At 72.1% G+C, this 43315-nt stretch carries 35 protein-coding genes, 1 rRNA gene and 1 pseudogene; 24 read left to right on the forward strand and 13 right to left on the reverse strand.

Features of this window, described 5'->3' with window-relative positions:
* Window positions 1-93 precede the first annotated feature (93 nt).
* From rrf to AC3EUV_RS35085, 3 genes and pseudogenes are all read left to right on the forward strand, one after another.
* A 5S ribosomal RNA gene (rrf, locus tag AC3EUV_RS35075) occupies window positions 94-210 on the forward strand.
* 416 nt (window positions 211-626) lie between these two features.
* Window positions 627-1451: pseudogene (locus tag AC3EUV_RS35080) on the forward strand (tetratricopeptide repeat protein); the annotation flags it as partial.
* 147 nt (window positions 1452-1598) lie between these two features.
* A complete protein-coding gene (locus AC3EUV_RS35085; protein WP_432141947.1) occupies window positions 1599-2345 on the forward strand; it encodes a tetratricopeptide repeat protein in 747 nt (248 codons plus the stop codon).
* 84 nt (window positions 2346-2429) lie between these two features.
* Here the strand turns inward: AC3EUV_RS35085 and AC3EUV_RS35090 are convergent, their stop codons facing one another.
* The 5 genes from AC3EUV_RS35090 to AC3EUV_RS35110 all read right to left on the reverse strand — a co-directional run bounded on the left by AC3EUV_RS35090 (window position 2430) and on the right by AC3EUV_RS35110 (window position 9114).
* A complete protein-coding gene (locus tag AC3EUV_RS35090; protein ID WP_432141790.1) occupies window positions 2430-4247 on the reverse strand; it encodes an IucA/IucC family protein in 1818 nt (605 codons plus the stop codon).
* Complete coding sequence (locus AC3EUV_RS35095) at window positions 4244-4813, reverse strand: GNAT family N-acetyltransferase (RefSeq protein WP_432141791.1); 570 nt, start codon at window positions 4811-4813, stop codon at window positions 4244-4246. Before AC3EUV_RS35095 ends, AC3EUV_RS35090 begins: the two co-directional genes overlap by 4 nt.
* The gene (locus tag AC3EUV_RS35100) at window positions 4810-6126 is read right to left on the reverse strand and encodes a lysine N(6)-hydroxylase/L-ornithine N(5)-oxygenase family protein (protein ID WP_435604671.1); all 1317 of its coding nucleotides are present in this window, start codon (window positions 6124-6126) and stop codon (window positions 4810-4812) included. The genes AC3EUV_RS35095 and AC3EUV_RS35100 overlap by 4 nt, the downstream gene beginning before the upstream one ends.
* A gap of 32 nt (window positions 6127-6158) precedes the next feature.
* Window positions 6159-7691 (reverse strand): pyridoxal phosphate-dependent decarboxylase family protein, encoded by a 1533-nt coding sequence (locus AC3EUV_RS35105; RefSeq protein ID WP_432141793.1) that lies wholly within the window; start codon window positions 7689-7691, stop codon window positions 6159-6161.
* A 157-nt stretch (window positions 7692-7848) separates the two neighbouring features.
* On the reverse strand, window positions 7849-9114 hold the full coding sequence (locus AC3EUV_RS35110) for a DUF1015 family protein (RefSeq protein ID WP_432141794.1): 1266 nt from the start codon (window positions 9112-9114) through the stop codon (window positions 7849-7851).
* Window positions 9115-9285: 171 nt separating this feature from the next.
* Here AC3EUV_RS35110 and AC3EUV_RS35115 point away from each other — a divergent pair, with 171 nt between their 5' ends.
* Window positions 9286-10311 (forward strand): HAD-IIA family hydrolase, encoded by a 1026-nt coding sequence (locus AC3EUV_RS35115; protein ID WP_435604672.1) that lies wholly within the window; start codon window positions 9286-9288, stop codon window positions 10309-10311.
* Window positions 10312-10333: 22 nt separating this feature from the next.
* Here the strand turns inward: AC3EUV_RS35115 and AC3EUV_RS35120 are convergent, their stop codons facing one another.
* The gene (locus AC3EUV_RS35120) at window positions 10334-11224 is read right to left on the reverse strand and encodes a siderophore-interacting protein (protein WP_432141796.1); all 891 of its coding nucleotides are present in this window, start codon (window positions 11222-11224) and stop codon (window positions 10334-10336) included.
* A 179-nt stretch (window positions 11225-11403) separates the two neighbouring features.
* Window positions 11404-12432 carry an ABC transporter substrate-binding protein gene (locus tag AC3EUV_RS35125; protein ID WP_432141797.1) on the reverse strand — a complete coding sequence of 343 codons (1029 nt, stop codon included), beginning with the start codon at window positions 12430-12432 and terminating at the stop codon, window positions 11404-11406.
* Between the two features lie 62 nt (window positions 12433-12494).
* Between AC3EUV_RS35125 and AC3EUV_RS35130 the strand changes: the two genes are divergently transcribed.
* The 3 genes from AC3EUV_RS35130 (at window position 12495) to AC3EUV_RS35140 (ending at window position 15707) form a co-directional block, all read left to right on the forward strand.
* Window positions 12495-13544, forward strand: coding sequence for a FecCD family ABC transporter permease (locus tag AC3EUV_RS35130; RefSeq protein ID WP_432141798.1), 1050 nt, complete (start codon window positions 12495-12497; stop codon window positions 13542-13544).
* Window positions 13541-14686, forward strand: a complete 1146-nt coding sequence (locus tag AC3EUV_RS35135) for a FecCD family ABC transporter permease (protein WP_435604673.1) — start codon at window positions 13541-13543, stop codon at window positions 14684-14686. Before AC3EUV_RS35130 ends, AC3EUV_RS35135 begins: the two co-directional genes overlap by 4 nt.
* Before the next feature lie 139 nt (window positions 14687-14825).
* Window positions 14826-15707, forward strand: coding sequence for an ABC transporter ATP-binding protein (locus AC3EUV_RS35140; protein ID WP_435604674.1), 882 nt, complete (start codon window positions 14826-14828; stop codon window positions 15705-15707).
* A 32-nt stretch (window positions 15708-15739) separates the two neighbouring features.
* Here the strand turns inward: AC3EUV_RS35140 and AC3EUV_RS35145 are convergent, their stop codons facing one another.
* Entirely contained in the window at window positions 15740-16087 is a 348-nt protein-coding gene (locus AC3EUV_RS35145) for an SCP2 sterol-binding domain-containing protein (RefSeq protein WP_432141801.1), read from the reverse strand.
* A 188-nt stretch (window positions 16088-16275) separates the two neighbouring features.
* Between AC3EUV_RS35145 and AC3EUV_RS35150 the strand changes: the two genes are divergently transcribed.
* The 6 genes from AC3EUV_RS35150 (at window position 16276) to AC3EUV_RS35175 (ending at window position 21805) form a co-directional block, all read left to right on the forward strand.
* The gene (locus AC3EUV_RS35150) at window positions 16276-16761 is read left to right on the forward strand and encodes a hypothetical protein (protein ID WP_432141802.1); all 486 of its coding nucleotides are present in this window, start codon (window positions 16276-16278) and stop codon (window positions 16759-16761) included.
* 7 nt (window positions 16762-16768) lie between these two features.
* A complete protein-coding gene (locus tag AC3EUV_RS35155; RefSeq protein WP_388196217.1) occupies window positions 16769-17584 on the forward strand; it encodes a TlyA family RNA methyltransferase in 816 nt (271 codons plus the stop codon).
* On the forward strand, window positions 17581-18522 hold the full coding sequence (locus tag AC3EUV_RS35160) for an NAD kinase (RefSeq protein WP_229893503.1): 942 nt from the start codon (window positions 17581-17583) through the stop codon (window positions 18520-18522). Before AC3EUV_RS35155 ends, AC3EUV_RS35160 begins: the two co-directional genes overlap by 4 nt.
* A gap of 163 nt (window positions 18523-18685) precedes the next feature.
* On the forward strand, window positions 18686-18859 hold the full coding sequence (locus AC3EUV_RS35165) for a hypothetical protein (RefSeq protein ID WP_432141803.1): 174 nt from the start codon (window positions 18686-18688) through the stop codon (window positions 18857-18859).
* 221 nt (window positions 18860-19080) lie between these two features.
* On the forward strand, window positions 19081-20808 hold the full coding sequence (recN, locus tag AC3EUV_RS35170; protein ID WP_432141948.1) for a DNA repair protein RecN: 1728 nt from the start codon (window positions 19081-19083) through the stop codon (window positions 20806-20808).
* Window positions 20809-20995: 187 nt separating this feature from the next.
* Window positions 20996-21805 (forward strand): hypothetical protein, encoded by an 810-nt coding sequence (locus tag AC3EUV_RS35175; RefSeq protein ID WP_435604675.1) that lies wholly within the window; start codon window positions 20996-20998, stop codon window positions 21803-21805.
* 89 nt (window positions 21806-21894) lie between these two features.
* Here the strand turns inward: AC3EUV_RS35175 and AC3EUV_RS35180 are convergent, their stop codons facing one another.
* Window positions 21895-23079, reverse strand: coding sequence for an RNA polymerase sigma factor (locus tag AC3EUV_RS35180; protein WP_432141949.1), 1185 nt, complete (start codon window positions 23077-23079; stop codon window positions 21895-21897).
* An 8-nt stretch (window positions 23080-23087) separates the two neighbouring features.
* Window positions 23088-23495, reverse strand: a complete 408-nt coding sequence (locus tag AC3EUV_RS35185; protein WP_432141950.1) for a YciI family protein — start codon at window positions 23493-23495, stop codon at window positions 23088-23090.
* A gap of 578 nt (window positions 23496-24073) precedes the next feature.
* On the opposite strand from AC3EUV_RS35185, the gene AC3EUV_RS35190 reads away from it, so the two are divergent.
* A complete protein-coding gene (locus tag AC3EUV_RS35190; protein ID WP_432141805.1) occupies window positions 24074-25237 on the forward strand; it encodes a glycosyltransferase family 4 protein in 1164 nt (387 codons plus the stop codon).
* A gap of 131 nt (window positions 25238-25368) precedes the next feature.
* On the opposite strand, the gene AC3EUV_RS35195 is transcribed toward AC3EUV_RS35190, so the two are convergent.
* On the reverse strand, window positions 25369-27000 hold the full coding sequence (locus tag AC3EUV_RS35195; protein ID WP_432141806.1) for a PucR family transcriptional regulator: 1632 nt from the start codon (window positions 26998-27000) through the stop codon (window positions 25369-25371).
* A 101-nt stretch (window positions 27001-27101) separates the two neighbouring features.
* Window positions 27102-28154 carry a LacI family DNA-binding transcriptional regulator gene (locus AC3EUV_RS35200; protein WP_432141807.1) on the reverse strand — a complete coding sequence of 351 codons (1053 nt, stop codon included), beginning with the start codon at window positions 28152-28154 and terminating at the stop codon, window positions 27102-27104.
* 257 nt (window positions 28155-28411) lie between these two features.
* Here AC3EUV_RS35200 and AC3EUV_RS35205 point away from each other — a divergent pair, with 257 nt between their 5' ends.
* Complete coding sequence (locus AC3EUV_RS35205) at window positions 28412-29596, forward strand: beta-1,3-glucanase family protein (protein WP_435604676.1); 1185 nt, start codon at window positions 28412-28414, stop codon at window positions 29594-29596.
* 74 nt (window positions 29597-29670) lie between these two features.
* Here AC3EUV_RS35205 and AC3EUV_RS35210 read toward each other — a convergent pair whose 3' ends face one another.
* Window positions 29671-31482, reverse strand: a complete 1812-nt coding sequence (locus AC3EUV_RS35210; protein WP_432141951.1) for a glycoside hydrolase family 15 protein — start codon at window positions 31480-31482, stop codon at window positions 29671-29673.
* Window positions 31483-31893: 411 nt separating this feature from the next.
* Between AC3EUV_RS35210 and pyrG the strand changes: the two genes are divergently transcribed.
* The 9 genes from pyrG (at window position 31894) to AC3EUV_RS35255 (ending at window position 43239) form a co-directional block, all read left to right on the forward strand.
* On the forward strand, window positions 31894-33549 hold the full coding sequence (gene pyrG / locus AC3EUV_RS35215) for a CTP synthase (protein WP_387246304.1): 1656 nt from the start codon (window positions 31894-31896) through the stop codon (window positions 33547-33549).
* A gap of 95 nt (window positions 33550-33644) precedes the next feature.
* Window positions 33645-34271 carry an NUDIX domain-containing protein gene (locus AC3EUV_RS35220; protein WP_435604677.1) on the forward strand — a complete coding sequence of 209 codons (627 nt, stop codon included), beginning with the start codon at window positions 33645-33647 and terminating at the stop codon, window positions 34269-34271.
* 169 nt (window positions 34272-34440) lie between these two features.
* Window positions 34441-36585, forward strand: coding sequence for a tetratricopeptide repeat protein (locus tag AC3EUV_RS35225; protein WP_435604678.1), 2145 nt, complete (start codon window positions 34441-34443; stop codon window positions 36583-36585).
* Window positions 36586-36753: 168 nt separating this feature from the next.
* Complete coding sequence (gene ald / locus AC3EUV_RS35230; protein WP_432141952.1) at window positions 36754-37869, forward strand: alanine dehydrogenase; 1116 nt, start codon at window positions 36754-36756, stop codon at window positions 37867-37869.
* A 489-nt stretch (window positions 37870-38358) separates the two neighbouring features.
* Window positions 38359-39375, forward strand: coding sequence for a ParA family protein (locus tag AC3EUV_RS35235; RefSeq protein ID WP_018087947.1), 1017 nt, complete (start codon window positions 38359-38361; stop codon window positions 39373-39375).
* Window positions 39372-40019, forward strand: a complete 648-nt coding sequence (locus AC3EUV_RS35240; protein WP_432141953.1) for a hypothetical protein — start codon at window positions 39372-39374, stop codon at window positions 40017-40019. Before AC3EUV_RS35235 ends, AC3EUV_RS35240 begins: the two co-directional genes overlap by 4 nt.
* 192 nt (window positions 40020-40211) lie before the next feature.
* Entirely contained in the window at window positions 40212-41360 is a 1149-nt protein-coding gene (locus AC3EUV_RS35245) for a segregation and condensation protein A (RefSeq protein ID WP_432141811.1), read from the forward strand.
* Window positions 41357-42052 carry an SMC-Scp complex subunit ScpB gene (scpB, locus tag AC3EUV_RS35250; protein ID WP_432141812.1) on the forward strand — a complete coding sequence of 232 codons (696 nt, stop codon included), beginning with the start codon at window positions 41357-41359 and terminating at the stop codon, window positions 42050-42052. The genes AC3EUV_RS35245 and scpB overlap by 4 nt, the downstream gene beginning before the upstream one ends.
* Window positions 42052-43239 (forward strand): pseudouridine synthase, encoded by a 1188-nt coding sequence (locus AC3EUV_RS35255; RefSeq protein ID WP_432141813.1) that lies wholly within the window; start codon window positions 42052-42054, stop codon window positions 43237-43239. The genes scpB and AC3EUV_RS35255 overlap by 1 nt, the downstream gene beginning before the upstream one ends.
* Window positions 43240-43315 lie beyond the last annotated feature (76 nt).

Below are 43315 nucleotides of genomic sequence, written 5' to 3' on the forward strand. Positions count from 1 at the left end.
GGTTCCCGGGTTGCGAACAGTCGCAATCGCTGGTTGAACCAAGTTTCACTCTTTAACTAAAAAGTGTGCTTGTTCGCTAGAGCCCGATAGGGTTTCGGTGGTCATAGCGTTAGGGAAACGCCCGGTTACATTCCGAACCCGGAAGCTAAGCCTTTCCGCGCCGATGGTACTGCAGGGGGGACCCTGTGGGAGAGTAGGACGCCGCCGAACAATCTTTCAGGACCCTTGGTCCCAGCGTTCACGCTGGGACCAAGGGTCCTTTTTGTTTTTCCGAAGCGCGCCGAACTGGTCGGTGCGCGAGAATGAATGCAGTACCGAAGACAGGAGTCACGTCGATGTCCACCAATTCTTCCGACGATCGTTCGGAGCGCCGGCCGCAGCGGCGCGACGACGGCGACCGCGGTGGTTTCCGGCGTGACGACCGGGGGTCGCGCGGCGACAACCGTGGTGGTGACCGCGGGGGTTACCGACGTGATGACCGTCCGTCGGGTGGCGACCGTGGTGGATACCGCGGTGGCGACCGGCGGGATGACCGCGGCGGTGACCGTGGCGGTGACCGTGGTGGCTTCCGCAGGGATGACCGTGGGCCGCGGCGGGATGACCGTTCCTTCGGTGGTGACCGGGGTGAGCGCGGTGGGTTCCGTCGCGATGACCGGCCGTCCGGTGGCGAGCGCGGTGGGTTCCGTGGGGGCGACCGGCGCGATGACCGCGGTGGCGAGCGTGGCGGGTTCCGTAGGGACGACCGTTCCCATGGCGGTGACCGTGGGGGATTCCGGCGTGATGACCGGCCGTCCGGTGCCGGTGGGGACCGTGGCGGCTTCCGCCGTGACGATCGTCGTGATGACCGGCGCGATGATCGTCGTGATGACCGCGGTGGGTTCCGGCGTGATGACCGGCCGTCGGGTGGCGACCGTGGTGGATACCGCGGTGGTGACCGGCGCGATGATCGCGGTGGGGACCGTGGCGGTTTCCGGCGGGATGACCGTGGTGGCGAGCGTGGTGGGTTCCGTAGGGACGACCGGCCGTCGGGTGGTGACCGTGGTGGGTTCCGTGGGGGCGACCGGCGGGACGATCGCGGTGGTGACCGTGGTGGGTTCCGAAGGGATGACCGTGGGCCGCGTCGGGATGATGAGCGTGGTGGCGGGTTCCGGCGGGAGGAGCGGGGCGGGGACCGTCCTGGCTTCCGGCGGGACGACCGGCCGTCGGGTGGTGACCGTGGTGGGGAGCGTCGTGATGATCGCGGTGGGTTCCGGCGGGATGACCGGCCGTCGGGTGGCGACCGTGGTGGATACCGCGGTGGTGACCGGCGGGACGACCGGGGCGGCGAGCGTAGTGGTTTCCGGCGTGATGACCGTGGTGGATTCCGTGGTGGCGACCGGCGGGACGACCGGGGCGGCGACCGGCGGGACGATCGCGGTGGGGACCGTGGTGGCTTCCGCAGGGATGACCGTGGGCCGCGTCGCGATGACCGTGGGGGATTCCGGCGGGATGACGAGCGTGGGGGGCGTCGGCCGTACGGCGCGGGCCGTGGGCGTGATGACCGCCGGGACGATCGCCGTGATGACCGGCGGGACCGGGACCGGGAGCCGATCAAGCGGCTGCCGATTCCGGAGGACGTCACCGGTGAGGAGATCGACAAGGATGTGCGTCAGGAGCTGCTGAGCCTGCCGAAGACGCTGGCCGACGATGTCGCCAAGAACCTGGTGATGGTGGCGAAGCTGCTGGACGAGGACCCGGAGCAGGCGTACGGCTACTCGCGGGTGGCGCTGCGGCTGGCGTCCAGGGTTGCGGCGGTGCGTGAGGCCGCGGGCTTCGCGGCGTACGCGGTCGGCAAGTACAGCGAGGCGCTGGCGGAGTTCCGGGCGGCGCGGCGGATGACCGGCAGCGTGGAGCTGTGGCCCGTCATGGCGGACTGCGAGCGTGGTCTCGGCCGTCCGGAGAAGGCGATGGCCATGGCCGGCGAGCCCGAGGTGCAGAAGCTCGACAAGGCCGGCCAGGTCGAGATGCGGCTGGTCGCGGCGGGTGCCCGGCGGGACATGGGCCAGGCGGACGCGGCGGTGGTGACCCTCCAGAGCCCGGAGCTCGCGTCGAGTGCGGTGCACCCGTGGACGGCCCGGCTGCGGTACGCGTACGCGGACGCGCTGCTGGCGGTCGGGCGTGAGGACGAGGCGCGCGACTGGTTCGCCAGGGCGCTGGAGGCCGACCAGGGCGGTACGACGGACGCCTCGGACCGGCTCGCGGAGCTGGACGGCGTGGAGTTCACCGACGCGCTGGAAGAAGGCGACGAGGCGGACGCGGCCGAGGACGGCGGCGCCGAGGGCGAGGCCGGTTCCGCGCAGGACTGAGCCGGCCGTCGGCTGAGCCGATGTGACGCATGAGGAAGGGCGGGACCCCGGGGAGGGGTCCCGCCCTTCTGCGTTGGGGGTGGGTCAGGAGGCCGGAGCGTACGGGGCGAGGGGGTTGCGGAGGGTGCCGATGAGCTGGAGGGCGCCCGCCGGGTCCTGGAGGTCGACCATCTCCTGGTTGTTGCGCAGCTGGAGGCGGTTGAGGCAGGAGAGCGCGAACTCGTCGGTGAAGAGGTCGTAGCGCGCGAACTTGTCGGCGAGCTGGGGGGTGGCCGCCTGGTAGTCGGTGACGCAGGCGGCGACCGTGTGCCAGAAGGTGTCCTCGTCGAGGATGCCGTGGTCGTCGAGGGTGCTGCTGAGGAAGCGGAAGAAGCAGTCGAAGACGTCGGTGAAGACGGACAGGAGCTTTTTGTCCTCGGGGACGTCGGCGCGGATGCGTTCGACGGTGGGGGGCAGGACCGCGTGGGGGTCCATGACGGCGATCTCCTCGGCGATGTCCTTGAAGATCACGCGGGCCACGGCGCCGTCCTCCATGACCAGGATGGCGTTCTCGCCGTGCGGCATGAAGACCAGGTCGTAGGCGTAGAAGGCGTGGAGTACGGGCGTGAGGTAGGCGTCCAGGTAGCGGCGGAGCCAGACGGTGGGTTCCAGGCCGGACTCCTCGATGAGTGTGGCGGCGAGGGAGCCGCCGTCGTCGTCGGTGTGGAGGAGGGAGGCCATGGTGGCGAGGCGTTGGCCGGGTTCGACGGTGGGAACGGGGCTTTCGCGCCACAGGGCGGCGAGCATCTTCCGGTACGGGGAGCCCTTGGCGGTGGCGGCCTCGTACTGGCGGTGGTGGTAGCCGATGGCGGCGCGCTCCCGGATGATCGAGAAGCGGGCGGCCCGGAAGGTGTCGTCGGCGTCGATGAGGCGGGCCAGCCAGTCGTTGATGGCCGGGGTGGCCTCCATGTAGGAGGCGGACAGGCCGCGCATGAAGCCCATGTTGAGGACGGAGAGCGCCGTTTTGACGTAGTGCTTGGTGGGGCTGGTGGTGTTGAAGAAGGTGCGGATCGACTGCTGGGCCAGGTAGGTGTCGTCGCCGGGGCCCAGGCACACCAGGCGCTGCTGGGCGACTTCGGCGGCGAAGGTGACGGAGAGCTTGTTCCACCACTGCCAGGGGTGGGTGGGGAAGTAGTAGTAGTCGGCGGGGTCGAGGCCGAGGGTGGTGAGGGTGGCGGCGAAGCGGGCGCGGGTCCCGTCGGGGAGTTCGTCGCGGATCAGGGCGTCGTAGTCGAGGCCGGCGCCGGCGGTGAAGGTGGCGTGGTCGCGGTGGGCGGCGAGCCAGATCAGCCGGAGCGGGGCCGCGGTCTCCGGGGCGTAGGCGTGGTACTCGTGGATGCCGAAGCCGAGCCGGCCGTTGTTGGCGACGAAGCAGGGGTGGCCCTCGGTCATGCCGGTCTCGATGGCCTGGAAGTCGGCCTTCGCGAGCTCCGCGGCGGAGGGCCGGCCGGCGGCGAGTTTGTAGGCGGTCCCGGAGAGGGTGGAGCTGATCTCCTCCAGGTAGACCGGGAGGATCGTCTCGCCGAGGCCCAGGGAGTCGCGAAGTTCCAGGAAGAACGCCACCGCGTCCAGGGGGAGTTCGTCGTGGTCGCGGTGCCGGGTGATGCTGTCGGCGTCGATCTGCCAGTGGTCCAGGGCTCGTCTGCGGGCCGCGAAGCGGTACTCGGTGGTGCCGTCGTCGCTGCGTACGGCGTAGTGGCCGTCCTGCGGGAGGCGCCGGGGGGTGAGCAGCCGTTCATGGGCGAACTCGGCGAGGCCCTTGCGGATCAGCAGCCGGTTGGCGCGGGCCCACAGGTCGGGGGTGAGGTGGGCGACGGCGTCCCGGGCGGAGAGGTGCGGGGTGCCGTCGGAGGGGGCGGTCATCGGTGGTCTCCTCGGGTGGCCAGGAACTGGTCGCGGGTGCAGGTGCTGAGGTAGGCGTCTTTGGAGGGCAGCGAGACGGTGCGCAGGACCTCGAAGCCGACGGCCTTGTTGAGGGCGTGGACGGCGGTGTTGCGCGCGTCGGGCTCGACGACGACGCGGCGGGTGTCCGGGTCGGCGAAGAGCATCTCCATGACGGTGGTGATCACGGCGCGGGTGAAGCCGTGCACGGGGGTGTCGGTGGGCGCCGACAGGAAGTGCATGCCGACGTCGCCGGGTTCGGCGGTGTGGATGCCGACGAGTTCGCGGTGGGCGGGGTCGTAGTGCTCCATGAGGAAGGCCGGGGTGCCGTTGTGCAGGCCGAGGAAGGCGTCGTGGAAGGGGTCAGCGGCTATCCGCGCGAATTCCTTCTCGACGGCGGCGAGGTCGCAGTCCTGCATCAGCCAGAAGGCGGCCTTGGGGTGGGTGACCCAGCGGTGCAGCAGTTCGGCATCGCCGTACGGGTCGACCGGGCGGAGCGAGAACTCCCCGAGCGCGGCGTCGGTGCGGGTGAAGAGGGGGGTGGTCATGCCGGGAGCTCCATGGGGTGGTGCGGACCGGCCGGGGCGGCGAACTCCTGGAAGGCGATGGCCTTTTCGACCGGGTAGTACTCGCGGCCGAGCAGCTCGCGGATGATGCACGCGTTGCGGTAGGCGGCCATGCCGAGGTCGGGGGTGACGAAGCCATGGGTGTGCAGCTCGGCGTTCTGCACGAAGATGCCCCGGCCGGTGGTGTCGATGCTGTAGTTGCGCGCCACGTCGTAGCGGCCGGCGGCGTCCCAGACGATGCGGTCGCGGACGGGGGAGAGGAAGTCCGGTACGCGGTAGCGGTAGCCGGTGGCGAGGATCAGGCCCTGGGTGTCGTGGGCGAACTCCGTGCCCTGCTCCTCCTGGCGCAGGCCCAGGGTGTAGGTGCCGGACGCCTCGTCGTAACGCGCCTGGTGCAGCGCGGTGTTGGTCAGCAGCCGGGTGGGGACCGGGCCGGCCAGGTTCTTCTGGTAGAGCAGATCGAAGATGTCGTTGATCAGCTCGGAGTCGATGCCCTTGTAGAGGTGCTTCTGGGTGGCGTTGAGGCGGTCGCGGGTGGCCGGCGGGAGGGCGTGGAAGTAGTCCACGTACTCCGGGGAGGTCATCTCCAGCGTGAGCTTGGTGTATTCGAGGGGGAAGAAGCGCGGGGAGCGGGTGGCCCAGGTCAGGTGGTAGCCGTGGCTGTCGATGTCCTGGAGGAGGTCGTAGTAGATCTCGGCCGCGCTCTGGCCGCTGCCGATGAGGGTGATGCTGTCCTTGGCCTGGAGGGCGGCCTTGGCGTCGAGGTACCCGGCGTTGTGCAGCAGATCGCCGCCCAGGTCCCGGCAGGCGTCGGGGACGTACGGCGGGGTGCCGGTGCCCAGGACGAGCCGGCGGGCGTGGAAGGTGTGGCGTGCGCCGGTGGGCTGCTCGGCGTGGACGGTGTAGAGCTCTTCGTGCTCGTCGTAGGCGACGGTGGTGACCCGGTGGCCGAAGCGGACGGAGTCGAGTTTGCCGGCCGCCCAGCGGCAGTAGTCGTTGAACTCGGCGCGCAGCGGATAGAAGTTCTCGCGGATGTAGAACGAGTACAGCCGCCCGGATTCCTTGAGGTAGTTCAGGAACGAGAAGGGGGAGCTGGGGTCGGCGAGGGTGACCAGGTCGGCCAGGAACGGCACCTGGAGGTGGCTGCTGTCCAGCATCATGCCGGGGTGCCAGTCGAAGGACGCCTTGTCGTCCAGGAACAGGCCGTCGAGTCCGTCGATCGGCTCGGTCAGGCAGGCCAGGCCCAGGTTGAACGGGCCGAGGCCGATGGCGATGAAGTCGTAAGGGGCGGACACAGGTGTCTCCGATGGGGGGCTTGGTGGGGAGGTCAGCGCGCGCTGAGGGCCGGCCGGGGCTGCTCGGCGAGGAAGCTGCCGGCGTGCTCGGCGATCAGGTCGAGGACGGTGGCGATGTCCTCGAGCGTGGTCTCCGGGTTGAGCAGGGTGAACTTGAGGTAGTGGCGGCCGTCGACGACGGTGCCCGCGACGATCGCCGCGCCGGAGGCGAACAGCGCCTCCCTGGCGTGCAGATTGACCCGGTCGCTGAGTTCGGGGTCCTGGTCGGTGGAGGGCACGTAGCGGAAGACCAGAGTGCTGAGCCGGGGCTCGACGACGACCTCGAAGCGGGGGTCGTCGTGCAGCAGTTTCCAGGCGTCCGCGGCCCGGTCGATGACCTCGTCGAAGAGTTCGCCGACGGCCTGGGCGCCCATGATGCGCAGGGTGAGCCAGAGCTTGAGGGCGTCGAAGCGGCGGGTGGTCTGGATCGACTTGTCGACCTGGTTGGGGATGCGCTGCTCCACCATGCGGCGGGGGTTGAGATAGTCCGCGTGGTAGGTGACATGCCGCAGGGTGGCGCGGTCGCGGACCAGGATGGCGCTCGAACTGACCGGCTGGAAGAAGGACTTGTGGTAGTCGACGGTCACCGAGTCGGCGCGTTCGATGCCGGTCAGCAGGGCGCGGCGGCGGGAGACCAGCAGTCCGCAGCCGTAGGCGGCGTCGACATGCATCCAGGCGCCGTACCCGGCGCACAGGCCGGCGATCTCGGGGAGCGGGTCGATGGAGCCGAAGTCGGTGGTGCCGGCGGTGGCGACGACGGCCATGGGTATCAGGCCGTCGCTCTGACAGCGGGCCAGTTCGGCGGCGAGCGCGTCGGTGCGCATGCGCTTGCTGTCGTCGCTGGGGACGGCGATGACGGCTTCCGCGCCCATGCCGAGCAGGGTGGCCGACTTGCGGATGCTGAAGTGGCTGCATTCGGAGGTGAGGATGCGCAGCCGGGGCAGGACGTCGGTGAGCCGGGCGCCGGACGGGGAGCCCTCGCGGCTCAGCTCCCGGCGGCAGGCCTCGTCGCGGGCGAGCAGCATCGCCTGGAGGTTGGACTGGCTGCCGCCGCTGGTGAAGATGCCGTCGGCCGCCTCGCCCAGGCCGATCCGCTCGGCCGTCCAGTCGATCAGCCGGCGCTCGATGAGCGTGCCGCCCGCGCTCTGGTCCCAGGTGTCCAGGGAGGAGTTGACGGCGGAGAGCACGGCCTCGCCGACGAGGGCGGGGATCACCACGGGGCAGTTGAGGTGCGCGAGGTAGCGCGGGTGGTGGAAGTAGACGGCGTCGCGGAGGTAGACCTCTTCGAGTTCGTCGAGCGCGGCGGCCGCGTCGTGCAGCGGGCTGTCGAGGTCGACGCCGGAGACGGTGGGGGTGAGGCCGTCGACGGTGATTCCGGTGAACGGCTGGGCGGTGCCGGCGATTTTGGCGCTGATCCGCGTGACGCTCTCGGTGACCGCGCTGTGGTAGCGCCGGGCGGTGGCGTTGTTGAGCAGATACGCCCGGTTGTCGGCCGGGTCCTCGGCAGATTGCGCGAGGAGACTCATGAAGATGTCCTCCCTGGTGCGGAGTTGACCACGTCCTGCGCAGGGCTGTGCGTGCGCAGGGGCAGGGAGACCCCACCCGGCGACGTAGTGAGGTAAGCCTAACCTAACTAGGTCGCGAGGGCGGGGCTGAGGGCGTGACGGGGCCCTGGCCCGGAGGTCAGTTCTCGTCGCCGTCCAGGGTGCGCAGGACCAGGCCCGTGGCGGGCTTGGGGCCGAAGGAGGTGGACTTCCGCGGCATCGTCACGCCGTGCTCGGCGAGCTGACGGACGGTCTCTTCGGAGGTGGCGCGCATCAGCACGGCCGTACCGCCGTGCCGGGCGGCCTGCTCGACGGCGGCCTCGGTGTGATGCAGATAGCCGATGTCGGAAGGGTGGTCGGGAATGTGCCAGACCTCGTCCAGCAGGACGGAGTGCAGCACGGTGGCGTCCAACTGCCGCCAGGTCTCGGGCCGGTCCCGGCGGATCGTCCGGTCCAGCAGACCGGGATCGGGACGGTCCAGGAGGTGGAAGGAGTCCAGGCCGCCGGCGAGCACGAAGGCCGTGCCGGGCGTCTCCTCCAGGGCCTCCAGGGCGGCGGACAGCTCGCCGGGGAGGGCGCGGGCACGGAAGGCGCCGGCCAGGTCCGCCAGCGCTTTGGCGGGCGGCAGATGCGGCAGTACCCGGTGGATCGCGCGGACTTGGAGCGGATAGCGGGCGGTGTCCACCAGCAGCACCAGACCGGAGGCCCAGGGCGAGCCGGCGGTGGCGCCGGGCCGCTGCTCGTACAGCCGCTGGTAGGTCGCCCAGCGGTGGTGGCCGTCGGCGATCAGGGCCTGCCGGCGGGTGAGGTCGTCGTCGATGGCGGTGAGGTCGGCCGGGTCGGTGACCGCCCACAGGCGGTGGGCGAAGCCGTCCTCCGTAGTGGTGGCGAGCAGCGGCTCCCGCTCCACCACGCGCTCGATGACCGCGGCGGCGCCGGTCGCGGTGCCCTCACCGCGGTAGGAGAGCAGCAGCGGTTCGAAGTTCGCGGCCGCCGCCCGCATCAGGGCGGCCCGGTCCTCGACCACCTCGGGGATGACGCCCTCGTGCGGCAGCACCGGACCGTCCAGGCGCAGCGCCCCGATCAGCCCGCGCTGGAGCAGCTCGCCGGAGCGCTGCTCGTAGACGTACAGCGCGGGCTCGGCGTCCTGCGTCAGCACGCCCTCGCTGCGCCAGCGGTGCAGGGTGTCGGCGGCCTGGCGGTGGCGGGTGGTGGGGTCGGCGGCGTGCGGGAGGATCAGCCGGACGATGTTGTACGGATCGGCGGTCTCCAGGTGGCGCACGCCGTCCGGCCGGACCACCACGTCGTACGGCGGGGACATCACAGCGGTCAGGCTGCTGACCCGCTCCGGGGCGTAGCGCAGCCCGCGGAACGGGAGGAGGCGGAGGCCGTCGGTACTGGTCATTGAAGAATGCTATGCCGCCGGACGGATGAGGGAAGATCGGGGGACAGCCCGTGCGTGGCTGGAAATATCGGTATGCGCGAAGTGGAGGGCGAGGGTCCTCATGGGGCGGTGGATGCGCCCCCGGGGGCGGCGGATCCCCGGCGCGATGTGTGGAGCGAGGAGCGAGACGGCATGAACGAGCAGGTTCGCAGGCGGCCCGACGGGTCCCGGCAGGCGCTGAGCGAGGCATATGACACCGCGCTGCTGGATCTGGACGGGGTGGTCTACGCCGGCGGACAGGCCATCGAGCACGCCGTGGAATCGCTGACCCGCGCCCGCAAGGACGGAATGCACCTCGCCTATGTGACCAACAACGCCGCCCGGACCCCACAGGCCGTCGCCGACCAGCTGTCCGGTTTTGGCCTGCCGACCGGGCCGGACGACGTGATCACCTCGGCGCAGGCGGTGGCGCGGCTGATCTCCGAGCAGGTGCCGGCGGGCGCGCGGGTGCTGACCATCGGCGGCGAGGGGCTGCGGGTGGCGCTGCGCGAGCGCGGTCTCGTCCCGGTCGGCTCCGCGGACGACGACCCGGCGGCCGTGGTGCAGGGCTACGACCCCACGCTGGACTGGGAGCGGCTGGCGGAGGCCGCGTACGCGGTGCAGCGCGGGGTGCCCTGGTTCGCGTCCAACACGGACCTGACGATCCCCAAGGAGCGCGGGATCGCGCCCGGCAACGGTGCGTTGGTGGAGGTGGTCCGGATCGCCGCGGGCGGCACCCCGCAGGTGGCGGGCAAGCCGCAGCCGCCGATGCACCGGGAGACGGTGCTGCGGACCGGTGCGCGGCGGCCGCTGGTGATCGGCGACCGGCTCGACACCGATATCGAGGGGGCCTGCAACGGCGAGGTCGACTCGCTGCTGGTGCTCACCGGCGTCACCACACCGGCCGCGCTGCTGGCCGCCCCGCCGGAGCACCGCCCCGCCTATGTGGACGAGGATCTGCGCGGGCTGCTGACCCCGCAGCCGGAGGTGACCGCGGACGGCGGCGGCTTCCGCTGCGGCGGCTGGCGGGCCGAGACGGCCGCGGACACCCTGCGGGTGGACGGCGAGGGCACGCCGCTCGACGGGCTCCGGGCGCTGTGCGCGGCGGCCTGGACGGCGGCGGGGGACGGCAGTTACGAGGCGGACACGGGGCCGGTGCTGGCACGCATCGGCAGGTGAGACGGCGTCCCGGCGCGCGGGATCAGTCCTCCTCGGGCGCCGGGGCACCGGCCGTCAGCTCCGCCAGCAGATCCTCCTCGGAGGCGCCACGGCGCCAGTAGCCGGTGAACTTGACGGCCCTGCGGTCGATGCCGCGCTCGCGGACGAGATGCCGGCGCACCGCCTTGACGGTGCCGGACTCACCGGCGATCCAGGCGTACGGGGTGCCCTCGGGAAGCTCGGCGGCGCGCAGGGCGTCGAGCACCGGCTCGCGCCGCGCGGCGGTCGCCTCGTCCCGGACGAGCCAGGTGATGTCGGTGTCGGCGAAGGACGGCAGCCGCTGCCGGTCGTCCTCGTGCGCGATCTCGATCCAGACCTTGGCGCGGGTGCCGGGGGAGAGCCAGGACAGGATGCCGGCGATCGCGGGCAGCGCCGTCTCGTCGCCGGTGATCAGGATCCAGTCGGTGCCGGCCGGCGGGCGGAAGTCGACACCGCCGTTGTCCTCCACGGCCGGGGCGAGCACGGTCAGCCGGTCGCCGGGCCGGGCCTGGGCGGCCCAGCGGGAGGCGGGGCCGCCGGCCAGTGGCGAGGCATCCGGCCCGGCCCCGTGCAGCGCGAAGTCGACATCGAACTCCCGTGGTTCATGGCGCTGTTCGCGGATGGTGTACGAGCGCATCACCGGCCGCTCGGCCGGGTCCTGCGCGCGCCAGGCGGTGTACCAGCCGTCGCCGGTGTCGTGGAAGACCGTCCGGTCCTGGTGAGGCTGCGGGAGGAAGAGCTTGAAGCGCTGGTCACGACCGCCGGAGGCCAGTTCGGCCAGCCGTTCCCCGCCGAAGGTGACCCGCACCACGGAGGGGCTCAGCCGCCGGGTCCGTACGACATACACGTCGAAGAAGCGGAACGGTGCGGTGGCGGGGGCGGCGGTCGTGGTCATGTGGGGGACCTCCCGGGACGGGGCGGGGACTGTGCGGTGGGGTGGTGCGGTGGCTTTCGGGTGGTGCGGTGGCTCCGGGCGCGCGGGCGCCGGGGCGCTGAGGTACGGGGGTGCCGCGGTGGACCGTGGCGGCCGGGGTGTGCTGCGGCCGGGGTCCGGTGATCCACCGCGGCGGTACGTCAGTTGGCCTTCTTGGCGCCCTCGATGGCCTTGGCGAGCGACTCGATGAGCGGGGCGGCGCCCGCGTAGGAGAAGCGCGGTTCGCTCGACCACGGGGTGATCTGGCCGGCCTTGACCGCGGGCAGCTTGGACCAGGAGGGCTTGGCCGCCAGGTCCTTGGGCTGGAGGGTGGCGGTCCGGTTGTCCAGCAGGAGCACATCCGCCTTGTACTTGTCGGCGTTCTCCCAGCTCAGGCTCTCGAAGTAGCCGCCCTTGTCCAGGTGGTCGGGGACGATCAGATCGACGCCGAGGGACTTGTAGTACATGAGGTCGGCGTTGATGCCGGGGTTGGACGCGTAGAAGAGGCCCGGGCTGCCGGAGCAGGCGAGCACCTTGACCGGGTGGGACTTGGCGGCCTTGCGCAGCGCCGCGGAGGCCGCCTCGAAGCGGGCCTTGGCGTCGGTGACCTTCTTGGCCTGGAGGTCCGCGCCGAGCGACTTGGCCAGCTCGGCGTAGCGCTCGATGATCTTGACGAGCGGGACCCGGGCCGAGGTGATGGCGAGGGTCTTCGCCAGCGGGGTGATCTTGTCCTTGCTGTCTTCCGGTACGAACCACAGCGCGTCCGGCTCGTACATGTTCGTGACCAGCAGATCGGGGCGCAGCGACGCGTACTTCTCGACGTTGAACTGGTTGTAGGCGTTGCCGATGATGGTGACCTTGTCGACATCCAGGTCACCGGCCTGCGGATCGGGCTTGCCGTTCTTGAGCTTGGTGGGGCCGAAGACACCGACGATCCGGTCGTCGATCCCGAAGTCGTGGAGTGCGGCCGCGGTGCCGGTGAAGGCGACGATACGCTGCGGGGTGTTCTTCAGCGAGACCTTCTGCTTGCGGTCGTCGGTGAAGGACCAAGGGCCGGTGTCGGCGCCCTTGTTGGCACCCCCCGTGCCCTTGTCTCCGCCGCATGCGGCCAGCAGGGCGCCGATACCGACGGCGCCCCCTGCTGCCAGGATGCCGCGACGGGACAGAGTGACGTGTGGGGAGGTGCTCATGGGTGCACTTCTCTCTGGGAGGGGCTGCGGGGCGAATGTGAGGGTAGGCTAACCTAACCATCGTGTTGGTTGACAGTCCCCCCGAAGCGGCAACGGCTCCGGACCCCGTGATATCCCGGCGGCGCCCCCTCCTGCGCTCCGCGGGACTGGTGGTCTCGGTCGCTGTATTGGCCGTCATCGTCGTCCTAGGCATCGCCGTCGGCGCCAAGCAGATCCCCCTCGACCAGGTGTGGCACGGGGTGTTCCACTACTCCGGCTCCGACACCGACGTCGTCATCCGCGATGTCCGCTTCCCGCGCACCCTGCTCGGCCTGCTCGTCGGCGCCGCGCTCGGCCTGGCCGGCACGGTCATGCAGGCGCTGACCCGAAACCCCCTGGCGGACCCCGGAGTTCTCGGTATCAACGCCGGTGCCTCGGCCGCGGTCGTCACCGCCGTCAGCTTCTTCGGCATCACCTCACTGACCGGCTATGTGTGGTTCGCGTTCGCCGGCGCCGCGGTGGTCAATGTCGCGGTCTACGTCCTCGGCGGCACCCGGGGCGCCACGCCCGTACGGCTCGCCCTGGCCGGCACCGCGCTGACCGCCGTCCTCATCGGCTACATCAACGCTGTCAATCTGATGGACACCGCGGCACTGGACAAGATGCGCTTCTGGACGGTGGGTTCGCTGGCCTCGGCCACGCTGCCGACGGTCACCTCGATCGCGCCGTTCCTGGCGGTGGGGGGCGTCCTCGCGCTGCTGATCGCCCGGCCGCTGAACGCCATCGCGCTCGGCGACGACCAGGCGCGGGCGCTGGGCGCCCGGCTGACCCGCACCCGGGTGCTGGCGATGCTCGCCGTCACCCTGCTGTGCGGCGGGGCGACCGCCGCCTGCGGCCCGATCGTCTATGTGGGCCTGATGGTTCCGCATGCCGTACGGGCCGTCACCGGGCCCGATCTGCGCTGGATCCTGCCGTACTCCGCGGTGCTCTCACCGGTCCTGCTGCTCGGCGCGGATGTCCTCGGCCGGGTCGTGGCCCGGCCCGGTGAGCTCCAGGTCGGCATCGTCACGGCCGTCCTCGGCGGACCGGTCTTCATCTATCTCGTACGACGTCGGAGGATGGCCCAGCTGTGAGCGCGACCGTGAAGTCCGGGGAGGCCGGGGGGCCGGCGGCCGGGAAGGACCGGGCGGCGGGGGCCCGGCGGGTGCGGGCGGTACGCACCAGGGGCGGCCTCTCGGTGCGCCTCGACGTACGTGCCACGGCGGTCGGACTGCTGCTGCTGGCCGTCGCCCTGGCCGCCGCCGTCGCCCTGATCGGCTCCGGCGACTACCCGATGACCCCGGCCGAGGTGCTCGCCGCCCTGACCGGCGGCGGGGACGCCGGCCAGCAGTACATCGTGCACGACCTGCGGCTGCCGCGGGTGCTGGTGGGGCTGTTGGTCGGGGTCGCGTTCGGGGTCTCCGGGGCGGTCTTCCAGACCGTCTCCCGCAATCCGCTGGGCAGTCCGGACGTCCTGGGCTTCGCCCAGGGCTCGTCCTTCGGCGCCCTGACCGCCATCGTCTACTTCCAGGCCGACGCCTTCGGGGTCGCGGCCGGAGCGGTGGCCGGCGGGGTGGGCACCGGGATCGCCATCTTCCTGCTCGCCTGGAAGCGCGGCATCCATGGCTACCGCTTCGTGCTCGTCGGCATCGGAGCGAGCGCCATGCTCTACGCGATGGTGCTCTTCCTCCTGACCAAGGCGAACATCATCGAGGCGACCCGGGCCACCACCTGGATGACCGGCTCCCTCAACGGCCGTGGCTGGGAGCAGGTCCAGCCGCTGGCCGCGGTCTGCGCCGTCCTCGTCCCGCTGCTGCTGTTGTTCGGGCGGCCGCTGCGCATGCTGGAGATGGGCGATGACGCCGCGTATGCGCTCGGCGTACGGGTCGACCGGGTCCGTGTCGTTGTGCTGCTGGTGGCGGTGGTGCTGGTCGCCGCCGCCACCGCGGCGGCCGGGCCGATCTCCTTCGTCGCGCTCACCGCGCCCCAGCTGGCCCGCCGGCTGACCCTCCCGCGCTGGCTCAAGGGCGGCGGAAGCGGGGGCGGTGCCCCCATGCCCGGTCCCAACCTGGTGCTCTCCGGCCTCATGGGTGCCGTGCTGCTGGTCGCCGCCGATTGGGCTTCCCAGCGGCTCTTCGGCGCCGACCAGCTGCCGGTGGGGGTACTCACCGGCGTTCTCGGCGGCGGCTATCTGCTGTGGCTGCTGGCCACGGAGCGCAAGGCGGGACGGGTATGAGCGGGCGGGCGGCGGGGGGAGGACGGGCTGGGCGGCAGCTCCGCGCCGGGCGGGCGACGGTGCGGCGCCCGGGCGGCGACGGTGCGGCCGGTGTTGGGCCGGCGAACAGCAGTGACACGACAACCCCAGGAGTTCCGAAGTGAGCCGTCTCTCGGCCGAGAATGTCACCCTCGCCTACGACCAGCGGGTCATCGCCGAGAACCTCTCGGTCGCCATCCCCGACCACTCCTTCACGGTCATCGTCGGCCCCAACGCCTGCGGTAAGTCCACACTGCTGCGCGCACTCTCGCGGATGCTCAAACCGGCCAGTGGATCGGTCCTGCTCGACGGCGCGGCGATCTCCTCGCTGCCGGCCAAGAAGGTCGCCAGGACGCTCGGGCTGCTGCCGCAGTCCTCGATCGCCCCGGACGGGATCACCGTGGCGGATCTGGTGGCCCGCGGCCGCTATCCGCACCAGGGACTGCTGCGGCAGTGGTCGCCCGAGGACGAGCGGATCGTCGAGGAGTCGATGGCGGCCACCGGCGTCGGTGAGCTGGCCGAACGCTATGTCGACGAGCTGTCCGGCGGCCAGCGGCAGCGGGTATGGATCGCGATGGCGCTCGCCCAGCAGACCCCGCTGTTCCTGCTGGACGAGCCGACGACCTATCTGGACATCCAGCACCAGATCGAGGTGCTCGATCTGTGCGCCGAGCTCCACGAGGAGCAGGGGCGCACGCTGGTCGCGGTGCTCCACGACCTCAATCACGCGGCCCGTTACGCGACGCACCTCATCGCCATGAAGGACGGCGCGGTCATCGCCGAGGGTGCCCCGACCGACATCGTCACGGCGGAACTGGTGAAGCAGGTCTTCGGCCTCGGCTGCCAGATCATCGAGGACCCGGAGAGCGGCACCCCGCTGGTCGTGCCCGCGGCGCGCAAGTCGCGTAACGGGGGTGGGCGCGGGGGGCGGGTCGTGGAGCCTGGGGCGTCGGCGTCGGCTGAGGAGGCTTCGGCGGGGGTTGGGCGGGGGAGCGGTCGGTAGGGGGCAGGGGGCGCGACGGGCTGGGGCTGCTGTTACAGCAGTGTCCTGAGGCGGAGCAGGTCGCGTAGGCCGGCCTCCAGCTTGACGCGGCCGCTGCCCCAGGCCTTGGCGAAGTTCAGCTCGCCGTCCACCAGGGACACCAGGTCGTCGCCGGCCATGGACAGCCGGATGTCGGCCTTGTGCGGGGGCGGGCCGGGGACGTTGGTCACCTCCTGGATGGTGCCGTCGGTCAGCCGCCCGAGGAAGGTCACATCGAGGTCCGTGATGCGGCAGCTGAGTGAGCGGTTGAACGTGGCGGCCTGGCGGACACTGCCGTCGGCCGAGGACAGGTTCTGGGCCAGCCGGTCGAGAGCGGCGCGGCACTGGTCGAGAGTTGCCATCGTGAGCGACGATACGCCAGGTCGGGGACGGCTCGTTCCTCCTCGACCGGCTTCGCCGAGGTAGCGTCGGGGGCATGGAAGAGCCGACGTCCGGCCCGGAGCCGGAGGCGCCCGCGCAAGCCGCGCCAGGTGAGCCGATGGAGCCCGCGGAACCGAGGGAACCCGGGCCGCGCGAAGGCAGCGGAGCCATGAGCACCGCGGGTGGTCTGCTGGCCGGTCTCGTCGGGCCGCACGGTGCCGCAGCATCGGATGGTGCGGCAGGGCCGGATGTCGCCGCAGGGCCGGATGCATCCGCCGAGCGGGGCGGTGGCGCGGAGCGGGGCGGTGGCGCGGAGCGGGGCGATGCCGCCGAGCCGGGCAGTGGCACCGAGCCGGGCGCTGCCGCTGAGCCTGGGGGTACTGCTGAGTCGGGCGGACAGGGCCGGTCGGGCGCCGTGGGCGAGGCGGAGGGGCCCGCCGGGCCGCAGCCGATCGGGGTGGGCGTGACACCGACCGGTGAGGCCGCGGTCGATACCGGGCTGCGGCGCCTCGCCGATGCCGACCACCTCCCCGCGAGCGAACACCTCCGGGTGTACGAGGATGTGCATCGTGGGCTGCGCGATGTGCTGGCCGGTCTCGACCAGCACCCCGGGCCGCCCGCCCCTTCCTCGACGACGCACGACAACAGGAGCTGAACCACAGGTGGCAGGAGTGGCACGACGCCGACTCGATGCGGAGCTGGTGCGCCGCAAGCTGGCCCGTTCGCGCGAGCACGCCAGCCAGCTGATCGCCGCGGGCCGGGTGACCGTCGGCGGGGCGACCGCGACCAAACCGGCCACCCAGGTGGAGACCAGCGCGGCCGTGGTCGTCCGAGAGGACGAGAGCGACCCCGACTATGTCTCGCGCGGCGGGCACAAGCTCGCCGGAGCATTCGCCGCCTTCGTCCCGCTCGGCCTGAAGATCGAGGGCCGCCGGGCGCTGGACGCGGGCGCCTCGACCGGTGGCTTCACCGATGTCCTGCTGCGGGCCGGCGCGCGTCATGTCGTCGCCGTCGACGTCGGATACGGACAGCTCGCCTGGTCGCTCCAGAGCGACGAGCGGGTCACCGTGAAGGACCGCACCAACGTCCGCGAACTGACCCTGGAGCAGATCGACTCGGAGCCCGTCGATCTCGTCGTCGGCGATCTCTCGTTCATCCCGCTGGGGCTCGTACTGCCCGCACTGGCGCGCTGTGCGGCGCCCGACGCGGATCTGGTGCTGATGGTCAAGCCGCAGTTCGAGGTCGGCAAGGAGCGGCTGGGCAGCGGCGGGGTGGTGCGCAGCGCGGAACTGCGGGCCGAGGCCGTCCGCGCGGTCGCGAGCCGGGCCGCCGAACTGGAATTTGGCGTACTTGGCGTAACTGCGAGCCCACTGCCTGGACCTTCCGGGAATGTCGAGTACTTTCTGTGGCTGCGCGCCGGGGCGCCTGCACTCGACCCGGCGGACGTCGACCGTGCAGTGGCGGAGGGGCCTCGTTGACCACTACCCATGCAGTTGAAGGCAGCGCAGCACACGAGAACACCGGAGCCGGGCGGACGGTGTTCCTGCTCGCACACACGGGCCGTCCCGCGGCCATCCGCAGTGCCGAACTCGTTGTCCAGGGGCTGCTGCGCAGCGGCATCGGGGTACGGGTGCTGGCGGAGGAGGCGGCGGATCTGCCGCTGCCTTCGTCGGTCCAGCGCGTCGACTCCGAGCAGTGCGCCGCCGAGGGCTGTGAACTCCTGGTCGTGCTGGGCGGGGACGGCACGCTGCTGCGCGGCGCGGACTTCGCCCGGACGTCCGGGGTGCCGATGCTCGGCGTCAATCTCGGCCGGGTCGGCTTCCTCGCGGAGGCCGAGCGCGACGACCTCGACAAGGTCGTCGACCGGGTCGTCACCCGGGCGTACGAGGTCGAGGAGCGGATGACGCTCGATGTCCTCGTCCGCAACAACGGCAATGTCGTACACACCGATTGGGCCCTGAACGAGGCGTCGGTGGAGAAGGCCGCACGGGAGCGGATGCTGGAGGTGGTGACCGAGGTCGACGGCCGGCCCGTCTCGCGCTTCGGTGGCGACGGCGTGGTCTGTGCGACCCCGACCGGTTCGACCGCATACGCCTTCTCGGCCGGCGGGCCGGTGGTCTGGCCCGAGGTCGAGGCCCTGCTGATGGTCCCGATCAGCGCCCATGCCCTGTTCGCCAAGCCGCTGGTCACCTCGCCGCGTTCCGTGCTGGCGGTCGAGGTCCAGCCCAAGACGCCGCACGGCATTCTCTGGTGCGACGGCCGCCGCAGTGTCGAACTCCCCGCCGGCGCCCGCGTCGAGGTCCGCCGCGGCGCCGTGCCCGTACGCCTGGCCCGTCTGCACCATGCCTCCTTCACGGACCGCCTGGTCGCCAAGTTCGCCCTCCCCGTGGCGGGGTGGCGGGGGGCGCCGCACTAAGGGGTGTCCGGTGCGACCGTGCTGCCACCAGGCCCGGTGGCAGCGGGCGCCGGTCGCGCGGAGCGTCGCGCATCCGCGGCGCTGTCGGGCGACTGCCCGGCCCTTCGCCGAGACGCTCGCGAATATCGACATGTGGACCAAATCGTGGAGCAGAGTGACGGCCGTGCCCGCCCCGGCGCCGCCGGCCGTCACCGCCCGGCCCGCGGCGGGCGGCAGGGCCTCCGCGCCGGCCGCGATGAATCGCCTCATCGACGCGACGAGCCGCCTCACCGATGCGCCGGCCACGGCCACCGCACCCCGCCTGACCACCGCTGTCCTGCCCGCCGCGGGCCGGTGACCGCACCACCCCGCATACGTCGATACATACGTCGATCCGCTGGACATGAGCACACCTTTCGTTCCGGACTGTGATCAGCTTGACGGCGGAGCGTGATCACGCACCATGCGGAATTCCCCATTCTTTTGGTGCGGTTTTCCGCAGGGCCGGGGGCAGGAGTGAGGGGAGGCCGTCGCGGGGCGACCCCGGGACCTCGTAAGGTCGTATCCGTGTTGGAGGAGATGCGGATCCGGTCCCTGGGTGTCATTGACGACGCCGTTGTCGAGCTGTCCCCCGGCTTCACGGCGGTGACCGGCGAGACGGGCGCGGGCAAGACCATGGTCGTCACCAGCCTCGGCCTGCTGCTCGGCGGGCGCGCCGACCCCGCCCTGGTGCGGATCGGCGCCAAATCGGCGGTCGTGGAGGGCAGGATCAGCGTCGGCCCCCAGGCCCCCGCCGCGGTACGGGCCGAGGAGGCCGGTGCGGAGCTGGACGACGGCGCACTGCTGATCAGCCGCACGCTCTCCGCGGAGGGCCGTTCACGCGCCCATGTGGGAGGCCGTTCCGTACCCGTCGGCCTCCTCGCGGAGTTGGCCGACGACCTGGTCGCCGTACACGGCCAGACCGACCAGCAGGGCCTGCTGCGGCCGGCCCGCCAGCGCCAGGCCCTGGACCGCTACGCCGGAGACACGGTCGCGGTCCCGCTGGCCAAGTACACCGCCGCCCACCGCCGGCTGCGTGCCGTCGCCACCGAGCTGGACGAGCTCACCACCCGGGCCCGCGAACGCTCACAGGAAGCCGATCTGCTGCGGTACGGCCTGGACGAGATCGCGGCGGCCGAGCCACAGCCCGGTGAGGACACCGAACTCGCCGCCGAGGCGGAGCGGCTCGGCCACGCCGAGGCACTGGCCTCCGCCGCGACCCTCGCGCACGCCGCGCTGGCCGGCAATCCCGAGGACCCCGAGGGCGTCGACGCCACCACGTTGGTCGCCGGCGCCCATCGCGCACTGGAGGCCGTACGCAGCCACGACCGGGAGCTCGCCGGGCTCGCCGAGCGGCTCGGCGAGATCGGCATCCTGATGGCGGATGTGGCGGGCGAGCTGGCCGGCTACGCGGACGGGCTGGACGCCGACCCGTTGCGGCTCGCCGCGGTCGAGGAGCGCCGTGCCGCGCTGAACCATCTGACCCGCAAATACGGCCAGGACATCACGACGGTGCTGGCCTGGGCCGAGGAGAGCGCCTCCCGGCTCGCCGAACTGGACGGCGATGACGACCGGATCGGCGAGCTGACCGCCGAGCGGGACGCACTCCGCAACGAACTGGGCGAACTGGCACAAACATTGACCGATGCCCGTACGGCCTCGGCGAAGCGTTTCGCCGACGCGGTCACCGCCGAACTGGCCGAACTCGCCATGCCGCACGCCCGGGTGACCGTCGAGATCCGCCAGACCGAGGTCGCCGAGGGTGCCGACGGCATCGAGGTCGGCGGCCGCACGGTGGCCTATGGACCGGCCGGCGCCGATGAGGTCGAACTACTCCTGGCCCCGCACCCGGGCGCACCGCCCCGGCCGATCGCCAAGGGGGCGTCCGGCGGTGAGCTCTCCCGGGTGATGCTCGCCGTGGAGGTGGTCTTCGCCGGCTCCGACCCCGTCCCGACCTACCTCTTCGACGAGGTCGACGCGGGCGTCGGCGGCAAGGCGGCCGTCGAGGTCGGCAGGCGGCTGGCCAGGCTCGCGAAGTCGGCGCAGGTCGTGGTCGTCACGCACCTCCCGCAGGTCGCGGCGTTCGCGGACCGCCAGCTGCTGGTGGCGAAGACGAACGACGGCTCGGTCACCAGGAGCGGTGTCACGGTCCTGGAAGGCGAGGAGCGGGTCCGCGAACTCTCCCGGATGCTGGCCGGCCAGGAGGACTCCGAAACGGCCCGCGCGCATGCGGAAGAGCTGCTGGAGACGGCGCGTACGGGCAACTAGGAAGCGGCGGGGCGCCCGGGGCGCTTCAACTCTCTCACCGGCCACCGGCCACCGATCGTCGGTCACCGGCACCGGCACCGGCACATGCCACCGGTCGCCGGAGGCGTCGTTCCCGCGTGACCGGGCGGCGCTCGCCCCTAGGGTGACGGGAGCCGAGCACGGCAGGGTGCCGGGTGAGGGGCGTGACATGGCGGCGGTGGCGGGCGGCAGGGCGTCGGGGCGGTTCTCGGTGCTCCTGGGGGCGGCAGGGGCGACCCGGGCCGTGTATACGGCGCTCAGGAAGCGCCCGCCGGGCGGTGCCGTCCTCTGGGAGCGGAAGAATTACGCCGGCCGGATCGTGAACCTGCACGCGGGCCTCGCCACGGCCACCGGGACCGCCCTCGCCGCCGTCACCGCACCGGGGCTGCCCGCGCGGACCCGGGCCGCCGGGGCGCTGGCAGTACTGGCCGCCGGAGGCTGTGGCGCGTACGACGACGTGTTCGGTGCCAGTGATCCACGCCGCGGATTCCGGGCGCACCTCTCGGCACTCCGGCACAAGGAAGTCACCAGTGGGGCGGTGAAGCTGTTCGGGATCGGCGCCGCCGGGCTCGCGGCCGGCGCCCTCCTCAAGGAGCGACCGTCCGACAAAGTGCTGGCAGGCGTGGTGATCGCGGGCTCGGCGCACCTGGTGAACCTCCTGGACGTCCGGCCGGGCCGGGCGGCCGGCGCCGTAATGGCCATCGGTGCCCCCGGGCTGCTGCGCCGCGGCTCGGCGGGCGCCCTGTCCGCCGCGCCCATGGGGGCCGCGGCCGCCGTCCTCGGCGACGACCTCGGGGAGCGGACGATGATCGGGGACGCCGGGGCGCACGCCCTGGGCGCAGCGCTCGGTCTCGCCATCGTCACGGGCAACGGCCGCCGGGGCCTGGCCGCGCATGCCGCCGGACTGATCGCCGCCGCGGCCGCGGGGGACCGTGTCAGCCGGGCGGCGGCGACGCTCCGAGCCCGCAGCCACGCGTAGTGCGGCTGACCTCCACCCCCCCGACCCACCATGATCGGTCAGCCCAACAAAGCCGCGCCAAATCCCGCGCGCAATCCGAGCGCGCCCCGTCACCGACCCCGGCCGGTGTTGAGCCGGGCGGCCTGGCGCGTGAGGTAGTCGCGCTCGGCGAGGTTGGGTGCCTTCCGGGCCGCCTCGGCGTACAGCCGGGCCGCCGTCGCCGGGTCGCCGTCGCGCTCGTGGAGGTAGGCCGCCACCGCGGCGTGGCGGGGCAGGGAGTCGTTCAGGGCCGCGAGCGCCGCCAGCCCGGCACGTGGTCCGTCGGCCTCGCCGACGGCCACCGCGCGGTTGAGCCGGACAACCGGGCTGTCGGTCAGGCGCGCGAGCTCGTCGTACCACTCGACGATCTGCACCCAGTCGGTCTCCTCGGCGGTGGGCGCGTCGGCGTGGAGTGCCGCGATGGCGGCCTGAGCCTGGAATTCGCCCAGCCGGTCGCGCGCGAGGGCCGCCTGAAGGATCTCGACGCCCTCGGCGATCGACTCGGTGTCCCACCGGCCGCGGTCCTGCTCGGCGAGCGGCACCAGGCTGCCGTCGGGCGCGGTCCGGGTGGCGCGCCGGGCGTGGTGGAGCAGCATGAGGGCGAGCAGCCCCGCCACCTCGGGGTGGTCGATCGCGGCCGCCAGCTGCCGGGTGAGCCGGATGGCCTCGGCGGCGAGGTCGACGTCGCCGGAGTAGCCCTCGTTGAAGACCAGGTAGAGGACGCGCAGCACGGTGGCGACGTCGCCGGGCCGGTCCAACCTTCCCCGAGCGCTCGGCTTGGCTTGAGCAGGGGAAACTCCCGCGCCGGAGACGGTGCGCTTGGCACGGCTGATGCGCTGCGCCATGGTCGCCTCGGGCACCAGGTAGGCCTGGGCGATCTGGCGGGTGGTGAGCCCGCCGACGGCGCGCAGGGTGAGCGCCACCGCGGACGACGGCGTCAGCGACGGGTGGGCGCACAGGAAGTAGAGCTGGAGCGTGTCGTCCACCCCGGGCGCGGGGCCGGGCGCCGGCTCCTCGTCGACGAGGTCCTCGCGCCGGCGGCGGGCGGCGTCCGCCCGGGTCGCGTCGAGGAACCGGCGCCAGGCCACGGTGACCAGCCAGCCCTTGGGATCCCGCGGAGGGTCGGCCGGCCAGACGCGGACCGCCTCGACCAGCGCGTCCTGCACGGCGTCCTCGGCCGCCGTGAAGTCGGCTCCGCGGCGGACGAGGATCGCAAGGACGCTCGGCGTGAGGCTCCGGAGCAGGGCCTCGTCCATCGGTGCGCTCACTCCGTGATGGTGGGCGGCGCGGTCAGGAACGGGCGCAGCTCCAGCCACTCGTGGATCGGCTTCCCGCCCGCCCCGGGGGCGGCCGACAGTTCCCCGGCCAGCTCGACGGCGCGCTCGTAGCTGTCGACGTCGATCACCATCCACCCGGCGATGAGGTCCTTGGTCTCGGCGAACGGGCCGTCGGTGACCGGCGGACGCCCCTCACCGCCGTACTGGACCCATGTGCCCTCGGGGGCGAGCGCCTGACCGTCGACGAACTCTCCGGTCTTTTCCAGCCGGTCCGCGAAGTCCTGCATGTACCCCATGTGTGCCGAGATCTCCTCCGGCGTCCACTGGTCCATGGGCACGTCGTTGACCGCGGCCGGAGCGCCTCGGTAGTGCTTGAGCAGCAGGTACTTGGCCATGGTGTTCTCCTCGGTGCTGGTGCGTCCCATTGTGGTCGCGTTCACCCCGGGGACGGAGCGGGTCACGGGTTCTCGACATCGCCGGCCGAAGTTTTTTGGCCCGGGTGGAGGAGCCCGAGTGAGCCGCTTCGTGGGGGGCGGGGGCTCCCGACCCGCCCCCGGGAGCCATACGCAGCCAGACTGCCCATTCCCGGCATCGCCCCTCCCACAGCAATTCCTTATTCGGCCAAACACCGGCCGCGCTCCGAGCGGCGGCGCACGCGCCCTGTGAGGCGGCGCGAGGCGCACTCCGGGGAGTGGATTCACCCTTGGGAGCCATGAATCAGCGCGGGCGGTTTGTCGCCCATGTGGGTGATCTGGTGGGTGCTGGGGTGAGACTTCCCACCGGAACGGCGGCCGGACGGTGCCGATTTGACCCCGCCGGGCTGGCATCCTGGGCGCGGTGCGCAGTCCCGGGCCCGCTGTCCGCGTCCTGACCCGTCGCCGGGCAGGCAGGTGGCCGCCGGCCGCGCGCCGCAGCTCAGCGGACCGACCCGCCGGTACGGCCCGCCCGCCCCCCGATCCAGGAGTCCGACCACGTGATCAGCACCCCGACCTCGGCGCACGGGCTGTCACCGCTGCGCACGGTCCAGGTGCTCGGGCACGGCAGCGCCGGCAGCGCGGCGCATGTCCGCTCGCTGGCCGAAGGACTGGTCGCACGCGGGGTCCGGGTGTCGGTCTGTGCCACCCCAGAAACCGAGGAGGCCTACGACTTCACCGGGGCGGGTGCGCGGTTCGTGCAGGTCCCGCCGCGGATGGATCCGGCGAGCGTGGCCGTACTGCGCAGCGCCTGCTGGGACGCCGACCTCGTCCATGCGCACGGCCTGCGGGCCGGGCTGCGGGCCTCGATGGCGTTGCGCGGACTGCGCGGCCCACGGGGCGGGCGGCGGGTCCCCCTGGTCATCACCTGGCACACCAAGGCGCACACCGAAGGTGCGCGAGCCGGGGTGGTGCATCTGATGGAGCGGCGGGTGGCACGGGCGGCCGCCGTGGTGCTGGGGGCTTGTTCCGATCTCGTGGACCGGGCGCGTGAGCGGGGCGCCCGTGATGCGCGGCTTGCGCCGGTCGCGATTCCGCGCCCCCGGTCCGGTGGCACACCGGACGCGCTCGAGGAGCATGACCGGACGCGTCACAAGGAACGGGCCGAACTGGGCGCGGTGGACCGCCCGTTGCTGCTCGCGGTGGGCCGACTCGATCCGAACCAGGGCCATGACCTGCTGCTGGACGCGGCGCACGCCTGGTGCGCGCTCGACCCGCAGCCGTTGGTCGCCATCGCGGGGGAGGGCGAACGGCGGAGCGCGCTTCAGCGGCGGATCGACAGCGAGCAGCTGCCCGTCCAGCTCCTCGGACGCCGTGACGACGTCCCCGAACTCCTCGCCGCCGCGGACCTGGTGGTGCTGCCCAGCCGGTGGGAGGCGCGTTCGCTGATCGCTCAGGAGGCGCTGCGGGCCGGCGTGCCGCTGGTCGCCACCGATACCGGAGGCACCCGCGAACTGGTCGGCCCGGCCGCGGAACTGGTCCGCTACGGGGATGCCGCCGCCCTGGCCCGTACCGTTCTCGCGCTCCTCGCCGACCCCGCCCGGCGGGACGCGCTCGCCGCGGCGGGTCGCGCCCAGGCGGCCGGCTGGCCCAGCGAGAACGACACCGTCACCCAGGTCCTCAGCGTCTACGACGAGTTGACCCAGCCGATTCAGCCGGTCTAGCCGGGAGAGGCCGGGCCGGCCAGGAGACGGCCAGGCCTGCCACTACGGCGGGCCGGCTGAGCAGTCATCCCGTGGGGACGCCGGCCGAGACGCTCGCGGGCCAACCCGCCGCCCCCGGTGGCCCCCGCCCGTTACGGCTTGTCCGTGTGGCGCCGGGCGCGCAGCGCCAGCCGCAGGCCCAGGACGGTCTGCGGATCGTCCAGGTCCGTGCCGAGCAGTTGGGCGATGCGGGCCAGCCGGTCGTACAGCGTCTGCCGGTTCACATTCAGATCGCGGGCGGTCTCGGCCTTGCGGCCCGCGCTGGCCAGATAGGCCTCCAGCGTCGGCAGCAGCGGCTGACGGGCGGCCCGGTCATGGGCCAGCAGCGGCCCGATGGCGCGTTCCACGAAGTCGGTGAGCACACCCTGCTCGCCGTGTTCGCGCATCCGCCACAGCAACAGCTCGATATCCAGCCGGCGGGCGTCGTACCAGGGTTGTTCCGGCAGGCCCTGGGCCGCGGCCGCCGTCTCCGCCGCGTGCTGGAGACCGGGGCCCGCCGCCGCCCAGTCACCGGGCGTTCCAACGACGACCACCGGGCGGTGCGCGGCCGGCCGGTCCAGGCCCGCGCGGACCACCCCGGCGCGCAGGGCCTCGGCGATCCGGCCGGCCAGCGCGTCCCGGTCCTGGCCCGCGCGCAGCGCCACCAGTATCGGCACCCGGCCCTCCACGGGGCGGACGCCGAGCAGTACGGGCACCCCGGGGGCCGCGAGTTCCTCGCGCAGGGCCTGGGCGAGGAGCGCCCAGCTGCCGGGGGAGGGCAGCCCCGCCGGCAGCCGCATCACCACCGGGAACACCGGCTCGGAGCCGGGGCGGAAGCCCAGCAGGCGGGCCTGTGCGGGCGCCTCGGCCGCGGAGATCCGGCCCTCCGCCAGGTCGGCCAGGAAATCGCCGCGCCCCCGGGCGGCGAGTACCTCCTCCTGGCGGGACTGGAGCATGACGACGGCGAGCAGATCGGCGGCGCGTTCGGCGGCGATCCGGTGTACTGGCGCCAAGGCCGTGTTGACGGGCAGCAGGACGAGGCGGGCGCGCACCGCGTCGGGGCCGTGGCCGCCGCCGGGCACATCGACCCGGAGACCGGTCTCGCGCAGGCCCTCCCAGGCCAGCAGCGGGTCGGCCTCCGCGGGGCCGTCGTCCTCGCCCTCCGGGCCCGCCGCGTAGAGCGGACTGCCGTCGGGGGCCTCCAGACAGAGCGGGTTGCCGGTGAAGGCGGCCAGCAGCCGGAGCACCTCGGGGACGCCACCGCCGCGCAGCAGCACGTCCGTGCAGCGCCGCAGGATCTCGTCGGCGCGCCGCAGCAGTGCGTAGTGGCTGTTGATGATCTCGGTGTGGATCGCCTCGGTGACCGTGACGTACGGGACCTCGCGGTGCAGCTGGATCAGCGGCAGCCCGCAGTCCCGTGCGGCGTCGACCAGCGCGACGGGCAGGGAGGCGAAGCGGGAGCCCAGCTCCACGACGAGCGCGGCGATCTCGCGGTCCGCGAGCTTCCGGATGAAGGCGCGCTGCTCGGACGGCCGGGCCCCCAGCCCCAGGCCGGTGGTCAGCAGCAGTTCGCCGCCCTTGAGCAGCGAGGCGATATGCGGGACCTCGCCCGCGTGTACCCAGCGGACCGCGCGGTCCAGGCGGTCCCCGCCGGCCAGCACCTCCGGCAGACCGCGCCGCAGCGCGGGCAGCTCCAGTGCCCGGCGTACCGTGACCTCGGCTTCGATCTTCGCTTCCTGCCCCATGGCGAGGACGGTACCCGTAGTCCGCTATCCGGAGCTTCGCGGTCCGGATCACCGTCCCGTGTGGCGCCAGGAGGGCGCGCGCCTCCCGGCGCCTGTGCCCGTCACCCCGACTCCCGCACCACCAGCCGCGCCTCCGTGATCACCGGAGCGAGCCCCACCGCGTCCGCCTCCGCCGCCTTGCCCGGATTCAGCAGCCGCAGCAGCAGCCGTGCCATCAGCCGCCCCATCTCCTCCACGTCCTGCCGCACCGTGGTCAGCGGCGGATCCGCCCAGGCCGCCGGTTCCAGATCGTCATAGCCGACTACCGCCACCTCCTCCGGCACCCGCCGCCCCCGTGCCCGCAGGGTGCGCAGCGCACCGCTCGCCATCAGGTCGGAGCAGACGAAGACGGCGTCCAGGTCGGGGGCGGCGTCCAGGAGTTGGGCCATGGCCAGCTCGCCACCGGCGGCCGTGAACCCGCCGTCCGCGATCAGCCGCGGGTCCGGCTCGGCCGTGCCCAGCGCCTCGCGGTAGCCGTCGAGACGGTCCACCGCGGAGGTCTGGTCCAGCGGTCCGGTGATCACGGCGATCCGGCGGCGGCCGCGGCAGAGGAGATGGCGTACGGCCTGCCGGGCGCCCCCGCGGTTGTCGGTGTCGACATACAGCGGCCGCGCGCCCCGGCCGGCGCCCGCCCAGCCGGGCCGGCCGCCGTAGACGGTGGGCAGTCCGGCGCGCTCGGCCATGGCGGGCAGCGGGTCGTCGCGGTGCAGCGAGAACATCAGCGCGCCGTCGACATGCCCGGCCGACAGATACCGGCCGATCCGGTCGTAGTCGTCGCGGTGCTCGACGAACATCAACAACAGCTGGGTGTCGGCGGCGGCCAGTTCCCGGCTGATGCCGCGCAGTTGGCGTCCGAAGAACGGATCGCTGAAGACCCGGGTCTCCGGCTCCGCGATGACCACGGCGACCGCGCCGGTGCGGCGGGTGACCAGGGAGCGGGCCGCGCTGTTCGGTACGTAGCCCAGCTCGGTGACCGCCTGGCGCACCCGCTCCTGGACCGCGGCCCGGACGCCCGCACCGCCGTTGACCACGCGGGACACCGTCGCGCGGGAGACTCCGGCGCGGGCCGCGACCGCCTCCAGCGTCGGCCGCGGACCTTTCGGCTCGGACACCATTCAACTCCTTTTTCCACGCGGTGACTTGACGGCCTGCCATCGAGTCGGCAGGGTGCACAGCGCACGATATGAGAGCGCTCTCACTCCGGGAAACCCCCGGAACTCCTCACGACCCCCCCACTGTGCCGAGGAGAGAATGTCATGTGCATGAGAGTCGGGCCCGGATGCCGGACGGCCGCCGTCCCGCAGCCCGCCGGGGCCGGTACCAGCCGCGTCACCCCCACCGATCGGCACACCGCCCCGCAAGGAGCCACCTCGTGATCACTCGACGCACCCTGCTCGGCGGTCTCGCCGCCGGCGCCGCCGCCTCCGGAATCGCCCTGGCCGGCCGTGCGAACGGCGCGCCCGCCCCGGCCGCCGCACCCCGCGGGCCCGCCCGGTCCGCCGCCGGAATGCCCCTGCACTTCGTCAACAACTCCGGCGCCTACGCCAACTCCTCGGTCTGGATCTACATCGTCGGCAACGACGGGACCCAGCAGGTGCATGCCACCCCGGACGGCGAGCTCAAGCCCGTGGCACTGGCCGACAACGGGCCGGACGGCTTCACCGACTACGCCATACCGCTCGCGGCGAGCGGCACCACAACCCTCCAACTGCCGCAGATGTCCGGCCGGATCTACACCGCGCTGGGCGGCAAGCTGAAGTTCAAGGCGGTCGAGGACGGCAACGGCAAGGCCGCGCTCGCCTACCCGGCGGGCTGGGTCGCCGGCGACCCCAACTACGACGTGCTGCACGACTGCGCCGAGTTCACGTACAACGCCGGCGGGATGTACTGCAACACCACCATGGTCGACATGTTCAGCGTGCCGCTCGCGATCAAGCTCACCGGGGCCAAGGACCAGACCACCGGCACGCTCAAGGACGGCGCCCGCGCCAGGATCTTCTCCGACGTCAAGGCCGCCGAGGGCTTCGACCGGCTGGTCATCGGCGACCGGCGGGTGATCGCCCCCGGCCACGGCCTGGACGGCGGACTGTTCGCCCCCGACTACCTCGCCCCCGCCATCGACGAGGCATGGTCCGCCTACGCGGCCAAGGACCTGACCGTCACCACGAACGCGGGCACCTTCACCGGCCGGGTCCGCGACGGCAAGCTCACCTTCGCAGGCCCCCGCACCGTCTCCTTCGACAAGCCCTCCACCCGCGACGTCCTCTTCTGCGACGGCACCCTCGCCGCCCCCAACGACGGCACCACCGGCCCGGTGGCCGCCATCCTGGGCGCCGCGCTCAACCGCTCCACCCTGGCCTCGCATGCCGCCCAGCCCACCACCGACCCGGCCGCCTTCTACCAACAGCGGCTGACCAACCACTACGCCAAGGCCATGCACGCCGCGTCCCGGGACGGCCGGGCCTACGGCTTCGCCTTCGACGACGTCGCCGGCTTCGCCTCGTACATCGAGGACGGCGCCCCCAAGGAGATCACCCTCACCCTGACCCCGTTCTGACGCAGAAAAGTGGTGCCACCCGAAAAACGGGCGGCACCACAGAACCCCGGGCGGATAGCTCGCCGAAGGGCGGGCTATCCGCCGTAAGCCCCACTGGCCGTCAGCCGCAGCGCGGTATCGATCAGCGGAACATGGCTGAACGCCTGCGGGAAGTTGCCCACTTGCCGCTGGGCCTTGGGGTCCCACTCCTCCGCGAGCAGGCCCAGGTCGTTGCGGAGCGAGAGCAGCTTCTCGAAGAGCTTGCGGGCCTCGTCGACCCGGCCGATCATCGCGAGGTCGTCGGCGAGCCAGAACGAGCAGGCCAGGAAGGCGCCTTCCTCGCCTTCGAGACCGTCCACCCCGAGGTCGTGCGCACCCGACGTCGGGTAGCGCAGTACGAAGCCGTCCTCGGTGGACAGTTCCCGCTGGATCGCCTCGATGGTGCCGATGACGCGCTTGTCGTCCGGCGGCAGGAAGCCCATCTGCGGGATCAGCAGCAGTGAGGCGTCCAGCTCCTGCGAGCCGTAGGACTGGGTGAAGGTGTTGCGTTCCTTGTCGTAGCCGTTCTCGCAGACGTCCCGGTGGATCGTCTCGCGCAGGTCCTTCCAGCGCTCCAGCGGTCCGTCGACGTCCCCGGACTCGATCAGCTTGACCGTGCGGTCGACCGCGACCCAGGTCATGACCTTGGAGTGGACGAAGTGCCGGCGCGGGCCGCGGACCTCCCAGATGCCCTCGTCCGGCTCGTCCCAGTGCTTCTCCACCCACTGGATCAGCTTGAGCTGGAGCAGCGAGGCGTAGTCGTTACGGGCCAGCCCGGTCATGTGCGCCAGGTGCAGCGCCTCGGTGACCTCGCCGTAGACATCGAGCTGGAGCTGTCCCGCGGCGCCGTTGCCGACCCGTACGGGACGGGAGTTCTCGTAGCCGGGAAGCCAGTGGAGTTCGTTCTCGCCGAGCTCCCGTTCGCCCGCGATGCCGTACATGATCTGGAGGTTGTCCGGGTCGCCGGCCACCGCCCGCAGCAGCCACTCCCGCCAGGCCCGCGCCTCTTCGCGGTAGCCGGTGCGCAGCAGGGAGGACAGGGTGATCGCCGCGTCGCGGAGCCAGGTGAAGCGGTAGTCCCAGTTACGGACCCCGCCCAGGCACTCCGGCAGTGAGGTCGTCGGCGCCGCCACGATCCCGCCGGTCGGCGCGTAGGTCAGCGCCTTCAGCGTGATCAGCGAGCGCACCACCGCATCCCGGTAGGGGCCGTGGTACGTGCAGTGCTCGACCCACTCGCGCCAGAACTCCTCGGTGGCCTCCAGCGACCCCTCCGGGTCGGCGACGGCCGGGGGCTGCTTGTGGGAGGGCTCCCAGCTGATGGTGAACGCGATCCGCTCACCCGGGGAAACGGTGAAGTCGGAGAAGGTCGTCAGGTCCTTGCCGTAGGTCTCCGCCTCGGTGTCCAGCCACACCGAGTCGGGCCCGGCCACCGCGACCGTACGGTCGTCGATCTTGTGCACCCACGGCACGACCCAGCCGTAGGAGAACCGCATCCGCAGCTGCGAGCGCATCGGGACGCGGCCGCTGACGCCCTCCACGATGCGGATCAGCTGCGGCGCCCCGTCACGGGGCGGCATGAAGTCGATCACGCGGACGGTGCCGCGCGGGGTGTCCCACTCCGACTCCAGGACGAGCGAATCGCCCCGGTAGCGACGGCGGTCGGCCGGTGCGGGCCGGCCTCCGGGGCCGTTGACCGGCCCCAGCCGCCAGAATCCGTGTTCCTCCGTGCCCAGCAGCCCCGCAAAGACCGCCGGCGAGTCGAAGCGGGGCAGGCACAGCCAGTCCACCGTGCCGTCCCGGCACACTAGAGCGGCGGTTTGCATATCGCCGATAAGTGCGTAGTCCTCGATGCGCCCGGCCACGTGCATCTCCCGTCGAACTGGAGTCACGCCCCCCATGGGACGTATGTATTGGTCCGTCCTGCCCATGAAACGTCGCCGAGCAGCGGGACCGGAAATCGGGCGGGGGTGGTGCCTTCCCGGACGGCTCGTAGCGAGTGTCCGAGCAGGATACGACGCAGGTGGGTGATCCGTGTGACGCTCGCAAGGACTGAAGTGCTCCGAACGGGTGGCCTCCGTCACGTGACACTGTCACCTCAGCCGTGACCGCACGGTCGCCGTGTGTGGCCGGGCACGACCATGCCCGGTCGCTGATAGCCTGGTACCCCGTGGACCGGTGGTCACGAGAACCCCCGAACCGCAGCGACGGCACCCCTGAAAACCGGGACGGAGCCGCTTCGCACCTCTCCACCTCGCGACCACGGGAGCCCCCTCTTGGCCATGCCGCCCAAATCAACGACGACCAAGCACCTCTTCGTCACCGGGGGCGTCGCCTCCTCTCTCGGCAAGGGGCTCACCGCCTCCAGCCTGGGTGCTCTCCTCAAGGCGCGCGGCCTGCGGGTCACGATGCAGAAGCTCGACCCGTATCTGAACGTCGACCCCGGAACGATGAACCCGTTCCAGCACGGTGAGGTCTTCGTCACCAACGACGGTGCCGAGACCGACCTGGACATCGGCCACTACGAGCGCTTCCTGGACGTCGACCTCGACGGCTCCGCGAACGTCACTACCGGCCAGGTCTACAACACCGTGATCGCCAAGGAGCGGCGCGGCGAGTACCTCGGCGACACCGTGCAGGTCATCCCGCACATCACCAACGAGATCAAGCACCGCATCCGGCGGATGGCGACCGAAGACGTCGATGTCGTCATCACCGAGGTCGGCGGCACCGTCGGCGACATCGAGTCGCTGCCGTTCCTGGAGACCGTCCGCCAGGTCCGCCACGAGGTCGGCCGGGACAACGTCTTCGTCGTGCACATCTCGCTGCTCCCCTACATCGGCCCGTCCGGTGAGCTGAAGACCAAGCCGACCCAGCACTCCGTCGCCGCGCTGCGCAACATCGGTATCCAGCCCGACGCGATCGTGCTGCGCGCCGACCGCGAGGTGCCGACCGCCATCAAGCGCAAGATCTCGCTGATGTGCGACGTCGACGAGGCCGCGGTGGTCGCCGCGATCGACGCCCCGTCGATCTACGACATCCCCAAGGTCCTGCACACCGAGGGCCTGGACGCCTATGTCGTGCGCAAGCTGGACCTGCCCTTCCGGGACGTGAACTGGACCCAGTGGGAGGACCTGCTGGACCGCGTCCACAACCCCGACCACGAGGTCCGGGTCGCGCTGGTCGGCAAGTACATCGACCTCCCCGACGCCTACCTCTCGGTCACCGAGGCGCTGCGGGCCGGCGGCTTCGCGAACAAGGCCCGGGTGAAGGTGAAGTGGGTCACCTCCGACGACTGCAAGACCCCGGCCGGCGCCGCGGAGCAGCTCGCGGACTGTGACGCGGTCTGCATCCCCGGCGGCTTCGGCGACCGGGGCGTGGACGGCAAGGTCGGCGCGATCACCTACGCCCGGGAGAACAAGCTCCCGCTGCTCGGCCTGTGCCTGGGCCTCCAGTGCGTGGTCATCGAGGCGGCCCGCAACCTGGCCGGTATCCAGGGCGCGAACTCCACCGAGTTCGACCCGGCCGCGGCCGACCCGGTCATCTCCACGATGGCCGAGCAGATGGACATCGTCGCAGGTGAGGGCGATATGGGCGGCACGATGCGGCTGGGCATGTACCCCGCCAAGCTCGCCGAGGGCTCGATCGTCCGCGAGGTCTACGACGACCAGCCCTACGTCGAGGAGCGCCACCGCCACCGCTACGAGGTCAACAACGCCTACCGCGGTGAGCTGGAGAAGAAGGCCGGGCTGCTGTTCTCCGGCACCTCCCCGGACAACAAGCTCGTCGAGTACGTCGAGTACCCGCGCGAGATCCACCCCTACCTGGTCGCCACCCAGGCGCACCCGGAGCTGCGCTCCCGCCCGACCCGTCCGCACCCGCTCTTCGCCGGGCTGGTGAAGGCCGCGGTCGCGCGCAAGACGGGCGCCGCGAAGTAGCGGACAGCACGGCGGATACGGTTGCCGGGGTACGGCCTCCCGCAGGTCGTGCCCCGGTTTCTGCGTTGGTACAGGCACACACAGGAGGACGCGCCATGGCGATCAAGGACACCCCGGAGGAGTGGACGGTCACCGCGACCACGACGCCGTTCACCGGAAACAAGACCAGCGTGCGCACCGACACGGTCGTCATGCCGGACGGCGGCACCGTCACCCGTGACTACCAGGTCCACCCCGGTTCCGTGGCCGTCCTCGCACTCGACGAGCAGGGCCGGGTGCTGGTGCTGCGCCAGTACCGCCACCCCGTACGCCAGAAGCTGTGGGAGATCCCCGCCGGGCTGCTCGACATCCCCGGGGAGAACCCGCTGCACGCCGCGCAGCGTGAGCTGTACGAGGAAGCGCACGTCAAGGCCGAGGACTGGCGGGTGCTGACCGATGTCTACACCACGCCCGGCGGCTGCGACGAGGCCGTGCGGATCTTCCTCGCCCGCGATCTGGCCGAGGCCGAGGGCGAGCGCTTCGAGGTCTCCGAGGAGGAGGCCGACATGGAGCTGGCGCGGGTGCCGCAGGACGAGCTGGTCCGTGGCGCGCTCGCCGGTGAGCTGCACAACAACTGCCTCGTCGTGGGGGTGCTGGCCCTCACCGCGGCCCAGGCCGGTGCGGGGCTGGACGCGCTGCGCCCGGCCGACGCACCGTGGCCGGCCCGCCCCTTCGAGGTCTGACCGACGGACCCGTCTCCGCCGTACGACGTGCCCGTCGGATGATCCGCCGATCCGATCGGGTGACGTAACCGCCCTGCGCTGCACGAGACGTGACGTGCCGTGAACTACGCTCGGCAGCGTCCGCCCCAGCGGCGGATTCGTACGCGCAGGTGGACGGGAGCGTGAGCCGGTGACGGACCAGGCGGTGGGCGGGGGGCACGTCCCGCCGGAGGCAGGGAGAGCGCCTGCCACGACAGCGCCCGGACCGCGGGGCGCGGCGCCCCGCCAGGACGGTGTCCCCGCCCGCCCCGCCCTTCCCACAACCGCCGTCGCCCCTGCCCCCGGTGGCTTCACCGGGCGGCGTCGCGAGCTCAAGGCGCTGCACGCCGATATCGCCCGGGCCGGCCTGGACACCCTCTCCGGCCGCAAGGGCGCCCGCAGCCGGGTGCTGTTGATCGCCGGGCGCCCCGGTTCCGGCCGTACGGCCCTGGCCGAGGAGCTGCTGCGGGAACTGGCCGGTGACCACCCCGACGGGGTGCTGCGGGCCACCCTGACCGGGCCGGGCGGCGAACCGGCCGACACCGGCCACACCGCACGGGAGCTGCTGGCCGCGCTCGGCACCGGCGCCCCGCCCGGCGCCCCCGAGGACGAGCTGACCGAGCGGCTGCGCGCGGCGCTCGCCGGGCGCCGGGCACTGCTCTTCCTGGACGACGCACCGGGCGCCGACCAGGTCGAACCGCTGCTTCCGGACGCCCCGGACTGCCTGGTCGTGGTGGTCTCGCAGGGGCCGCTGACCGGCATTCCGGACGTCCGGCCGTGCGCCCTGGGTGGCCTGGACAGCGCGGCCGGGGTCGCCGTGCTCAGCCGGTACGCGGGGCCGACCCGGATCACCGTCGACCCGCGGACCGCCGACCGCGTGGTGGAGGAGTGCGGCGGCCAGCCGGCCGCCCTGGTGCTGGCGGGCGCCTGGCTCGCCGCCCGCCCGATGTCCTCGGTCGCCGATCTGTACCAGGCGCTGGACGCCGTTGCGGTGCCGCCGGACCTACCCAGCGGGGCCCGGCCGCTGTTCCGTGCCTTCCGCCTCGCCCATGACGCGCTGCCGGCGCCAGCCGCCCGGATGCTGCGGCTGCTCACCCTGGCGCCGGGCGGTCTGGTGGACGCGCACATCGCCTCCGCACTGGCCGGCTGCTCGGTGGCGGTGGCCACCACGACGCTGGGCGAATTCGCCGCGCTCGGGCTGCTGCGGCCGGTCACCACCGAGGACGACGAGGTCCCCGGCGCCCGGGCGCCCGACGCCGCCCTGTATCTCCCGTACCGCCTTCCCGGCTGTCTCGTCCCGCTGGTGCGCGATCTGCTGACGGAGCACGAGCGCCCGGCCGAGGTCCAGCTGGCCCGGGCCCGGATGCTGGAGCGGACCGTACGGCTGCTCCAGTCCTGCCGGGCGATGGGCGAGCCGGCCGATTCCCCCGCCCGGCAGAAGACCGCGGGGCTGCCGCGTTCGCTGCGCTTCGGCTCCCGGGCCGCCGCCGCGCACTGGCTGCGCACCCGCCGCGGAGCCCTGCTCGACGCCGCCCGGATCGCCGTCGCGGACGGTGAACTCGACACCCTGGACCGGCGGTTGATGGTCGCGCTGACCCGGACACTGCTGGCCCACCAGGGCGCCGAGGCCGCCGCGCCGGACCTCTACGCGCTGCACGGGCTGGTCCTCCGGGTCGCCGAGCGGCGCGGGCTGCCGCGGGAGCGGGCCGCCGCCCTCCTGAACCTCGGGGACCTGGACGGCCAGGCGGGCCGGACCGCACAGGCGGCCACCCGCTACCGGGGTGCGCTGGAGGCGGCCCGCGCGGTGAAGGACCCGATGGCCACCGGCCGGGCGCTGGAGTCGCTGGGCGGCGCGTACACCGAGCTGGGCGACGGGCAGCGGGCCGCCGACTGGTACGGCCGGGCCCTGGAGCTGCGGCTCGCCCGGGGTGAGAGCGCGGACGCGGCGCGGCTGCACGGCCGGATCGGCGGCGCGCTCAGCCAGGCGGGCCGGTGGGGTGAGGCGCTGAAGGCGTGGCGGGCCGCCGTCGGGGCGTATCGCCGGCTCGGCGACGTGGCCGGGCAGGCGCGGGCGACCGGTGAGGTGGCCCGGGTGCAGGAGTACGCGGGGCGGCCCGAGGACGCCCTGCGGACCTGCCTCGAAGCCCTGGACACCGCCCGGAAGGCGGGCGACGGACGGCTGGAGGCGGCCCTTCAGCTGCGGATTGCGGACACCCTCGACCGGCTCGGAGATCCAGCCGCGGCACGGCTCCATCGTGCCGCGGGAGAGCGACTCCTTGGAGATCATCCGGAGTGACCTACGAAATCGGTGGTGCTTCTCGCAAGAATTAATGCTTTGCAAGGCTAGACAAGAGGAGCTCCTTCAATAGACTGGCTGGACCGCGTTCGGCGCGGCCAGTTCCGTCATGCAAGGCATGAGGGGATAATTCCTCCTGCACCCTCTCTAGCAAGGACCGTGATCGACGTGAAGGTCGGCATCCCCCGCGAGGTCAAGAACAACGAGTTCCGCGTGGCTATCACGCCCGCCGGAGTCCACGAGCTCGTCCGCCACGGACACCAGGTCTTCATCGAGAAGGACGCCGGTCTCGGCTCGTCCATCACGAACGAGGAGTACGTCTCCGCCGGTGCGTCCATCCTGGACACCGCCGACGAGGTCTGGACCACCGCTGACCTGCTGCTGAAGGTCAAGGAGCCGATCGCGGAGGAGTACCACCGCCTCCGCAAGGACCAGACGCTCTTCACGTACCTGCACCTGGCCGCTTCCAAGGAGTGCACGGACGCCCTGCTGGAGTCCGGCACCACCGCCATCGCCTACGAGACCGTCGAGACGGCCGGCCGCGCGCTGCCGCTGCTCGCCCCGATGTCCGAGGTCGCGGGCCGTATCGCCCCGCAGGTCGGCGCCTACCACCTGATGCGTCAGGCCGGCGGCCGCGGTGTGCTGCCCGGTGGCGTCCCCGGTGTCCACGCGGGCAAGGCCGTCATCATCGGCGGTGGCGTCTCCGGCTGGAACGCGCTTCAGATCGCCGTGGGCCTCGGCTTCCACGTCACCCTGCTCGACAAGGACATCAACAAGCTCCGCGAGGCCGACAAGATCTTCGGCACCAAGGTGCAGACGATCGTCTCCAACGCCTACGAGCTGGAGAAGGCCGTCATCGAGGCCGACCTCGTCGTCGGTGCGGTCCTGATCCCCGGCGCCAAGGCGCCGAAGCTGGTCACCAACGAGCTCGTCGCCAAGATGAAGCCCGGAAGTGTTCTTGTCGACATCGCGATCGACCAGGGCGGCTGCTTCGAGGACTCCCGTCCCACCACGCACGCCGAGCCGACCTTCCCGGTCCACAACTCGGTCTTCTACTGCGTCGCCAACATGCCCGGCGCGGTGCCGAACACCTCCACCCACGCGCTCACCAACGCCACGCTGCCCTACATCGTGGAGCTGGCGAACCGCGGCTGGGTCGAGGCGCTGCGCCGTGACCCGGCGCTGGCCAAGGGCCTGAACACGCACGACGGCAAGGTCGTCTACGGCCCCGTCGCCGAGGCGCACGGCCTGGAGCACGTCGAACTGCGCACCCTCCTCGGCTGAGACGTCAACCACTGACGTCAACGCCGTACCACCGGCCGGGCCTTGTCGACAAGGCCCGGCCGGTCGCGTGTGCGACCCGCGGCGCGCCGTCCTCCGGGCCGCCGGCACTCAACTCGCCGCGAACGTAACCCTTTAACCGATTCGCGCACCCCTGAAACATCGGTCCGATACCGCTTGCGCCCTTGACATCGGGGGGTCCGGTTACCGACACATCGTGCCGGGTCCGGTGGATTGTGTTGCTGCGGACGCCCGACACGCCATAGAGTCGCCAACCGTCGGCATGGTGCCACGCTGACCTATCGATAAAGTTTCCTGGTCACGTCCAAGGAGGTAAGACGACTTGTGAATGAGTCGACATTTACTCCCGGCGGCGGTCAACCAGGAGTGGCTGTACGGGACCAGGGTCCCTCGGGGCGCGAGGCTGTCGGCTCCGTTGTGGTCCATACCCTCGCAGCCCATCAGAGTATTTCCACGACAGCCCACCAGAGCATGGACGGCCATCACGTGAACGCCATGGCCGGCGACCGGGGCAGTGGAGAACCCGCCCGTCTCGCCGACTACGACGACCTGCCCGAGGGGCACTTCTACGATCCGGACGCGGAGTACGAGCCGGACCCCGAATACGCCGCGACGCTCGCGCCGGACGCCGCGCGCCAGCGCCGCGAACGCGTCGGCCCGACCGGACGCCCGCTCCCTTATTTCCCCATCCCGGGACCGCTGTCGGACCACGGCCCCGCCAAAATCATCGCGATGTGCAACCAGAAGGGCGGGGTCGGCAAGACCACCTCGACCATCAACCTGGGCGCCGCGCTCGCCGAATACGGACGACGGGTGCTGCTCGTCGACTTCGACCCGCAGGGCGCCCTGTCGGTCGGACTCGGCGTCAACCCGATGGAGCTCGACCTGACGGTCTACAACCTGCTCATGGAGCGGGGTATGTCGGCCGACGAGGTGCTGCTGAAGACCGCGGTCCCCAACATGGACCTGCTGCCCAGCAATATCGATTTGTCAGCGGCAGAGGTGCAGTTGGTCAGCGAGGTCGCGCGCGAGTCGACGCTCCAGCGTGCGCTGAAGCCGCTGCTGGCCGACTACGACTACATCGTCATCGACTGCCAGCCCTCCCTCGGCCTGCTCACCGTCAACGCCCTGACGGCGGCTCACAAGGTCATCGTGCCGCTGGAGTGCGAGTTCTTCGCGCTGCGCGGTGTCGCGCTGCTCACCGAGACCATCGAGAAGGTCCAGGAGCGGCTCAACCCCGAGCTGGAGCTGGACGGCATCCTGGCGACGATGTACGACTCCCGCACCGTGCACAGCCGTGAGGTCCTGGCGCGGGTCGTCGAGGCCTTCGACGATCACGTCTACCACACCGTCATCGGCCGCACGGTCCGCTTCCCGGAGACCACCGTCGCGGGCGAGCCGATCACTACGTACGCCTCCAACTCCGTTGGCGCCGCCGCCTACCGTCAGCTCGCCAGGGAGGTGCTCGCCCGGTGTCACGCCGAGTGAGTCTGCCGGGAGCCGACGAACTGTTCCGTACCACCGGGGGAGTGGGGCTACAGCCCTCCAGCCCCCGTCGATCGGCGAACGGCTCCCCGGCCGGCGGCGAGGCGCCCCGGGTGCCCGCACCGGCCGGCGAGCCCGATCCGGCGGCGGACGGGCCGGAGGCGGCCACCGCGGTACGGCAGCGTCGGCCCGGGGCCGGCGGCTCGGACACCCCGGCGGCGACGGCCGGTGACGGCGGACCGGCCACCCCGCCCCGGGTGCCCGCCGTCGGCCCCCCGGCCGAGCACAGCGGCCGCGAGACGGACGGCGAGACCGGCCACCGGGCCAAGGCGGCCAAGGGCGGCCAGACCGGCTCCGAGCCGGCCGCCGCGACCGGGCAGACCGGTGGCCAGGGCCGCCGCCGCGGAGGCTCCCGCGGCGCCAACCGCCGCCCCAGCGGCCGGGAACGGCACGACGAGAAGATCACCGTCTATGTCTCCGCCGAGGAGCTCATGGACCTCGAACATGCGCGGCTGGTGCTGCGCGGCGAACACGGCCTCGCCGTCGACCGCGGCCGGATCGTCCGCGAGGCGGTCGCCGTCGTCCTCGCCGACCTGGAGTCGCGCGGCGACGCCAGCATCCTCGTGCGGCGGTTGCGGGGCCGCTGACGCCCGCTGCGCGCGGTCCGTGCGCATGCCGTCATGGTCGTCCGCAGAGGACCGCCGAGAATTCCTGCGCCGGCCGCCGCGGTGCGGAAACGTCACGCCGGGTGGGCCGGGATAGCCTGCCTCCTCGGCGGGGTCTCCCGCCCGTGACCAGCCCGTCGCCCCCGGCACGGGACCGCAGCACCATGGACCGCGATGCCGACGACCAACGACGAATCCCCCGCGCCCCGCACCCGCAGACCACTCGGCCGTGGGGCGGGCGCGGGGCTGGCGTCACCGGCGGAGGCGGCCGTCGCCGGGGAGGAACCCGCGGGCGTCCCCGGTACCGCTCCGACCGAGGCTGCGCCCGAGGGGGGCGAGGGCGGTGAGAGCGGCGGGGGTGCCGAGAGCGTCGACGGCAGCGAGAGCGCCGAGGACCTGGAGAGCCCGGAGGACTCGGAGAACCCCGAGGACCCGGAGGGCCCGGAGCACCCCGAGCACCCCGAGAACCCGGAGACCCCCGAAGGCACCGACGGCCGCTTCACCCTCCACCTCGACAACTTCGAGGGCCCTTTCGATCTCCTCCTCCAGTTGATCTCGAAGCACAAGCTGGACGTCACCGAGGTCGCGCTGTCGAAGGTGACCGACGAGTTCATGGCGCACATCCGGGCCATGGGGCCGGACTGGGACCTGGACCAGACCACGGAGTTCCTGGTCGTGGCGGCGACGCTGCTGGATCTGAAGGCGGCCCGGCTGCTGCCCGCGGCCGAAGTGGAGGACGAGGCGGACCTCGCGCTCCTGGAGGCCCGTGATCTGCTCTTCGCCCGGCTGCTCCAGTACCGCGCCTACAAACGGATCGCGGACATCTTCAGCGGCCGGCTGGCGGACGAGGCCCGGTGCCATCCGCGTACGGTCGGCCTGGAGCCGCAGCTGGCCGAGCTGCTGCCCGAGGTCGTGATCAGCACCGGGGCGGAGGGCTTCGCCAAGCTCGCGGTGAAGGCGATGCAGCCCAAGGCGCGGCCGCAGGTCTATGTCGACCACATCCATGCGCCGCTGGTGAGCGTGCGGGAGCAGGCCGAGGTGGTGATGGCGCGGCTGCGGGAGGCGGGCGAGAGCAGCTTCCAGGAGCTGTGCGCGGACGCACCGGACACCCTCACCGTCGTGGCGCGCTTCCTGGCCCTGCTGGAGCTCTACCGCGAGCGGGTGGTGGTCCTGGACCAGGAGGAGGCCCTGGGGGCGCTCACGGTCCGCTGGACGGGCGCGGAGGGGGCCGAGCCGGTGGTCACCGACGAGTTCGACCAGGAACCGGCACAGCGCGCCGCCGAGGCGGCGCGGGCAGAGCGAGCAGGAGAGGAGCAGGCATGAGCGGCGCGGCCGGTGGCGAGGCGTACGACATCACGGCGACCGGTACGGGCGGCACGGGGGAGCGGCCCGCGGCGCCGGCCGGGACGCCGGTCGTCGCCGAGCTGGAGCTGAAGCCCGCGCTGGAGGCCGTCCTCATGGTCGTCGACGAGCCCGCGACCGAGGAACACCTGGCCAGGGTGCTGGAGCGGCCCCGCCGCGCGGTCGCGCTGGCGCTGCGCGAACTGTCCGACGACTACACCCGCCAGGGGCGCGGTTTCGATCTGCGCCTGGTGGCCGGAGGCTGGCGCTTCTACTCCCGTGCCGCGTACGCGGACGCGGTGGAGAGCTTCGTCCTGGACGGGCAGCAGGCCCGGCTCACCCAGGCAGCTTTGGAGACTCTGGCCGTGGTCGCGTACCGTCAGCCGGTCAGCCGTTCCCGTGTCTCGGCCGTACGCGGCGTGAACTGTGACGGTGTGATGCGCACGCTCCTCCAGCGCGGCCTGGTGGAGGAGGCGGGGACGGAACCTGAAACAGGTGCGATCCTGTACAGGACGACGAATTACTTTCTGGAGCGGATGGGCCTGCGCGGCCTCGACGAGCTCCCTGAGCTCGCACCGTTCCTCCCGGAGGCGGACGCGATCGAGGGCGATTCCCCGGAAGGTATCCCGTCGTTCGACGTAGACGACAGCGGCGACTCTCAGACGGATCATTGATGCGAAGCAGCGGCAGGAACAACGACAGCGGGCGGGGCAACTACCGCGGCGCGGGTGGGGGCACCTCCCAGCCGAAGGCCGGGGGGAAGAGGGACGACAAGCAGCAGCGGGCCGGCCGTCCCCGTCCCGAGGAGCGCCGCTACGACGTGGGCGGAACCGGCGGCCCGGGCGGCAAGGACGAGCGCGGCGGCGCCAAGAGCGGCGGTCCCAAGAGCGGCGGTCCCAAGAGCGGCGGTTCCAAGAGCACGGGCAGCCGGGGCGCGGCGGCCCGTGGCGGCGCCAAGGGCGGGCCCCGTACGGGCGCCAAGTCCGGCCCCGGTGCCAAGGGAGGCCCCAAGGGCGGCCCGCAGCGCGGCCGTGGTCAGGCGCCCGCGCGGCCCCGTGAGTACGACGCCCAGGTAGAGGAGCGCAACCGCGCCCGCCACAACAAGCCGCAGATCAAGACCCCCAAGACGTTCGGCGACCAGGACGGCGAGCGGCTCCAGAAGGTGCTGGCCAGGGCCGGGATGGGCTCGCGCCGGGCCTGCGAGGAGCTGATCGAGCAGGCGCGGGTCGAGGTCAACGGCCAGATCGTCATGGAGCAGGGCGTCCGGGTCGACCCGGAGAAGGACGAGATCAAGGTCGACGGCCTGACGGTCGCCACCCAGTCGTACCTCTTCTTCGCGCTGAACAAGCCGGCCGGCGTCGTCTCCACGATGGAGGACCCGGACGGCCGCCAGTGCCTGGGCGACTACGTCACCAACCGCGAGACGCGGCTGTTCCACGTCGGCCGTCTCGACACCGAGACCGAGGGCATCATCCTGCTCACCAACCACGGTGAGCTGGCCCACCGCCTGACGCACCCGCGCTACGGCGTCAAGAAGACCTACCTGGCCGCGATCCAGGGCCCGCTCCCGCGCGACCTGGGCAAGCAGCTCAAGGACGGCATCCAGCTGGAGGACGGCTACGCCCGCGCCGACCACTTCCGCGTCGTGGAGAACACCGGCAAGAACTACCTCGTCGAGGTCACCCTCCACGAAGGCCGCAAGCACATCGTGCGCCGCATGCTCTCCGAGGCCGGCTTCCCGGTCGACAAGCTCGTCCGCACGAGCTTCGGCCCCATCGCCCTGGGCGACCAGAAGTCAGGCTGGCTCCGCCGGATGACGAACACGGAGGTCGGCATGCTGATGCGCGAGGTCGAGCTTTAGCCCACGTTATTTTCTTTCCCGCCGTGGTGGTTTCTCGCCGTTGCGCCTGCGGCGGGCGGGTCCGCTGCGCGGGGCT

The organism is Streptomyces sp. bgisy130 (assembly GCF_057708345.1).

Excerpts from the sequence above, each read along its gene's own strand:
- AC3EUV_RS35245 (WP_432141811.1), top strand. The coding sequence starts at position 40,212 with ATGCCGACGACCAACGACGAATCCCCCGCGCCCCGCACCCGCAGACCA.
- AC3EUV_RS35120 (WP_432141796.1), bottom strand. The coding sequence starts at position 11,224 with ATGACCACGACCGCCGCCCCCGCCACCGCACCGTTCCGCTTCTTCGAC.
- pyrG (WP_387246304.1), top strand. The coding sequence starts at position 31,894 with ATGCCGCCCAAATCAACGACGACCAAGCACCTCTTCGTCACCGGGGGC.
- AC3EUV_RS35200 (WP_432141807.1), bottom strand. The coding sequence starts at position 28,154 with ATGGTGTCCGAGCCGAAAGGTCCGCGGCCGACGCTGGAGGCGGTCGCG.
- AC3EUV_RS35090 (WP_432141790.1), bottom strand. The coding sequence starts at position 4,247 with ATGACCGCCCCCTCCGACGGCACCCCGCACCTCTCCGCCCGGGACGCC.
- AC3EUV_RS35255 (WP_432141813.1), top strand. The coding sequence starts at position 42,052 with ATGCGAAGCAGCGGCAGGAACAACGACAGCGGGCGGGGCAACTACCGC.
- AC3EUV_RS35180 (WP_432141949.1), bottom strand. The coding sequence starts at position 23,079 with ATGGACGAGGCCCTGCTCCGGAGCCTCACGCCGAGCGTCCTTGCGATC.
- AC3EUV_RS35220 (WP_435604677.1), top strand. The coding sequence starts at position 33,645 with ATGGCGATCAAGGACACCCCGGAGGAGTGGACGGTCACCGCGACCACG.
- AC3EUV_RS35095 (WP_432141791.1), bottom strand. The coding sequence starts at position 4,813 with ATGACCACCCCCCTCTTCACCCGCACCGACGCCGCGCTCGGGGAGTTC.
- AC3EUV_RS35125 (WP_432141797.1), bottom strand. The coding sequence starts at position 12,432 with ATGAGCACCTCCCCACACGTCACTCTGTCCCGTCGCGGCATCCTGGCA.
- AC3EUV_RS35150 (WP_432141802.1), top strand. The coding sequence starts at position 16,276 with ATGAGCACCGCGGGTGGTCTGCTGGCCGGTCTCGTCGGGCCGCACGGT.
- AC3EUV_RS35210 (WP_432141951.1), bottom strand. The coding sequence starts at position 31,482 with ATGCACGTGGCCGGGCGCATCGAGGACTACGCACTTATCGGCGATATG.
- AC3EUV_RS35195 (WP_432141806.1), bottom strand. The coding sequence starts at position 27,000 with ATGGGGCAGGAAGCGAAGATCGAAGCCGAGGTCACGGTACGCCGGGCA.
- AC3EUV_RS35105 (WP_432141793.1), bottom strand. The coding sequence starts at position 7,691 with ATGAGTCTCCTCGCGCAATCTGCCGAGGACCCGGCCGACAACCGGGCG.
- AC3EUV_RS35235 (WP_018087947.1), top strand. The coding sequence starts at position 38,359 with ATGGACGGCCATCACGTGAACGCCATGGCCGGCGACCGGGGCAGTGGA.
- recN (WP_432141948.1), top strand. The coding sequence starts at position 19,081 with ATGCGGATCCGGTCCCTGGGTGTCATTGACGACGCCGTTGTCGAGCTG.
- AC3EUV_RS35185 (WP_432141950.1), bottom strand. The coding sequence starts at position 23,495 with ATGGCCAAGTACCTGCTGCTCAAGCACTACCGAGGCGCTCCGGCCGCG.
- AC3EUV_RS35145 (WP_432141801.1), bottom strand. The coding sequence starts at position 16,087 with ATGGCAACTCTCGACCAGTGCCGCGCCGCTCTCGACCGGCTGGCCCAG.
- scpB (WP_432141812.1), top strand. The coding sequence starts at position 41,357 with ATGAGCGGCGCGGCCGGTGGCGAGGCGTACGACATCACGGCGACCGGT.
- AC3EUV_RS35110 (WP_432141794.1), bottom strand. The coding sequence starts at position 9,114 with ATGACCAGTACCGACGGCCTCCGCCTCCTCCCGTTCCGCGGGCTGCGC.
- AC3EUV_RS35175 (WP_435604675.1), top strand. The coding sequence starts at position 20,996 with ATGGCGGCGGTGGCGGGCGGCAGGGCGTCGGGGCGGTTCTCGGTGCTC.
- AC3EUV_RS35115 (WP_435604672.1), top strand. The coding sequence starts at position 9,286 with ATGAACGAGCAGGTTCGCAGGCGGCCCGACGGGTCCCGGCAGGCGCTG.